General features: G+C 47.8%; 54 protein-coding genes, 1 pseudogene and 1 riboswitch (1 of these 56 only partly in view). Of the genes and pseudogenes, 35 read left to right on the top strand and 20 right to left on the bottom strand.

The annotated features are described in order from the left end of the window. Window positions 1-170: 170 nt before the first annotated feature. The 9 genes from E8L90_RS00005 to E8L90_RS00060 all read left to right on the top strand — a co-directional run bounded on the left by E8L90_RS00005 (window position 171) and on the right by E8L90_RS00060 (window position 9,269). Window positions 171-1,235 (top strand): CapA family protein, encoded by a 1,065-nt coding sequence (locus E8L90_RS00005; protein ID WP_137027451.1) that lies wholly within the window; start codon window positions 171-173, stop codon window positions 1,233-1,235. Window positions 1,236-1,338: 103 nt separating this feature from the next. Next, complete coding sequence (locus E8L90_RS00010; protein ID WP_279633640.1) at window positions 1,339-1,719, top strand: VOC family protein; 381 nt, start codon at window positions 1,339-1,341, stop codon at window positions 1,717-1,719. Between the two features lie 824 nt (window positions 1,720-2,543). Further along, entirely contained in the window at window positions 2,544-4,292 is a 1,749-nt protein-coding gene (locus E8L90_RS00025; RefSeq protein WP_137027453.1) for an ABC transporter substrate-binding protein, read from the top strand. 86 nt (window positions 4,293-4,378) lie between these two features. Next, the gene (locus tag E8L90_RS00030; RefSeq protein ID WP_137027454.1) at window positions 4,379-5,335 is read left to right on the top strand and encodes an ABC transporter permease; all 957 of its coding nucleotides are present in this window, start codon (window positions 4,379-4,381) and stop codon (window positions 5,333-5,335) included. A gap of 11 nt (window positions 5,336-5,346) precedes the next feature. Continuing rightward, window positions 5,347-6,273 carry an oligopeptide ABC transporter permease gene (gene opp4C, locus E8L90_RS00035; protein ID WP_137027455.1) on the top strand — a complete coding sequence of 309 codons (927 nt, stop codon included), beginning with the start codon at window positions 5,347-5,349 and terminating at the stop codon, window positions 6,271-6,273. A gap of 308 nt (window positions 6,274-6,581) precedes the next feature. Further along, window positions 6,582-7,568: an ABC transporter ATP-binding protein gene (locus tag E8L90_RS00045; protein WP_137027456.1), complete on the top strand. Its 987-nt coding sequence runs from the start codon at window positions 6,582-6,584 to the stop codon at window positions 7,566-7,568. Then, on the top strand, window positions 7,558-8,523 hold the full coding sequence (locus tag E8L90_RS00050; protein ID WP_137027457.1) for an ABC transporter ATP-binding protein: 966 nt from the start codon (window positions 7,558-7,560) through the stop codon (window positions 8,521-8,523). The genes E8L90_RS00045 and E8L90_RS00050 overlap by 11 nt, the downstream gene beginning before the upstream one ends. Window positions 8,524-8,757: 234 nt before the next feature. Continuing rightward, a complete protein-coding gene (locus tag E8L90_RS00055) occupies window positions 8,758-8,952 on the top strand; it encodes a YezD family protein (protein WP_137027458.1) in 195 nt (64 codons plus the stop codon). A 35-nt stretch (window positions 8,953-8,987) separates the two neighbouring features. Beyond that, window positions 8,988-9,269 carry a DUF2325 domain-containing protein gene (locus E8L90_RS00060; protein WP_007729617.1) on the top strand — a complete coding sequence of 94 codons (282 nt, stop codon included), beginning with the start codon at window positions 8,988-8,990 and terminating at the stop codon, window positions 9,267-9,269. Window positions 9,270-9,403: 134 nt separating this feature from the next. On the opposite strand, the gene E8L90_RS00065 is transcribed toward E8L90_RS00060, so the two are convergent. Next, a protein-coding gene (locus tag E8L90_RS00065) for an IS1182 family transposase (protein WP_162309130.1) occupies window positions 9,404-10,734 on the bottom strand; the annotation gives its coding sequence in 2 pieces (ribosomal slippage) (window positions 9,404-10,194 and window positions 10,194-10,734; 1,332 coding nt in all). A gap of 327 nt (window positions 10,735-11,061) precedes the next feature. On the opposite strand from E8L90_RS00065, the gene E8L90_RS00070 reads away from it, so the two are divergent. From E8L90_RS00070 to E8L90_RS00090, 5 genes are all read left to right on the top strand, one after another. Then, window positions 11,062-12,705: a peptide ABC transporter substrate-binding protein gene (locus tag E8L90_RS00070; protein WP_137027460.1), complete on the top strand. Its 1,644-nt coding sequence runs from the start codon at window positions 11,062-11,064 to the stop codon at window positions 12,703-12,705. 72 nt (window positions 12,706-12,777) lie between these two features. Next, complete coding sequence (locus tag E8L90_RS00075; RefSeq protein WP_137027461.1) at window positions 12,778-13,668, top strand: serine hydrolase; 891 nt, start codon at window positions 12,778-12,780, stop codon at window positions 13,666-13,668. 5 nt (window positions 13,669-13,673) lie between these two features. Then, entirely contained in the window at window positions 13,674-15,098 is a 1,425-nt protein-coding gene (locus tag E8L90_RS00080) for a serine hydrolase (protein ID WP_137027462.1), read from the top strand. A 139-nt stretch (window positions 15,099-15,237) separates the two neighbouring features. After that, on the top strand, window positions 15,238-15,957 hold the full coding sequence (locus E8L90_RS00085; protein ID WP_137027463.1) for a 3'-5' exonuclease: 720 nt from the start codon (window positions 15,238-15,240) through the stop codon (window positions 15,955-15,957). Window positions 15,958-15,982: 25 nt separating this feature from the next. Continuing rightward, on the top strand, window positions 15,983-16,846 hold the full coding sequence (locus E8L90_RS00090; protein ID WP_137027464.1) for a GNAT family N-acetyltransferase: 864 nt from the start codon (window positions 15,983-15,985) through the stop codon (window positions 16,844-16,846). Window positions 16,847-16,911: 65 nt separating this feature from the next. Here E8L90_RS00090 and E8L90_RS00095 read toward each other — a convergent pair whose 3' ends face one another. Then, on the bottom strand, window positions 16,912-17,880 hold the full coding sequence (locus tag E8L90_RS00095) for an MraY family glycosyltransferase (RefSeq protein WP_137027465.1): 969 nt from the start codon (window positions 17,878-17,880) through the stop codon (window positions 16,912-16,914). Between the two features lie 184 nt (window positions 17,881-18,064). Between E8L90_RS00095 and E8L90_RS00100 the strand changes: the two genes are divergently transcribed. The 4 genes from E8L90_RS00100 (at window position 18,065) to E8L90_RS00120 (ending at window position 21,166) form a co-directional block, all read left to right on the top strand. After that, window positions 18,065-18,457 carry a hypothetical protein gene (locus E8L90_RS00100; protein WP_137027466.1) on the top strand — a complete coding sequence of 131 codons (393 nt, stop codon included), beginning with the start codon at window positions 18,065-18,067 and terminating at the stop codon, window positions 18,455-18,457. A 159-nt stretch (window positions 18,458-18,616) separates the two neighbouring features. After that, entirely contained in the window at window positions 18,617-18,877 is a 261-nt protein-coding gene (locus E8L90_RS00105; protein WP_341870803.1) for a hypothetical protein, read from the top strand. A gap of 141 nt (window positions 18,878-19,018) precedes the next feature. Continuing rightward, a complete protein-coding gene (locus E8L90_RS00110) occupies window positions 19,019-19,492 on the top strand; it encodes an MgtC/SapB family protein (protein WP_137027468.1) in 474 nt (157 codons plus the stop codon). 561 nt (window positions 19,493-20,053) lie between these two features. Continuing rightward, the gene (locus tag E8L90_RS00120; protein ID WP_137027469.1) at window positions 20,054-21,166 is read left to right on the top strand and encodes an aminopeptidase; all 1,113 of its coding nucleotides are present in this window, start codon (window positions 20,054-20,056) and stop codon (window positions 21,164-21,166) included. A gap of 25 nt (window positions 21,167-21,191) precedes the next feature. On the opposite strand, the gene E8L90_RS00125 is transcribed toward E8L90_RS00120, so the two are convergent. Further along, on the bottom strand, window positions 21,192-21,620 hold the full coding sequence (locus tag E8L90_RS00125) for a DMT family transporter (protein WP_137027470.1): 429 nt from the start codon (window positions 21,618-21,620) through the stop codon (window positions 21,192-21,194). Window positions 21,621-21,643: 23 nt separating this feature from the next. Beyond that, entirely contained in the window at window positions 21,644-22,342 is a 699-nt protein-coding gene (locus tag E8L90_RS00130) for a cyclic nucleotide-binding domain-containing protein (protein ID WP_137027471.1), read from the bottom strand. A gap of 191 nt (window positions 22,343-22,533) precedes the next feature. On the opposite strand from E8L90_RS00130, the gene E8L90_RS00135 reads away from it, so the two are divergent. Continuing rightward, the gene (locus tag E8L90_RS00135; protein ID WP_137027472.1) at window positions 22,534-23,418 is read left to right on the top strand and encodes an NAD(P)-dependent oxidoreductase; all 885 of its coding nucleotides are present in this window, start codon (window positions 22,534-22,536) and stop codon (window positions 23,416-23,418) included. A 49-nt stretch (window positions 23,419-23,467) separates the two neighbouring features. Here E8L90_RS00135 and E8L90_RS00140 read toward each other — a convergent pair whose 3' ends face one another. Beyond that, a complete protein-coding gene (locus E8L90_RS00140) occupies window positions 23,468-24,520 on the bottom strand; it encodes an AI-2E family transporter (RefSeq protein ID WP_137027473.1) in 1,053 nt (350 codons plus the stop codon). Between the two features lie 203 nt (window positions 24,521-24,723). On the opposite strand from E8L90_RS00140, the gene E8L90_RS00145 reads away from it, so the two are divergent. After that, window positions 24,724-27,636 carry a WG repeat-containing protein gene (locus E8L90_RS00145; protein WP_137027474.1) on the top strand — a complete coding sequence of 971 codons (2,913 nt, stop codon included), beginning with the start codon at window positions 24,724-24,726 and terminating at the stop codon, window positions 27,634-27,636. 51 nt (window positions 27,637-27,687) lie between these two features. On the opposite strand, the gene E8L90_RS00150 is transcribed toward E8L90_RS00145, so the two are convergent. Then, window positions 27,688-27,870, bottom strand: a complete 183-nt coding sequence (locus E8L90_RS00150) for a hypothetical protein (protein ID WP_137033197.1) — start codon at window positions 27,868-27,870, stop codon at window positions 27,688-27,690. 37 nt (window positions 27,871-27,907) lie between these two features. Between E8L90_RS00150 and E8L90_RS00155 the strand changes: the two genes are divergently transcribed. Beyond that, on the top strand, window positions 27,908-28,405 hold the full coding sequence (locus tag E8L90_RS00155) for a GNAT family N-acetyltransferase (RefSeq protein ID WP_137027475.1): 498 nt from the start codon (window positions 27,908-27,910) through the stop codon (window positions 28,403-28,405). Window positions 28,406-28,478: 73 nt separating this feature from the next. Here E8L90_RS00155 and E8L90_RS00160 read toward each other — a convergent pair whose 3' ends face one another. Then, window positions 28,479-29,012 (bottom strand): acyl-CoA thioesterase, encoded by a 534-nt coding sequence (locus E8L90_RS00160; RefSeq protein ID WP_137027476.1) that lies wholly within the window; start codon window positions 29,010-29,012, stop codon window positions 28,479-28,481. Between the two features lie 167 nt (window positions 29,013-29,179). On the opposite strand from E8L90_RS00160, the gene E8L90_RS00165 reads away from it, so the two are divergent. The 10 genes from E8L90_RS00165 (at window position 29,180) to cydC (ending at window position 41,554) form a co-directional block, all read left to right on the top strand. Further along, entirely contained in the window at window positions 29,180-29,389 is a 210-nt protein-coding gene (locus tag E8L90_RS00165) for a hypothetical protein (protein WP_041749598.1), read from the top strand. Window positions 29,390-29,768: 379 nt separating this feature from the next. After that, window positions 29,769-30,713, top strand: coding sequence for a GNAT family N-acetyltransferase (locus E8L90_RS00170; RefSeq protein WP_137027477.1), 945 nt, complete (start codon window positions 29,769-29,771; stop codon window positions 30,711-30,713). A gap of 230 nt (window positions 30,714-30,943) precedes the next feature. Then, complete coding sequence (gene spoIIP / locus E8L90_RS00175; RefSeq protein ID WP_137027478.1) at window positions 30,944-32,719, top strand: stage II sporulation protein P; 1,776 nt, start codon at window positions 30,944-30,946, stop codon at window positions 32,717-32,719. A gap of 75 nt (window positions 32,720-32,794) precedes the next feature. Beyond that, window positions 32,795-33,661: a pentapeptide repeat-containing protein gene (locus E8L90_RS00180; RefSeq protein WP_137027479.1), complete on the top strand. Its 867-nt coding sequence runs from the start codon at window positions 32,795-32,797 to the stop codon at window positions 33,659-33,661. Window positions 33,662-33,826: 165 nt separating this feature from the next. Then, window positions 33,827-34,411 (top strand): sigma-70 family RNA polymerase sigma factor, encoded by a 585-nt coding sequence (locus tag E8L90_RS00185; protein ID WP_137027480.1) that lies wholly within the window; start codon window positions 33,827-33,829, stop codon window positions 34,409-34,411. Beyond that, on the top strand, window positions 34,401-35,156 hold the full coding sequence (locus E8L90_RS00190; protein WP_137027481.1) for a hypothetical protein: 756 nt from the start codon (window positions 34,401-34,403) through the stop codon (window positions 35,154-35,156). The genes E8L90_RS00185 and E8L90_RS00190 overlap by 11 nt, the downstream gene beginning before the upstream one ends. Window positions 35,157-35,636: 480 nt before the next feature. Then, window positions 35,637-37,052 carry a cytochrome ubiquinol oxidase subunit I gene (locus E8L90_RS00195; protein ID WP_137027482.1) on the top strand — a complete coding sequence of 472 codons (1,416 nt, stop codon included), beginning with the start codon at window positions 35,637-35,639 and terminating at the stop codon, window positions 37,050-37,052. Then, window positions 37,042-38,055, top strand: a complete 1,014-nt coding sequence (gene cydB, locus E8L90_RS00200) for a cytochrome d ubiquinol oxidase subunit II (RefSeq protein ID WP_137027483.1) — start codon at window positions 37,042-37,044, stop codon at window positions 38,053-38,055. Before E8L90_RS00195 ends, cydB begins: the two co-directional genes overlap by 11 nt. Continuing rightward, window positions 38,055-39,800, top strand: a complete 1,746-nt coding sequence (gene cydD / locus E8L90_RS00205; protein ID WP_137027484.1) for a thiol reductant ABC exporter subunit CydD — start codon at window positions 38,055-38,057, stop codon at window positions 39,798-39,800. Before cydB ends, cydD begins: the two co-directional genes overlap by 1 nt. Then, a complete protein-coding gene (gene cydC / locus E8L90_RS00210; RefSeq protein WP_137027485.1) occupies window positions 39,797-41,554 on the top strand; it encodes a thiol reductant ABC exporter subunit CydC in 1,758 nt (585 codons plus the stop codon). The genes cydD and cydC overlap by 4 nt, the downstream gene beginning before the upstream one ends. Window positions 41,555-41,692: 138 nt before the next feature. Here cydC and lepB read toward each other — a convergent pair whose 3' ends face one another. The 12 genes from lepB to queC all read right to left on the bottom strand — a co-directional run bounded on the left by lepB (window position 41,693) and on the right by queC (window position 48,272). Next, window positions 41,693-42,256: a signal peptidase I gene (lepB, locus tag E8L90_RS00215; RefSeq protein WP_137027486.1), complete on the bottom strand. Its 564-nt coding sequence runs from the start codon at window positions 42,254-42,256 to the stop codon at window positions 41,693-41,695. A 101-nt stretch (window positions 42,257-42,357) separates the two neighbouring features. Then, on the bottom strand, window positions 42,358-42,600 hold the full coding sequence (locus E8L90_RS00220) for a hypothetical protein (RefSeq protein WP_162309022.1): 243 nt from the start codon (window positions 42,598-42,600) through the stop codon (window positions 42,358-42,360). 116 nt (window positions 42,601-42,716) lie between these two features. Next, a complete protein-coding gene (locus tag E8L90_RS00225; RefSeq protein WP_137027488.1) occupies window positions 42,717-43,187 on the bottom strand; it encodes a GNAT family N-acetyltransferase in 471 nt (156 codons plus the stop codon). A 25-nt stretch (window positions 43,188-43,212) separates the two neighbouring features. Then, window positions 43,213-43,392, bottom strand: a complete 180-nt coding sequence (locus E8L90_RS00230; RefSeq protein ID WP_137027489.1) for a hypothetical protein — start codon at window positions 43,390-43,392, stop codon at window positions 43,213-43,215. Between the two features lie 178 nt (window positions 43,393-43,570). Next, complete coding sequence (locus E8L90_RS00235) at window positions 43,571-43,927, bottom strand: group I truncated hemoglobin (protein ID WP_137027490.1); 357 nt, start codon at window positions 43,925-43,927, stop codon at window positions 43,571-43,573. Between the two features lie 175 nt (window positions 43,928-44,102). Beyond that, window positions 44,103-44,780, bottom strand: coding sequence for a hypothetical protein (locus tag E8L90_RS00240; RefSeq protein ID WP_137027491.1), 678 nt, complete (start codon window positions 44,778-44,780; stop codon window positions 44,103-44,105). Between the two features lie 240 nt (window positions 44,781-45,020). Then, complete coding sequence (locus tag E8L90_RS00245; protein WP_137027492.1) at window positions 45,021-45,386, bottom strand: HsmA family protein; 366 nt, start codon at window positions 45,384-45,386, stop codon at window positions 45,021-45,023. Window positions 45,387-45,516: 130 nt separating this feature from the next. After that, window positions 45,517-45,720, bottom strand: coding sequence for a hypothetical protein (locus E8L90_RS00250; RefSeq protein ID WP_137027493.1), 204 nt, complete (start codon window positions 45,718-45,720; stop codon window positions 45,517-45,519). Window positions 45,721-45,859: 139 nt separating this feature from the next. Beyond that, the gene (gene queF, locus E8L90_RS00255; protein WP_007729714.1) at window positions 45,860-46,357 is read right to left on the bottom strand and encodes a preQ(1) synthase; all 498 of its coding nucleotides are present in this window, start codon (window positions 46,355-46,357) and stop codon (window positions 45,860-45,862) included. 42 nt (window positions 46,358-46,399) lie between these two features. Next, window positions 46,400-47,119 carry a 7-carboxy-7-deazaguanine synthase QueE gene (gene queE, locus E8L90_RS00260; protein WP_137027494.1) on the bottom strand — a complete coding sequence of 240 codons (720 nt, stop codon included), beginning with the start codon at window positions 47,117-47,119 and terminating at the stop codon, window positions 46,400-46,402. Next, the gene (queD, locus tag E8L90_RS00265) at window positions 47,116-47,604 is read right to left on the bottom strand and encodes a 6-carboxytetrahydropterin synthase QueD (RefSeq protein ID WP_088909049.1); all 489 of its coding nucleotides are present in this window, start codon (window positions 47,602-47,604) and stop codon (window positions 47,116-47,118) included. Before queD ends, queE begins: the two co-directional genes overlap by 4 nt. Then, window positions 47,604-48,272: a 7-cyano-7-deazaguanine synthase QueC gene (gene queC, locus E8L90_RS00270; protein WP_137027495.1), complete on the bottom strand. Its 669-nt coding sequence runs from the start codon at window positions 48,270-48,272 to the stop codon at window positions 47,604-47,606. The genes queD and queC overlap by 1 nt, the downstream gene beginning before the upstream one ends. A 91-nt stretch (window positions 48,273-48,363) precedes the next feature. Next, a riboswitch (PreQ1 riboswitch) is annotated at window positions 48,364-48,407 on the bottom strand. Window positions 48,408-48,581: 174 nt separating this feature from the next. Here queC and E8L90_RS00275 point away from each other — a divergent pair. Together E8L90_RS00275 and E8L90_RS00280 are read left to right on the top strand one after the other, a co-directional pair. Further along, window positions 48,582-49,589 carry an asparaginase gene (locus E8L90_RS00275; protein WP_167497631.1) on the top strand — a complete coding sequence of 336 codons (1,008 nt, stop codon included), beginning with the start codon at window positions 48,582-48,584 and terminating at the stop codon, window positions 49,587-49,589. Between the two features lie 18 nt (window positions 49,590-49,607). Then, the gene (locus tag E8L90_RS00280; protein WP_137027496.1) at window positions 49,608-50,288 is read left to right on the top strand and encodes a copper homeostasis protein CutC; all 681 of its coding nucleotides are present in this window, start codon (window positions 49,608-49,610) and stop codon (window positions 50,286-50,288) included. Between the two features lie 114 nt (window positions 50,289-50,402). Here the strand turns inward: E8L90_RS00280 and E8L90_RS30510 are convergent. Then, window positions 50,403-50,567 (bottom strand): annotated as a pseudogene (locus E8L90_RS30510) (GerAB/ArcD/ProY family transporter); the annotation flags it as partial. A gap of 300 nt (window positions 50,568-50,867) precedes the next feature. Between E8L90_RS30510 and E8L90_RS00290 the strand changes: the two are divergent. Both E8L90_RS00290 and E8L90_RS00295 read left to right on the top strand, forming a co-directional pair. Then, window positions 50,868-51,674 carry a serine hydrolase gene (locus E8L90_RS00290; RefSeq protein ID WP_137027497.1) on the top strand — a complete coding sequence of 269 codons (807 nt, stop codon included), beginning with the start codon at window positions 50,868-50,870 and terminating at the stop codon, window positions 51,672-51,674. 439 nt (window positions 51,675-52,113) lie between these two features. Then, window positions 52,114-52,500: the start of an aldo/keto reductase gene (locus tag E8L90_RS00295; RefSeq protein ID WP_137027498.1), read on the top strand. 456 nt of this gene lie beyond the right edge of the window; only the first 387 of its 843 coding nucleotides appear in the window; its start codon is at window positions 52,114-52,116; the stop codon falls past the right edge of the window.

A 52,500-nucleotide genomic window follows, 5' to 3' on the forward strand; every position in this document is an offset into this window, starting at 1 on the left:
TGGAAAAAGAAGGAATATTCTGTCCCAAGAAGCATGCCCAAAACCGCCATCTTTTGCATGCCCGTCACTTTTCGGCGAGAAATTTTAAGGAAAGCAAGACATGCTTCAACAGGCTTCACATCCCGCGGCTTCTAGAATGAAAGCAAAAAAGAGAAGTGGGCGAAAGAAGCATGAAGATTAGACGATGGAAACACGCCGTAATCGCGGTAGCCGCTGTGATGCTCTGTGTTGCGATGGGCTCGGAATCTGGCGCTGTCCAGGCGAGCAGCGAAGAGGATGTGCAGGAGCAGAATTCCATTCAGGTTGCTTTTGTCGGCGATATGATTTTGGATAAGAGCGTCGGGAGTCAGATCGGGCGGTACGGCGTCGATTATCCGTTTCAAAAAACAGCGGATTTTCTCAAGCAGGCAGACCTGACGATTGGCAATCTGGAGACACCAGTCAGTACACGGGGACGACCGGAAAAAAAGGAATATACCTATCGTGCGAAGCCAGAGTCGTTACAGGGGCTCGTGAACGCAGGCTTTGACGTGGTCAATCTGGCGAATAATCATTCGATGGATTACGGAATAGACGCGCTCTCTGACACGATGGAGCATCTGAAAAAGGCGAAGATCGGTTATGTGGGGGCGGGGAAAAACGAAGAAGAAGCATTTGCTCCCTATATCCAAACGATCAAGGGAAAACGTGTGGCAGTCATCGGGATTAGCCGTGTCCTTCCAAATGAGCGTTGGTATGCGCGAAAAAACAAGCCAGGCCTCGCACATGCCTACTCGTATGAGCCGATGCTGTCCCATGTTAAAAAGGTAGTGGCGGAGTCAGACATTACGATAGCGGTCATGCACTGGAATCTGGAATATGAGGATTACCCGGAACCATATGCGCGTGAGATGGCGAAAAAGCTGATCGACAGCGGTGTGGATGCCATTGTTGGGTCGCACAGCCATTCGATTATGGGCGTTGAGTTTTATAAAAAGGCGCCGATCTATTACAGTGTAGGGAATTTTGTGTTTACCACCTCGCGCAACCCGAAAGGTCGTGAAGCCATGATGGTTCAACTGACGTTTACAAAAGACGGGAGCAAGAGCCGCGTGATCCCGGTGAAGCTAACGAACGGTCAGCCTGCTCCGATGGATGAGAAAAACAAACAGAGGATCATCGACAAGCTCAACCGTATTTCCTATGGGGCGAGTATATCCGAAAAAGGGGAGGTAACCGAGTCTAAGCCTCAATAGCGAGTCGCCGCATCATTTCTCTACGTGTGAAACTAGTGGTTATGCATATGGGAGAAATGGGCAGAATGGAGACGTATATCATCACGAAAAGGAGTGATTATCAGTGCAAGCTATCACTACGTTTTTCATGTTCCACGGACAAGCGGAAGAAGCGATGAAGTTTTACACTTCTATTTTTGATCGCTCCGAAATCAAGCAGATCATGCATCAAGAGAATGGACAAGTCCTGCACGCTACCTTTACCTTAAAAGACCAGACCTTCATGTGTATCGACAATACGAACGGTGACTATCATGCCTTTACTCCGGCGATTTCGTTGTTTGTGGACTGCGATACGGAGGAAGAGGTTGACCGGGTTTTTGGACAGCTTTCCGCGGATGGACAAATACTCATGCCGCTCGGGCAATATCCGTTCAGTGAAAAGTTCGGATGGGTTCAAGATCGTTACGGATTATCCTGGCAGGTTAACTTACCGAAAAGATGATATTAAAAAGCCGGTATACCTCTTGGAACCGGCTCTTTTTATGTTTATAAACGTTGCTGTAGTGGAGGAAGAAGCGAATTTCCAGTCTACGCTTCGGCCTACGCCCCGTAGGGGGTATCACTGTCCGCTTCGGAAAAAATGGCGGGAGCGCTTCAAACGTAGAAGTTTCGGGGAGGTCATTCATAAGTGAAGCTGAAATTCCCCGCCATTTTTTCCTACGCTAGGGCGGGCTCCAGAGGCGCTTGGACTGGAAATTCGCTTCTTCCTACGTAGCTTTTATTAATAAAGTGGTTCTAAGATGATTTATAGCTTCCTAGCATTAACTTACAAAACGTTTTAAAAACACGCATGAATCCACAGCTGTACGAAAGTCCTGTCACATGTTTGGAAGGAGACCGCCCGAACGCAGAGAGGATACAGGCGACTGGAAAACATGTGGCAGGGCTTCTCCCGACCACAACCGATGGAATACATCTTTTGTCTACATCGTCATCAACTGACGAAAACTACGAAACCAGCGATAAAGGCTTCGTACACAGCTTCCGTATAAAAGACATGCCACTTATGAGAGCCTCGAATAATCGGGGCTTTTTTTCTGTGAAAAACGTCTCGACGTTTTTCATAAAGGTGGATGCGACCGCTTGCGGTCAACAAAACGGTCATGACCGTTTTGTTTGGAAAAAAATGTTGACTTGATCAGGTGTAGATACCTATAATTTAATTCATAGTAAACAGGTAAGAATTATATGTTATTATCTTTTGATCCGACCGGACCACCGGAGGAACGGTTTCACTTAAGTGAGTGGATATGAAGGAGGATCACCATGAGAAAAAGGCTTTCGCAAATCATTGCAACTTTACTGCTAGGGACGCTACTGGTCACAGGATGCAGCTCTGAAGGCAGTACGCCAGCTACCTCGACACAAACGGCGACTCCGTCGACAGAAGCATCAGCACCTGCTGCCAGCAACGTGCAAGACATAAAAGACGGCATCAATTTGGCCACGGATGTATCCAAGCTGCCGGAAGCAGCAGCCAAAAGGACTGATACATTCATTGCGGGACTGACGGAGCCAGGCGGCGTGTTTAACCCGTTTTTTTATCACAACGGTTACGATGGCAACGTCTCCTCAGCGATCTTCGAATCACTGGTGGATGTCGATGCGACAGGAAAGCCGGTACCCAAGCTCGCGGAAAAATGGGACGTATCACCTGACCAGCTCACGTATACGTTCCACCTGAGACCGAATCTGAAATTCAGCGATGGTTCACCGCTGACGGCAGAGGATGTCGCCTTTACACTGACGATTCTGCACGACAAAACGTACGATGGCGAAACGGACATTTTCGTAGCAAGTATCAAGGGTGGTCGTGAATACAAGGAAGGCAAAGCGAACACGATCGAAGGGATTAAGGTGATTGATCCACAGACGATCCAGATCACGACGGAAAAAGTGAACGCCAAGTCTCTTGTCCTGTTAGGCGGGCAGGTGCTCTCTAAGGCATACTACGGCAAGGAGTACAAACCAGGCAATCTGGAGTACCTCCGCACCTTGCACGGCAAGCCTTTGGGAGCTGGTCCTTACAAATTCGAGGCGTACATTCCTGGTCAAGAAGTCCGCTATCTTGCAAACGAGCACTATTACGCGGGCAAGCCGCAAATTGAGCACTTTATCTACAAGACGACCGAGGGCGACGCTCTGCAGTTTATCCAGACGGGGGAAATGGACTACAACTCCTTTACGGTCAACTCGGATAACATTGAGCAACTGCAACAGCTGGGATACGTGAATATCAATTTGTACACATCCAGCGCCTATTCATACATCAAGTTCAATCATTCCAAGCCGTTTTTCAAAGACAAGCGCGTCCGCCAAGCTTTCATCTACGGACTGGATCGCCAAAAGATTCTCGACTTGACCTACCAAGGATACGCGCAAGTCGCCAATGTACCAATCAGCCCTGTTTCGTGGGCTTATACGGATGATGTCAATCCATACGCGTACAATCCGGAAAAGGCGAAGCAGCTCCTGGATGAAGCGGGCTGGAAGCCGGGCGCGGATGGTATCCGTGAAAAAGACGGACAAAAGCTGATCGTGCATTACTACACGACAAAAGGAAAGCTGGGAGAAGTTCTGATCCCGATTGCCAAAGAAAACTACAAAGAGCTGGGCATCCAGTTTGAAGCAGAAATGATGGACTACAACGCCGTATTGGCACGGACGGAAAAAGGCGATCACGACCTCGCTTCGTTCTCAACCACGATGCTGATCGATCCAGATGACGGTGTAGACGCTTTCTCGACGAAAAAGGGCAAGAGCGGATTTACCGGAACGAATGGCTACTCCAATGCCAAAGTAGACGAATTGCTGGAAGCAGGTCTATCTACGCTGGACATCGAGAAGCGCAAAGCCATCTACAAAGACCTGTACAAAGAGTTGAGCGATGACCCACCGTACATCTTCCTCGGCTACCGCAAAATTTTGTCTGCGCACAACGGCAAGATCAAGGGCTTGGAGCCGAATCCGTTCACGGGCATTTCGACCAGCCTGCCTGGCATCAAAATCGAGTAACAAATTCGAGTAACTGACTCACGAATGTTGTGCCCGGCCCTGGGGCTGGGCTTTCTTTTTTCCCCAAGCATGAAAGGAGGCCAACGATGACGTCCTACTTCCTGAAAAGGGTCTTTTACATGGCGTTGACGCTCTTCGGCGCATCCATTTTGATTTTTTTCCTGTATGCCCTAACGCCCGGTGATTTCGTCGATACGAGTCTTAAGCTGACAGCCGAACGAAAGCTGGAGCTAAAAGTGATGTACGGGCTGGATAAGCCTGTCGTCGAACGGTATTTCATCTGGATGAAAAACGCCTTCCAAGGCGATTTTGGCTACTCCCTGCAGTACCAGCAGCCAGTGATGTCGTTGTTGAACGATTACATCTGGAATTCGTTTTTGCTCGCGATTACCTCCACCTTTTTTACATGGCTGATCGCGATCTCAATCGGAGTTCTGTCTGCTGCAAGGCAGCATTCCTGGTTCGATGCCCTCGTGACGATCGGTGTTTTTGCTGCGATGTCGCTGCCTGTCTTTTTCGTTGGACTGCTGTTTATCAAGTTGTTTGCCGTCGATGCCAAGCTGTTTCCCGCAGGGGGCATGATGATGATCGGCAGTAAGGAAACAGGGCTCACCTATGCGTGGGACGTGGTTCAACATATGTTTTTGCCTGTGACGGTGCTGACTTTGCTTAGCGTCGGGACGCTGACCCGCTATTTCCGCACGAACATGCTGGAGGTCATTCAACAAGACTTCGTGCGCACGGCCCGGGCAAAAGGACTGAAGGAAAAAGTCGTCCTGCACAAGCACGCGCTGCGCAATGCGCTCCTGCCTGCCATTACACTGCTAGGCTTTGAGCTGCCAGCTCTGTTTGGTGGGGCGATCATCACGGAAAAAATCTTTAACTGGCCCGGTGTCGGACAGTTGTACATGCAGGCGTTTTCTGTACGGGACTACCCGCTCTTGATGGGCTTTACGATGTTCCTGGCGATTCTCACCGTCATCGGAAACTTATCTGCTGATTTGCTGTACAGAGTGGCTGACCCGCGGGTTCGGTTGAAATAGGGGGGAGAACGATGGCATCAACGGTAAGTGAAGTAGCGGAGGTGACGAGACGAAAGCAGGTAGCGTCGCGTTCTTCCTTGTGGCACGAGGCGTTTTTGCGCCTGAAAAAGAAGCGTCTGGCCATGGCTGGACTTGTGTTTTTACTCGTCATGGTAGCGGTATGCTTCATCGGTCCGTTTTTTTCTCCGTACGCATCCGGCAAGATTAATACGACCATGATCAACAAGCAGCCAAGCTTCTCCCATTGGCTCGGGACGGACAGCTTGGGCAGAGACATTTTGACGCGGTTGATGCAGGCTGGCCGAATCTCATTGACAGTAGGCATCGCTTCTATGGTGCTCTCTGTTTCCATTGGCGCCCTTCTCGGTGCACTGGCTGGCTTTTACCGCGGGTGGGTTGATCAAGTGATCATGCGTATAGCAGACGTGCTCATGACCATTCCTGGTCTGCCGCTCTTGTTTATTATGGGTGCAGTCCTCTCCGAGTGGAAAATCCCGACCGACTACCGCATTTACATCGTCATGGTCATGCTGAGCCTGATCGGCTGGCCCGGCTTGGCACGAATGGTCCGCAGCCAGATGCTCACCCTGCGTGAAAGTGAATTCATGCAAGCAGCAGAAGTACTCGGTCTGCGCGACAGACGCAAGCTATTCTTCCATTTGCTGCCCAATCTGACACCACTTTTAATTGTAGTTGCCACCTTGAACGTCGGAGGTGCGATCCTGAGCGAATCTGTATTATCGTACTTCGGCCTCGGAGTCGTCCCGCCAACGCCGACATGGGGCAATATGATGGATGCGGCAAACACGTTGATCGATTTTCAGAAAAGACCGTGGCTGTGGGTTCCTCCGGGGATTGCTATTTTCGCTACTGTCATCTCGATTAATTTGCTGGGGGATGGACTGCGGGATGCTTTAGACCCGAAGCAGCAGCGTTGATGCATGTTCTTGAGTGATTCATAACTTCTTGAACCTTCTTTCAAGAAAAAACTGAAGTTGCGCAGGGAGAAGTGATTTCCAGTCCAAGCGCCTCTGGAGCCCATCCCAGCTTTGAAAAAAATGGCAGGGAATTTCAGCTTCACTTATGAAATACTTCCTCGAAACTTCGACGTTTGAAGCGCTCCCGACATTTTTTTCAAAGTGGACAGTGATACCCCTTGCGGGGCGTAGGCCGAAGCGTAGACTGGAAATCACTTCTCCCCTCCACTACAGCTTCTCCTATACACGAAAAGGCAGGTGAGCCAAGCATGAATGCTTTAGTCGAAATCCAAAATTTAAGCACCTACTTCAAGTCCGAACAAGGCGTGGTCAAAGCAGTCGATGCCCTCGATCTGCGCGTCCATGAAGGAGAGACCGTATGCATCGTAGGCGAGTCGGGCTGCGGCAAAAGTGCGGCAGCCATGTCATTGATGAGACTAATCCCAGAGGCGGTAGGCAGTATCGTTTCGGGTGAGATATGGTTTGCAGGCCGTGATCTGCGAAAAGTGAGCAAAGAAGAAATGCGAAAGCTCCGTGGCAATGAGCTGGCGATGATTTTCCAGGAGCCGATGTCGTCACTCAATCCCGTACTGACCATCGGTGAGCAGATCATGGAGCCGATCATGGAGCATCAGGGCCTAAGCAAAAAAGCAGCCCAAGCGCGAGCCATTGAGCTGATCGAGCTAGTCGGAATCCCACGGGCAAAAGAAATCGCCAAATCGTACCCCCATGAATTGAGCGGGGGCATGCTGCAACGCATTATGATTGCCATCGCCATATCCTGCAATCCGCGTCTATTGATCGCTGATGAACCGACGACTGCTTTGGATGTGACCATTCAGGCGCAAATTCTTGATCTGCTGCGCAAAATCAAGGAAGAAGCCCAAACTGCGATTCTTTTTATCACGCATGATCTGGGTGTCGTAGCGGAAATGGCCGATCATGTGGTCGTGATGTACGCAGGGAAAGTGGTAGAGGTGTCTCCTGTCGTTGAGCTGTTCGAGGAGCCGAAGCACCCGTATACACAAGGCTTGCTTCGCTCCAAGCCTGTGTTGAATCAACGCAGATCCAAGCTGTATTCCATCCCCGGTCAAGTGCCGAATCCGACGACACTCGGTGAATCGTGCTATTTTCATGACCGGTGCGATCAGTGCTTGGACATTTGCCGAGTGAAGCAGCCGCCTTTGCGTGATGGGGGAGACGGCAGAAAGGTCGCGTGCTGGTTATATGAGGAGGAGATAGCCCGTGGACAGTAATTTGCTGGAAGTGCGCCAGTTGAAAAAATATTACCCGATTACTGGAGGGCTTTTAGGTAGGACGATCGGCCATGTAAAAGCGGTGGATGACATCAGCTTTTCCATCCGAAAAGGGGAGACGTTTGGGCTTGTCGGTGAGTCCGGCAGTGGGAAAAGCACGACAGGTCGCACCATCCTGCGCCTTTTGGAAAAGACAGAGGGAGAAGTTCGCTTCCAAGGGATCGATGTCCACGCCTTGAATCGCCAAGAGCTCCGAGCTTTGCGCCCGCAGATGCAATACATTTTTCAAGATCCGTACAGCTCGCTGAATCCACGCGTTCGAATCGGAGAAGCACTGGGGGAAGCGCTGCTTGATCATGGGCTGCTCCCACAAGCGGAGGTCAGAGAAAGAGTCTTAGAGGTCATGGCTTTATGTGGATTGGCACCGTATCATGTCGAACGGTATCCGCATGAGTTCTCGGGGGGGCAGCGTCAACGGATCGGTATCGCACGGGCCATTATGATGAACCCTGATTTTATCGTCGCGGATGAGCCAGTATCTGCTCTGGATGTGTCGATCCAAGCGCAAATCATCAATTTGTTTGCAGAGTTGCAGGAGAAAAGGAAGCTGACGTACTTATTCATTTCGCATGATTTGAGCGTCGTGGAGCATCTGTGCACGAGGATCGGCGTCATGTATTTGGGGTCATTGCTGGAGCTGGCACCTCGCGATGAATTGTTTTTGGAGCCGCTCCATCCGTACACCAAAGCATTGCTCTCCTCTGTGCCACTTCCGATCCCAAAGAAAAAGCGCGAACGCATCGTCCTCCAGGGAGACATGCCAAGTCCGGCGAATCCTCCGGCGGGGTGCAAATTCCACACGCGCTGCCCGTATGTGAAAGACATTTGCCGAAAGGAAGTGCCTGCTTTTCGCGAAGTGAACACCGACAGATTTGTCGCCTGTCACTTGGTGTAACGGGAATCAACGGGGGAACGAAAGCTCCTGCGAGGACAAAGACAACCAAGCTGTCTAGTTGCGCAGGGAGCTTTTCGTCAATCGAAGGAAAATGAGGTGAGAAAAGCCTCTTGCTTCCCAAACTGTTTGACATTGACAGTAAAGGGGATCAAGAGGTATTATCAGACTATAAAACACACTAAATGGGTAGGAATAGTATATATTGATTTTCGATCAAACAGGAGGGTGATCCACATGGCAAAGAATGAGATTCCCCTAGACAATTTCTTATTAGAAAAAATAGCACGCGCACTGGATGGTCTGGAATACGGCTCCATACATATTGTGGTTCACGATTCACAGGTTGTTCAGATTGAGCGAACGGAAAAATACAGACTCCCGGCAGAAAAGCCCGAGGCAAAGCTTTCGCAAGCGCGTACCGGAAAATAGACAAGTAGGCGTGGAAAAAGAGAGGAGGAAGGACTATGGCAGGCGTTCTTGTGGTAGGAGGAGATCGGGTAGCAGAAATCGAGAGCTTGTTGCAGAACAAAGGGTTCCAGAATGTCTATCACGTATCAGGTCGAAAAAAATCCGATGTGAAGGCAACGATTCCTTCGGATACGGAGCTTGTTCTTGTCTTTATTAACTTCGTGAGTCACAGCTTGAGTAAAAATATAAAGAAGCTGGCGAAGCAAAAGCACGTCCCGATCGTTTTTTGCCGAAGGTCATGTGATGCGGTAGCTATGTATGAACCAGCGATAAGCTAGAGAGGACAGTAGAATATGCGCGAATGAATAGAAGTATTCAAGGATGAATACTCAGACTGAAGAGAAACCCCCTTTTGGGGATTTCTTTTTGGTATTGTTCCAGCACGAAGTGCTGAAAAAAGGATAGCCTTCACCTAACTTGCTTTCGCTAGGTGTAGTGCTATCCTTTTAATGTTTTGTACTGTTGCTGTCATCAATACCTGCTCTTGGACATTTTCACGTCCGCGTAACCTACAATAGCGAAGCCCATGCAGTTCTTTAGCATCTGCAAAGCTTCGCTCTATGGTTTGGTATCTTAATCTATATAAATATTTCCCCGATTTACTTAAACGGTTCTGTCGAACCCATTCCTTACTCTCTTCCCAAACGTGCCTACTTATCACCTTTTGGTGATTTTTAGATCGGGTACACTCAGAAAGCCTTGGACAAGTTTTACATATTTCTTTATTGGACTTATACATCCTGTATCCGTTTCGATCGGTAGTCGAATAAGTAAGCGTATGTTTTTGAGGACATGTGTACACATCGCACTCCAGATCATATTTAAAGCGCCATTTAGCAAAAAGACCTTTAACAGGTGTAAAGGCACGATGACCGATGACAGCAAATACATTTATATCGTGAAGTGCCTTGCAGATTGGAGTAGTTAAATAACCAGCATCTAATGCAATAGCTTCAATTGTATCCTTAAACCCAAACTTCTCGATTTGGAGATTCAGCCTATCTATGTAAGGAACGGAATCATGGACATTGCCAGCAGTGACATGGACATCGGTAATAATATTGTACTTATGATCGACAGTCCGGTGATCGAGATAGAAAAAGCCTTCGGGCTTGCTGTCTCGAACCATGTAGCCACTTTCCGGATCAGTGGTACTCACCTTGATTTCCTTTTCTTCCTTCACACCCTCTCTAGGCTTCAATCCTTTTTTCCATGTACCTCACGGTCTTCATTAATTGCTACCTCTAAATCTTTGAGATAGGCACGACTCGATTTCTCGATGACATGCTTCTTAAATTTTCGTTTATTCGCATTTGCTTTAAGATGCGTGGAATCACTTATCAATACACGTCCAGCGACCATTCGATGCTGAATCGCCAAGCGCACAATTTCATCAAAAATCTCCTGAAAAACATTTGTATTTTTAAAACGGGTTCGACGATTCCAACTGATTGTTGTGTGATCTGGAACTCGATCTGTTAAAGAAAGGCCAAGAAACCAACGATAGGCGATGTTAGTCTGGATTTCTTTTTCGAGCTGCCTCTCTGAGCGGATACCGTAAAGGTATCCAATGAAAATCATTTTAAATAAAACAATAGGATCAATCGAAGGTCTACCGTTATCCTCGCAATAATATTGACGTACTTTTTCTCGGATGAAGGAGAAATCTATATGTTTCTGGATGACCCTTAATAAATGGTCCTCTGGGACCAATTCATCAAGGCACACAAATTCGTAATGCATTTGCGGATTTTTATCATTCGAGGTAAGCACAATTATCACCTACTATAAAATGTAATTATAAGAATTATAACAAATTAACGCGGTGTCGCCTTAAAATTAAGTAAAATAAAAATGGCTGTCGACTTTCTCGACAGCCTGAGTATTCAAGGATGAATACTTCTTTTTTGCGTGACAGAGACTATTGGTAGAAACCTGCTGGACCGATTCGGGTAAAAGTATTCAGCACTGAATAAAACCAACAAAAGAACAACGGAAAACATGGATGGCATAAAATTTGCAGAATATTTATTCAATAATCCGTTATCCGACTCAAACAGGGGGTACAGCATGAAAAGACCAGTTGTCATAACAAGTCTCTTCGTTTTGCTTACGGGGCTATTTGCAGGCTGTAGCAACGGCAATACGCCGACTCAAACCGCACCAGACAACCAGCAGCAACCAGCACCAGTACAGCAGGCAACTGCGCAGCCTGCGGCAGAGCAGACCTTGCGCATGAATGCCGCAGAACCTGAAACACTTGATTCAGGCATGTCTAACGATGTGATTTCCGGTGCCTTCATCCGTTCTTTGTACGACGGGCTTGTTCGATTGAACAAGGATGGCAAGCCAGTCAATTCCGTTGCATCCGACATTCAAGTATCAGCGGACAAAAAGGTGTATACCTTTACTTTGCGCGACAGCAAATGGAGCAATGGCGACCCGGTTACGGCTCAAGACTTCGCCTTTGGCTGGATGCGCGTGCTCAATCCGAAGACTGCCAGTGGCTCCGCCTACAAGTATTATCCGATCAAAAATGCCCGCGCCTTTTACGAAGGAAAGGCGAAAGCGGAGGATGTCGGCATCAAGGTCGTCGATGACAAGAAACTGCAAGTCACCTTGGAAAACCCTACTCCTTACTTCCTGACACTTGCGACCTTCTACTATCCGGTCAATCAAAAGGTGGTAGGAGCTAATCCCGATTGGGCGAAAAAGCCCGAGTCCATCGTGACCAATGGGCCGTTCAAGCTGGTGAATTGGCAGCATAAAAACAAGATTGAGCTAGCCAAAAACGAGCACTATTGGGACAAAGACGTTGTGAAGTTTAACGAAATCGAGTTTTCTATGATTGAAGATACGAATACCGAGCTGGAGCTGTTCAATAGCGGTGAGCTGGATTGGGCTGGCGGCCCGATTAGCGGTCTGCCTGCGGATGCCATTGGGCCGTTGCGCGACGAAGGCAAGCTGCAAACCATGAAACGTGCCACCAGCTACTATCTGTTGTTCCAGACAGAGAAGCCACCCTTTACGAATAGCAAAATCCGCAAAGCGTTTGCCTACGCGATCAACCGCAGTGACATCGCAGAAAACATCGGTCAGGCCGGACAGACTCCTTTGATGGGCTTCGTCCCATTTTCCGCCTCCCTGAAGCCAGAAGGATATTTCAAGGATAACGATGTGGAGACAGCGAAACAGTTATTGGCAGAAGGAATGAAGGAGGCGGGTATCACTAAGCTGCCCGAAATCACCTATCTCTACAACACCTCCGATCTCAATAAGAAGATTGCTGAAGCGTTGCAGGCTCAATGGAAGCAAGCTCTCGGTGTGGACGTCAAGCTGATCAACAAAGAATTGAAGGTCATGTTTAACGATCAGGAGCAAGGGAAGTACATGATTTCCCGAACAGGCTGGACGGGTGATTACAATGACTCCGTCAACTTCCTGGAGCTGATGATGGAGAAGAACAGCTCCAATAACTCTACCTTCTGGTTTAGCGAAAAATACGTAGAGCTGGTGAAGAAGGCATACGCTGAGCCGGATGAGACCAAACGCAATCAGTATCTGGTCGAAGCAGAGAGCATCTTGATGGAAGAAATGCCGGTCACAGGTGTGTACTCTAGCGTCAATTCATGGGTACAAAATGAAAAAGTAAAAGGCATCACAGTAGATCCGTTGGGCTACATTGACTTTAAATGGGGATACAAAGAACAATAGCGCTGAAAAGAAATGGCCGACACAATAATCCGCGTGTGGGCCGTTTCGAAAAGCGATGGGGGAGGAATTTTCATGACATGGCAGCAAGCAGTAGAAAATGAATTGAAGGAAGCGCCCGGTATTTTTGGAATCGCAGCTGTGCATGTGGAAACGGGAGAGACAGCGGGGCATCTGGATGAAGAGTTGTTTCAACTGGCGAGTGCATTCAAAATTCCGATCATGGTCACCTTGATGAGCGAGGTGGAAGCAGGACGAATCCGCCTCGATCAGCGTGTGACACTAAAATGGGAGGATCGCGTGCCGGGGTCAGGCATTCTGCAAGAGCTGGATGCGGGAGCGGCCTTAACAGTCAAAGACTTGGCGACACTGATGACGATTGTTAGCGATAACTATGCGACAGACCAAATCCTCGAACTAATCGGCGGCATCGACAAGGTGAATAAGCACATGCATGAACTGGGACTTTCGCAGATTCATTTGCGGCATAATTGCTGGGAGCTCCTCAACCACTGTGTGGGTATGAACGAGCCTACTCCTTCGCAGGCAGGGTTTGATGAATTCATGCGACGAGAAGAGTCAGGCAATTACGAATTGATTCACGATGTTTCGATGCCTACCTGTGATAATAACGTAGCGACACCAGCCGAGCTGAACCGCCTGCTTATCATGATTGCGCGAAAAGAAATTCTCACGGAGACCTCCTGCGAGCTGATGCAAGACATCATGCGGCGTCAGCATTACAACAGCCGTCTGCCGTACTTGTTGCCAGAAGGAACAAAGGTCGCCCATAAGACAGGGACCGTCAATGCAGTCGTCAATGATGCTGGCATCATTTATTTGCCCGAAGGAAAAGGAATGATTGCGATCACGGCACTTTCACGTGGTGTGACTGACACAGAAGCCGCAGAACTTACCATCGCCCGTGTTGCAAAAGCGATTTATGAGCAAGCGATAGGGAGTTGATGAAAATGACGACATGGAAGGAACAGTTCCACTCGTATGCACAGCAGCTGCTGGACGAGGGAAAGGCTCCGGGTGCAGCTATTGCTGTTGCGCGTGATGGTGAGCTTTTGTACGAAGGGACATTTGGTTTTCGTGACAGAGAACAGCAGCTACCACTTTCCCTCGACACGGTTTTTGGCATCGCATCCATCACCAAATCGTTTACCTGCGTTGCGATCATGCAGCTGCAGGAGGCAGGCAAGCTGTCTGTCCACGATCCGGTCGTGAAATATTTGCCTGAGTTTCGGGCCGGCGATCACGAGCTGACAGCACGCATGACGATTCATCACTTCATGACACATACGCCTGGAATAGCGCCCATGCCTTACTTAGACGGCGCAATGAGGCGGAGTATGGAGAATGATCCTGCTGTCATTGGAACCAAGGCAGAGGAAGAACTGAAGACAGTGCCTTACCTGAATACGTACGAAGAAGTCATGGAAGCCATTGCTGGATTCGAAGGGAAGCCGCTCTCAGAGCCAGGAGGAGCTTTTAGCTACAACAACGACGCGTATGGGCTTTTGGGGGCGATTATTGAACGGGTCAGCAACCAGACGTATGAAAACTACGTTGCGACGCATATTTTGCGGCCGCTGGGTATGAACAGAACCGTTTTCTCCGTGGATGAGTTGGCTGACCAGGATGACGTCACGGTTTTGTATACCAACAAAAGAATCGATGACGAAAATCAAATCATTGCAGCACCCATCTGGCACGATGCCCCAGCGATGCGGGCAGCCGGTTTCCTTAAATCGACTGTGAATGATCTACTCGCTTATTTGGAAATCTTTCGTTTGGGGGCAGCGGGTAAACCGACACCGATTCTGTCTGCCGATAGCGTCAGGCAGATGCTCACTCCCTTTGCTCGTATGGACGGGCACCGCTCCTATGGCTATGGTCTGATGGTCTCGCCTGCCTTTCCAGATGGCTTGCTGGTAGAGCATGGCGGGTCGCTGAAGGGAATCAGCTCGCACATTTTCTCGGTTCCGGATCAAGGGATTACGGGCGTGATTCTGGTCAATCTCGATGGCGTGAGCGTTCGAGAGTTGGTCCTCGGCTTTTTGAACAGTTATTTTGCAAGGCCAGCCGGAGCTCCGTTGTATGCCTATGATCCATACGAAGTCGCAGATGAGCAGCTGTCACTGTACGAGGGGCGCTACTCTTCGCAGGAATGGGTAAGCGCATCGATAGTCAAAAGCGATGGTAGATTATTCTTGGAGGTAGATGGTCTATCGTACCCACTGGTCCCGGTACAAAAAGACAGCTTCATTTTCCAAAAAAGAGACTCCATCCCCTGGGTTGAGTTTTTCCGGAATGAAGACGGGCAAATAGTGAGGATGAGTTACGGATTGCGTCAGTTGACGAGGGAATCCACAAAAGCGCTAGCATAAAAGGTTAAATAAGGATAGGAATCCTGACGGGTTCTTATCCTTGTTTTGTTTCAACCAAGCAGCCACTTTTGTCTTTTTTTTGCTTTCTATGCCCGATCCAAGTCATAATAGAGACAATACATACAGGATGTGATTACGCTTGCAGATCATTGTTTTTGACCTTGAAACGACACTGACTTATCAGAGAGACAAGATCCCGGAAATTATTGAGATCGGAGCGGCAAAAGTCGTACCCGGGAAAAATGGCGTGGAGGTCGACACCTTTCAACGCTATACCTTTCCGGCCATTGAACGCAGAATCTCGGAGAGAACGCGCAAGTTCATCGGTCTCGATAAAGAGAACATGCCAACCTTTATCCCGTTTCGCCGGGCATTCGCAGAATTTATGAAGTGGATTGGCAACGATTCTGAATACTACCTGTGCACATGGGGGCAAGACGACAAGCGGCTGATGATCGAGCATGGTGCGCGTTTCGGTTTGGACTTCAACTGGATGCGCAATTACAACGACATCCAGCCGCCAATTAGCATGCTTTTGGCTGATCGCAAACAGATGAGTCTGAAAGAAGCGATCGATACGGCAGGAATCATGCAGGAGGGCAGGCTGCACTCGGCCTTGGTCGATGCTATCCACACAGCTCATTTGCTGATCAAATACAACAAGACGGTACACTTGAAAGAAAACACGCCAGAAGAGAACTACAATTTGTCGAGCTCGTTGTACATTACGTGCCGGTCTTGCAAAAAGAGCAAATATTACACGGCTTTCGGGCGAAAAAGCAGAAGGTGCGAGGCTTGCTTGCAGCATCGCAAGAATTTGGAAAAAGCCGCAGAAGCAGCAACCGTTCAACAGAGCTAATGGGAGAGAATGGAGGAGAGCGTGGATGATACGACAAGCACAATCAAAAGACAAAGAGACAATCGTCACGATGATTGGCGAAGGCATGCTTTGGAGGACCGAAGAGATTGACGATATCGTGGAAAAAGCTACGGTTTACATCTGGGAGGAAAACAATCAAATCATCGGCTGTGGCACATATGATTTGAACTCCTCCGGCGAAGACGGGACAGCAGAAATATACGTCTATACACGACCAGACCATCGAAAGCGAGGAATCGGCTCGCGGCTGCTCGATAAGCTGTGGCTGGAATTGCAACAGCACGAGGAGAAGCCGAGGGCAGTCATGGCTACCTATCGGGTAGACCACGGGCAGGGAGCCGACTTTTTTGCCAAGAGAGGCTTTGCTTCTATCTGGGGACATCATCTGATGAAATACACAGGGGAGATCGGGCCGGAACCGACACTCGACGTACGAAAATTCTCGGAGTCCGATATGGATATGTACATCCAAGCGCAGAGTGACGCTTACTATGAGGTACGTAAAGGTATCGATCTTCAACCATACCGTTTGGCAGACTATCCTGAGAAAACGATGAACGCATGGAAGAAATGGATCCTAAACGATATGAGAGAAGATATTTACTTATTCGAGCATGAGGGAGTATTTGTAGGGTCTTTGATCATCACAGGGCACGGCGAAGTCTACGATGTATTTGTAGATCCCGTGCATCAAGGCAAAGGCTACGGCAAAGAGCTTGTCCGCTTTTTTGTGAACCGGACGCTGGAAAAGGGCTTGCAGCCGCATCTCGTCACGGGTACCCATAACGAACCCGCGATTGTGTTGTACGAACGGACAGGCTTTCAAACGTTCCAGACGACCACGACAGCAAAGAGAGACTTTGCGTAATCGCTCATAAAAAAATGCCGCAGGGATTAGACCCGAGCGGCATTTTTCATTGTGACCGATAATAACTATACTCCGAGCAGGAGCAGGATAATGGACGTCAGACTAAAGCAAACGCTGATCAAGCACAGGAAGGTGACGACCTGTTTTGGATTGAGTCCAGAACGCAGCAGGCGATAATGAACCTGGCTGGCATCTGCTTGGTAGATCGGCTTTCCTTGCAGGAAGCGTTTGGTCACTACAAACAGATTGTCAAAAATCGGCACACCAAGTGCTAAAATCGGAATGAACAAGGAGAGAACCGTTGCCTGCTTAAAGGCACCATCCAACGCGATAACCGCCAAGATAAAACCGAGGAAGGTCGCGCCTGCATCTCCCATGAAAATTTTGGCCGGTGGCTTGTTGTATCGCAGATAAGCCAAGGCAACACCGATCAGACTGATCGCCATAATCGCAGATGTGCTTTGTCCTTTTACTAAAGCGACTACGAAGAGCGTGCCTGCGGAGATCGCAGAAAGCCCTCCAGCCAAGCCGTCCATGCCATCCGAAAAATTGATGACCGTCGTTACTCCGAAAATCCACAGGATGGTCAGGACGAACTGCAACCATTCCGGGAGCAATATGTATTCGCCACTCAATGGATTGTAAAAGCCGGAAAAAGTAATACCCGACAGATAGACAATTACGGCGGCCGATACTTGGACGATCAGCTTGGGCAGGGCGGAAAAATCCTTGCCTTGGGTCTTGTACCAGTCATCAATGGTACCGATAATCAGCAGCAGTAATGAGCCTGACAGAACAGCAATCGTTTGCCCAGTCGATTCTTTCGAGAAGAGCAAAAACGATGCAGCAAAGCCAACAAAAATAGCGTAGCTGGCTGTCAATGGGATCGGCTCCCGGTGAATTTTTCTTTCCACGTCTTTACGTGGCTTGTCCACAAAATCAAGGCGAAATGCCAATTTAGCCAGAGGCGGAATCAGCACCATAACGATACAAAACGACAGGAAAAACGAAAGAGCGTACGTTATCGTGACCATCTCCTACAGATAGTAAGCGTTCTATTGCAAAGATACTCGCATACCGTGTGTTTGACAAGTCTATTATAGGAAGTATTCCAAATTTTGTCGACTCTTGCAATCACGTAAGGGTGAGGTACCAAAAAAAGTTGGTACTTATCTCCAAGAGAACTGATCCCTATAATCCTTCGTAGGAGGGATCCAGATGGAGTACATGGCAGTATGGTTTATCCTAGGTATCATTTTTTCGATAACACTCGCCGCAAAGCAGATCAAGCCTTTGCTGAAATTCGTTATATTTGGTTACTACCTCGTGCTATCTTATCTATTTATCTCACGTAAAGAACAGATATATAGTGAGTATCATCGGGTGCCCGTGCCGGAGCAGTTCTGGGAAACCAACTCGGATTGGGTGGGACTCATGCTTGGTTTTTATTTTGTCCCATTTCTCCTCATCCTGCTGTTCATCTACTTTTGGCTGTTCCGAAATGCCAACAGTGTGAAGAAACGGTTTCTCATTTCTCTTACCATTGTACCCGCAGCGATTATCTATCTATGCTTGCTGTTTGTTTTCAGTATGTATGGATATCGACCTTGATAGAGTGATGTTAGATTATCTTACATGAATTTGGTTTCTCCGTTATAGTGTAACAAGGAAGAAAAATCTTCTACAAATACGGAGGGGCTCTTATGAGGTAGCCTTTGTTATCGGGAAGGAATCGAGTTTTCAGAGGAAGAACTACATCAGCTGTCCCAGTTGCTGATCGATGTTGTGGAGGATGGGGCTTCCCTTGGCTTTTTACCGCCTATGCAGCTAGAAGAAGCACGGGCCTATTGGACTTTGGTGCCCCATGAACATGTGAAAATTTGGGTAGCTGTACAGGTAGATGTCATCGTCGAAACCAACCAGTTGTATCTGTCGATGGGATACCAAGAAGCTGGACGCGTTCCGGAGTTTGCCCGATCGGATGACGGCAGCTATCACGACACCGTGCTTTACTTTAAAACAATAGAATAGTCGTACAAGCTACAAGCGGACGGTTAACAGGCGTCCGCTTTTTTGTTTACATAGTTTAAAGGAAGTAAGCTTTAAAAAAAGGCGGTCTATTTTTCAAAATTGCACATATCATGTCTCTATCGCTATAAGAAGGTGACAAGGATGGAGCTTTTACAAGGGTTGTATGTGCAGTACGACTTGGAAATGTATGTGCGGGTAGTGGTGAGTGCGATTCTCGGTTTGTTCATCGGGTGGGATCGTTCGCACAGAAACAAGCCTGCCGGGCTAAAAACGTACATGTACGTGTCCGTAGCCTGCACGCTCATCACACTCGTTTCCATTTACAGCACCAAGCTATACAGTGCGCCTGGTAACGGAACGATGATGGACCCGATGCGCTTGGCTGCACAGATTGTCACAGGTCTTGGCTTTTTAGGAGCAGGCGTCATCTTGAAGGACGGCTTGAAAGTAAAAGGATTGACGTCCGCAGCCATGATCTTTTTCGCCGGAGGGATTGGTATCGGGATCGGAGCCGGCTTTTACGGCATTGTGATATTCTCGGTCGTCATCGCCTTTGTACTCGCCAGGATCAGTCAGTGTGTGGAAGATGTCCAGCACAGGCGGTTAGGAAAGTGAATGATGGAGAAGCGGTGCAGGGCAAGTTCCTTAGCATCGCTTTTTTGTATGGAATGGGGCTGTAGTGGGGAAGAAGCGAATTTCCAGTCTACGCTTCGGCCTACGCCCCGCAAGAAGTATGACTGTCCGCTTCGGAATAAATGGCGGGAGCGCTTCAAACGTAGAAGTTTCGAGGAAGGGTTCCATAAGTGAAGCTGAAATTCCCCGCCATTTTTTCCTACGCTAGGGTGGGCTCCAGAGGCGCTTGGACTGGAAATTCGCTTCTTCTACGCAGCTTCTCAAATCTTAGAAGGTGAATGCAGTACAATGATCTCAAGAACTTCTTTGTACAAACTTGCAAGACGCCTAAAAAGCACGAAATCATCCACAGCTGTCCGGAAGCACTGTCACATGTTTGGAAGGAGACCGCCCGAACGAAGAGAGGATATAGGCGACTGGAAAACATGTGACAGTGCTTCTCCCGACCACAACAGTGGGATCACGATTTTTCCGATGATAATCCTCTGACAAACGCGCGTTATGCTGGAAGAGCAATCACAAACCGGAAAGGACGCGTGACGGATGAGAGATGAGAGACTAAGCAAAATAGCCGACAACTTAATTTCGTACAGCCTGGATGTGCAAGCCAAACAGCATATTATGATCATGGTCGTGGATGAAGGAGAAGCACTGGCAATGGAGTTGGTGAAGCGGCTGTATGCGAAGGGAGCGTATCCCCACCTCCGCTTTGTACGGCCAAAAGTCCAGCGGGAATGGTTGAAAGGGCTAACCGAAGAGCAGCTTGCCCAGACCGTGCAGTTGGAAAAGGACCTGTGGTTTGGCATCCAAGGCTATATCGGCATTCATGGCGAGACAAATGACAGTGAGATGAAGGATGTTCCGCAGGAGAAATACCGTCTGTACGCAGAAGCGTATGATTCCATTTTCCATCATGTCGACAATCAAATTACAGGACTGCGCATTAACTACCCGACCTCGGCCCTTGCTCAAAAGGCCAACATGACGACAGATGCATTTGAAGATTTTTATTTCAACGTATGTTCACTCGATTATCGGAAAATGGCCGAAGCGTGCCAGCCGTTGTACGACCTCATGGACAAAACGGACAAGGTGCGCATCGTCGGACCAGGGACAGACTTGACGTTTTCGATCAAAGGGATCGGGACGCGGACAGCGGTAGGCAAACGAAACATTCCCGATGGCGAAGTGTACACCTCTCCCGTGCGCGACTCGATTCACGGGACGATCAGCTACAATACGCCCAGCAATTTCAAAGGCACGACGTTTGAAAACATCCGGTTTACTTTTCGGGAAGGAAGGATTGTCGAGGCGTCCGCTAACTATACGGACAAGCTAACGGAAATATTGGACACGGATGAAGGTGCACGCTACATTGGTGAATTCGCCATTGCGTTTAACCCGTACATTTTGTATCCGATGGGCGATACTTTGTTTGATGAAAAAATCGCGGGTAGCTTCCATCTCACACCGGGTCGTGCCTATGATCAGGCGGATAACGGCAACCGCAGTGCGATTCACTGGGACCTGATCAGCATTCAGCGTCCAGAATACGGTGGTGGCGAAATCTGGTTTGACGATGTACTGATTCGAAAAGATGGAAGGTTTGTACATGAGGCGCTGCTGGGGCTGAATCCGGAGCGATTGATTCTGTAGAGGAGGGCGATCATGCCCTCCTCCTTTATTTGAATTTGAAAACCATTACACCTGCGATCATGATGCCGATTCCGATGATCTTGTTCAAGGTGATCGGAACCTTTTGCACGCCGAACAGGCCGAGAGAATCAATGAGGAGAGCGACGAGCAATTGGGAGATGAGCAGAATCGATACGGCATAGGCAGGGCCGATGGTCGTAATGCCTTTCATCACACTAAAAACGATCAGCGCCCCGAAAACGCCTCCAAGTAAATACACCTTGTTGACTTCCCCGATGCTTTTCCAATCGCCATCACGAACGTAGAGAAAGATCGCGAACGATACAAGAAAGCCCACGCCGTGAACAATCGCATTGGTTTGCCACAGTCCGAGCTTTGTACTGGCTTGCGCATTGAATACGCTTTGCAGACAAATAAAAACGCCAGCGAGTAACGAAAAGAGAATGCCTTGCACAATATGACCTCCTACATGGTTGATTACTCATAGATGTTTCCGCTCGCAAGCTCACTAATTTTTTCTCGATCCTTGATAATCAGTGCGCCTTTTTTGCGTTCGATCACGGATGCTGCGCAAAGATTGCGAATAACCCGGTTCAAGTGTCGGTAGCTGGTACCTAACAGCTCGGCAACCTCTGTCAGCTTCGCCGTCTTTAGCTCCTCAGAAGCAGTCGACCCTGTGTCACTGGACAGCGTGGAGAGCAAATAGCTGGCAAAGCGGTTTTCAACGGGATACAACAGGTTTAGGCTGGTTGAGTTCGATGATGTATGTAGCTTGTGACTGATTTTATGTAGAATGAATTGCAAAAAAGGCGGGTGGTTCTGGTAGTTTTCCTGCAAAACCTTGAAGGGGAGACTGACTACGAGACCTCGATGGACAAATTCAACGGTGTTGCGGACCTCGCATTGTGTGACATACTCGACGTCACCAATAATCGCGAGTGGATTGTTAAAGCGCAGCAACAAAGATTTTCCGTTAGGAAGCGTCGTGAAAATTTTGATTTTCCCCTTCAAAATGAAGTACATGTGGTGAAGCTGATCGCCCTTCGAACAGAGGATATCACCCTTCTCAGCCTGATACAGGCGCATTTCATGGAGGGTAATGGCATCAAAAATATCGGGCAAGGGACTATTTTGCACCAGCGTATGTAAAAGGGTGCGGTCGTGAAGTTCTTTCATGTATTAAGCCTCCTGCTCGTGCGCTTGCAGGTTATACCTTCTTTAGTAAAAGGCATTTGCACGCGAAAAAAAAGGACATATGTCCCTTTTCCCAGTTAAACACAAAAGACGCGTAGCAGGAATATTCGGATAGATTCGAGAAGTACAATTGTCGAGAGAATAGAAAAGAGAGAAACGAAGGAGTGGGTCACATGGCTTTACCTGTAAGTGAAAGAATCATTGGATTTGTAGGAACGGGTGTCATGGGGAAAAGCATGGCAAACCATTTTCTGCAAGCAGGATATACAGTGCTGGTGTACACGCGTACAAAGGAAAAAGCGGCAGATTTGCTGGCAGCCGGCGCGATTTGGAAGGAACAGGTCAGTGAGCTGGCAAAAGAGGCAAACGTCATCATTACTATGGTCGGCTATCCATCTGATGTCGAGGAAGTGTATCTCGGCGCGGATGGAATTGTGGCAAATGCGAAGCCGGGCACTTATTTGATCGATATGACGACATCAAAGCCGTCGCTGGCGAAACATATTTATGAGGAAGCCAAAAAGCATGAGCTGTATTCCCTGGATGCGCCTGTCTCCGGTGGAGATGTTGGGGCACGTGAAGCGCGACTGACCATCATGGTTGGCGGTGATCAGGAAGTATTTGAGGCGATGAAGCCCGTGTTTACGATCATGGGGACAAACGTCGTGTTGCAGGGGGGACCAGGTGCAGGTCAGCATACCAAAATGTGCAACCAGATTTGCATTGCGACGAACATGATCGGTGTGTGTGAAGCGATCGCGTATGCGAAAAAAGCAGGTCTGGACCCGGAGAAAGTGCTGACGAGCATTGGAGCGGGTGCGGCAGGCAGCTGGTCGCTGTCGAATCTGGCGCCGCGCATGATCGCGGGCAACTTCGCCCCTGGCTTTTACGTCAAACATTTTATCAAGGACATGGGAATCGCATTGGAAGCAGCGGAGGAAATGGGGCTGCTGACACCAGGACTCGCCCTCTCCAAATCGCTCTATGAAGAACTGGCAGCAAACGGCGAGGCTGATAGCGGCACACAAGCTTTGCTCAAATGGTTTGAGGGAGAATAAAGGAAAAAGGAGCCCTTTTCATGAGGGGCTCCTTTTCTATGTCCATCTGTCACGTGTTGACTTGTATATCTTTTGGAACGGATCTATTTTTGGTAGGGGGCTGTTCCATTTTCTTCACTTCTAAGATGTCCAGCAAGAAAACAAAGGATGGAATCCCAACAATCAGTCCCCATACTCCAAAGAAATGCTCGGAAAAGATCAGAACGACAAACGTGTAGAAAATCGGCAAGTGAGTCTTCGTCGCCATCAGGCGAGGATTCAACACATATGCCTCAAGCGCATGAATCAACATGATGAAAACGAGCAAATAAACAACGGTTGGGATACCACCAACGCTAAAAGCGATGGCACTGAGCGGAATCAATGAGATGGCGACACCTGCAACCGGAATGAGCCCCAGGATGAAGACCATGATCGCGAGTCCCAATAGATTCGGAAAGCCCATGATCCATAGACCGATGACGGTGAAGGTCGTATTGAATAAGGCGATCAACAGCTGTGTTTCGATTACTTTGCCAAAGGTCAGGATGAATTTTTGGCTGAAGTAGGCGATTTCGCTGTATAGCCAGGATAATTTGCTCGTGCGAAATTGAGCGGTAAACGTAACGACATTGTCTTTGCCGAGCAGGAAAAACAAACTCAGAATAATCGCCAGAAAGACATTGAACCCAACGTTTCTGACCACTGCGAGAAAATCAAGGCTGCCTTGAACGATGCCCTTCATATCTAGCTTCCCAACAACAGACATAAGATAGGGGGCAAACTCATTGTTCTGATTTTGATGGTATACTTCCTCGATGGAATGGAACAATTGTCCGGTTTGATGAATCAGAGCAGGAATGGCTTTCATCCCACCCACAACGAGTAAGAACGTCAGCAACATATAGAGAAAAATGAGAATCAGCTTGGGATGGATCGGTACGACTTTGTGTGTGAGTCGCGTGATGTATTGATGCAGCCGATTCATTAAATAGGTAACTAAAAAGGTTAGCAAAACCATGTTCAGCATACTTCCCAAGGAGTAAAGCAACAAACAAAACAACGCCAAAATCCCAAATCGTCTTACATCCGGCTTTTGCAAGGCGGCAGCAAAGAAATTCATGGGAACATCCTTTCCAAGTGCTCTTTTCAGCACTCCCATCCGTATACGATGATTATACTGCGTCGGTGTGAACAATTATAGCACGCTTAAAAGCGAGTGGACGGAAAGAAAAGGTTCCAGTTGTTTGAAAAAGTGCAACGAAACTATTTCGCCCTACGAAGCGTCAAAGGAAGGGAATGTTTGACAAGGGAGGCCAATCACCAATGAACATAAAAACAAAAACCGCGAGTCTGGTTACCGCGGTCATACTCGGGGCAAGTACGTGGACTTCTTCTGTCCATGCGGCTACGTTTTCCCAGATTCAGCCGTATACAACAGACTACAAAATCGGTTTTACGGACGGTAACAAGCTGGTCACACAGGCCATTTATGATGATTTTGAGCGATCTTCCCAAAACATGATCGTAACAAAGGGCGGTAAAAAAGGAATTCTCGACGCGCGGACAGGGAAAGAAATAACTCCCGCGATTTGGGATTATATCGACATTCCGGAGTCCAAAAATATCGCGATTGTTCAAAAAGGCGGCTGGTTCCAATATATCGATTTGAAGACGAACAAGCTATCGACCATGAAGTTTGCTGGGGCGCATCCGTATTATTTATCCAATGAGCAGGGGACAGCGATTATGTTCTTGGGAAAATCATCGATGGTGATCCATGTAGATGGAAAGGTGCTGATTCCGCCAGTTGCAGGCAAGCTGACGATGGTACAGCTCGTTGCTCCTGATCAGACGGAAAATAAAGAGGCGGAGAAAAAGCGTTATTTCGTCGCGACTACTCCCAAAGAGCTCATCATGTACGATCCTGCTTCCGGCAAAAAGCTGTTTGCACTGCCAAAAGCAGAATTGATTCCAAACGAAGGCGGTCCTGACACTGCATATCTCAAGGTGCGATCCGGTGGAAAAGAAGGCTTGATTGATCGCAATGGCATGTACGTACTCGAGCCGAAATACAATGCGCTCTATATTTGGAACAATGGATACTTTCAGGTGATCGGACCCAAGGGACAAGGGCTGTGGAAGGATGGACGGATGCTGGCAGAGCCCATTTACAATGAAGTCGGGTTCGAGCATAACAATCCTGATGTGTACTACACGGTTTCTGGAGATGTCATCACGTATTATTCCAGGTCTAAAGGTACGTCGCATCCATTGAAAAAAGGAGCCCAGTACTTGCATGGCAGCTACGTGTTGGGACAGGACCCGAAAACAAATCTGTACGGTGTCCTCCAAGTCGGGGGAGAGACGGTCATCCCCTTTGCGTATCCGCGGGTAGAAGGTCCGCCAGCGGCGCGCTTGCTCGTCCGCAGCGATGGGAAAAAGGCGATCCTCCCAGGCTGGGGAAAAGAAGTCAAGGAGCCAGATTTTTGGTTCGACTCGTATGTAACGCTGGGCAGCTACAGCATGCTTAGCATAAAGGATGGAAACAAAATCGGACTTTATTCTGAAGATGAAGGCTTGGTCCTGTCTCCTGTTGAGAATCGAGTCATTCGCCACGAGGGAGTAACGGGGGAGGTGCTGGTGACAGAGCCGGATGGAAGGGTGCTGCGATACAGCATTAGTGGGAAACAAATAGAAGCTGGCAATCCCAATCTGTTGTCCGATAATTTGACGAAAAAGTATGAGCCGGGAAAAGGCGAGATGATTGTGGACCGCAAGACGAACCAACCGATCAGCAAGCTCTACCAATATGTTTATATGGATTCCGATACAAATCTCATCGTTGCAATGGATCGCGATTGGGCGGATCTTTATACCCCTGAGGGCAAGCTGTTGACTACGGAGATCAAAGTCGCGGTGTGGAAGTCAGGCAACGACGGACCGCCTCTTACCTTGATCAAAGTTGCTGATTCCGTATACACGATGGGTGTGAGAGCGGGGAATGTCGGAATGGCGATGATCAAGGTCGATGACGGTCAACTCCAGGCCGTGAGCGATTTTGTGTATCGTGATGCAAACCAAATGATAGTACAAAATCAAAAGATCGTGATGACAGCACGGTTGGATGGCACGCAGGATGGATGGGCGCAAGAAGGGAACCAGCTCGTAAGCAAGCTCACTAGCGTGAAAGGCTTTCACACGGAATCTTATTTTGATCGGGTATTGATTCAATCAGCTACAGGATGGGATGTCTATTCACCACAGTTGCTCCGCTTAAGCACGGGCGATTATCAGTCTATGAAGTATATGCACGTATATGATCTCAAGACGGGTGCCATTGCCTACCAGGACAAGAAGACGGGATTGTACGGCCTTATGTCGCTGGAAGGAAAGGTGCTGACAGCGGCCAAATATGAGGCGATTTTGCCAACAAGCAAAGTATTCCCACAAGTGTGGAGCGAGGCAGACGTTCAGACGCCTTATGTATTCACGACCAAAGACCAGTTCGGTTATCTCAGTCAAGGTGGTCAAGAGCAGTTTGCGACAAGATTCCTGACGAAAAAACCAGTGATCTCCTATAGTCCGATCACATTCCAATCGTTTACGGTCTACTCGGATATGATGCGACAACGCCCGCTTGAGCTGATCGATTTCGGCAAACCGTATAGCTGGCCAGCTGGTGGCAACAGCGAGAGCCATTTTTTTGCCAATCTGGCGCTTTATTTGAATCTGCCGAAGGATGCAGGCAAGCAGGCGGTACTTGCTGAGCTGGTGTCCAAGGGAATCGTCAAGGCAGATGAGAACCGCTCTGTTATGAGTGATGAGGATATGTTCCGAGTGGCTTATTTCATGGCGACAGGCAAAACAAGCCAAGCGATGACGACGCCACAGGTGATGGAGTGGGCACAGAAGCGGGGAATTGTGCCGGTGCGAGAGGGAATGAGCTACTATATGACGATGAATTTGTACGCGGAGTATCAGCACATCTTGATAACAGAGCTCATGCGTTCCCTAAAAGGAAAAAAAGTACTCAAGCCAAAGGTGTTAACGACGGCTTCACTCAGTGAAGCACAACAGCAAATGCTCGCAACAGCACTGATCGTGAATGGAAAGCCGGCCAATCAACTGCGAGTGCCGCTCCCACAAGCCGAGTGGCAAAAAGCCATTGAAGGCTTGGTCAACCAGTACAACAAGCAAGCGGCTCAATTGTTTGCGGCCTATGAAGCGAAGCTATGAGCAAATAAACATACAGGCGCGGGTATTCAGCCTGCGCCTTTTTACGTACTATTAAAAAAACGGCCAATATTTTACAATTAACCAATAGAAGGCAGCATGAACGCAAGCCGAGACGGCCAAGGACACAATGAACGAAACAAACGAAATCTGATCGAGCTTGTAAGCGACAAAGAAAAATATCGTAAAGGCAATAAAGGCGATAAACGTACCTTCTTCCAAATAAGCAACTGTCAAATTCATTCCACCTCGATTCAAGAAAGGATACGTACTCATGATGATTACTGTCGAAAAAGTAAGCATACAAGATGCAGCCAGCTTGTTTCAATTTGAAGTGCGCAATCGCGTTTTTTTTGAAAAATCGGTTCCCAGCAGGGGAGACGCTTACTACCAATATGACCATTTTTTACGAGGTCTGCAAGCCTTGCTCGACGAGCAGGCGCAAGGAATCTCGTTTTTTGGTCTCATCAAAAACAGCCAGGGTGACATCTTGGGCAGAATGAATTTGGTAGACATCGAGAAAGACGAAGGAATCGGACATCTCGGTTATCGAGTCGGGGAGGATACTGCTGGAAAAGGAGTGGCTTCACAGGCACTGAAGCTCTTTTTAGAGGAGCATGCTCCCCACTTGAATGTCAGAATGATCTGTGCGAAAACAACACCGGATAACATCTCTTCGCAAAAAGTGTTGTTGAAAAATGGATTCGAACCCTATGACATGGAGTCGGAAACACCGGATGACTTTCTCCACTATCGCTTGTGCGTTGTCTAACATGCTGCTGGTTGAAGGTATGAAGCTACAGCCAAAAGTCCCCTGCCTGTAAAAGGTAAGGGGACTTTTAGCGTTACGGGTTGTTCAGTAATGGCTCCCACGGACGTCTCGTTCCGAGCATATCCGCGAGATGCTTGTTATTCTTGCGCCTGATTTTTCGTGCCGCAGCACGCTCGTCAGCACCATTGTGCAGGAATACTTCTTCTTCCGTCTCAGGAACGATCTTGGGCACGGGGGTAGGTCGCCCATCCTCGCCAATCGCTACAAACGTGAGAAATGATGTGGCACAGACGCATCGTACGCCCGTTAGCAAATCCTCCGCAACAATTTTGACGAATACCTCCATCGACGTGTTATGCGTCCATGTGACGAAGGCTTCGAGTGCAACCTCATTGTCCACCCGGATCGGCTGCAAAAAGTCGACGGAATCTGTCGAGGCGGTCACAACCGGCCCCCGGGCATGCTTCATGGCAGAGATCGATGCAACATCATCGATATGCGCCATCAGCTTGCCGCCGAACAGCGTGTTGTGATTATTCGTATCCGGGGGCAGCACATGGCTTGCCTTGAACGTGCGCGACTCCCGAACAAAACGTTGAATCGTCATAAAGGTAGCTCCCTTCTTTCTTGCAATCAGATTATGAATGATGAAAATCTTCTCTTCTTTTCATTGTTCCACAAAAAAATGGATCTATTCTTCTTCAGTGGAGTAAGGCGGCGAATTTTATCAAAGGCTATGGACGGGATAAGGTATGCAAGAGGAGGTTTTCCGGTTTGGGGGACTATGTGCAGTATTTCAATAATCTTGTCGCTTCGATCAATGATATTCCGAACAAGCTGATGAGCGTTGTATCTGTGATTCATGCACCTATTCAGCATTTGACGAACACATTGATTGTCACAAACATCCTGTTGGGTCTACTTGTACTGACCTCCATTGCGAATGTGTATATGCTTTGGCGAAACGGAAAAAAGAGACACTGATGCTGTTGCCACGAATGTCATTTCCCGCTATACTTGTGGAGTAGTTTCTGGATAATAATGTAACGGTTGTTGCTACGACCGTCTCTATATCGAAATGGTATGCACGTAAAAACAGAGGAAAGGAGGGTATCCACATGAAAAAAAGATCATTACTGTCTTTGCCAAAAGGAATTGGATACTCCACCGCTGTTTTCTTTGATCTGGCTCAATCACGGGAGAAGTATGTCCAAAAACGGATATAGCGACCATCCTTTGATGGAGTGGGATTCATCAGGATACAGTGGAAAAACGCCACAGGTCGCTTCCTGTGGTTTTCTTTTTAGGGCACCGCAGGATTTCCTGTGGTGTTTTTTTATTTCGAAAAAGGGAGATGGATTGTATGCAAGGAAACGGAGAGAACATTTACGTAAGACTGGTACAGGAATCGGATGCACAGAGCCTCTTGGCGCTTGAAGTGAGAAACAGAGACTTCTTTCAAAACTTCACAGGGACGAGAGAAGAGACGTTTTACACGCTGGAAGGACAAATCGACAGGATCAAGAGCGCGATGGCATTAAAAGAAGAAGACAGAGGATATGCTTTTGTCATCGTAAAAAAAGGACAGGATGAAATCATTGGGGAAGTCATCCTTTCAGAGGTCGTAAGAGTTAATCTGCAAAGCTGCTGGATCGGCTACTTCCTGGACAAAGAGCATAATGGAAAAGGCTACATGACGGAAGCCGTAAAGCTCGTCGTTGACTATGCCTTCGATACATTAGGTCTTCACCGTTTGGAAGCAGGAGTGATGCCTCATAATATAGGCTCGATCAAGGTGCTGCTAAAAGCTGGTTTCCACAAGGAAGGGATTGCCAAGAAAAACGTGAAAATCAATGGGCGGTGGGAAGATCATCAAACACTGGCGATTGTCAAAGAAGAACAAACAGACAAGGTGAAGCCCATGGTCCAACGCAAAAATCCCAGTACAGTTGCTCCGCCGATGGGACCTTATACACATCTGACGGTCGTTCCAAAAGGAGCCGATTTGCTCGTGCTTTCTGGGCAAATAGGAATGGACCTTCATGGAGAGTTGCCGACAGATATGAAAGAACAAGTAGAAAACACGTTACAAAACATACTGCGCAATTTTGAAAGTGAGTCAGTAACTGCGGACCATATCATCAAAATCAATATATGGGCAACCGAGCAAATGGATTGGGAGCATTTTAATCAGGTGTGGGAAAAGTTCCACGGGGGGACACCGCCAGCGATGACCATGTCTTACGTCCCGGCATTGGCAGTCCCTTCTCTCAAAGTGGAGATAGAAGCTTGGGCAGCGAAATGGTAGGAAAGAAATAAAGTTGAGACAAAGGGTGAAGCTTGTCGCTTCATCCTTTTTTCTGTAACTTTTTTCTAGCAAAAACGTCACTATTTTCAGGAGATAGACTGATCGTGACGTTATTGCTGTTTTGACAGTAAAAGATGTCAAAACATGAAGGAATATGCGGACGAATCGAGAAGTTCTTTCTATTAGCTGGATATTCCAAAAATCGAGAAAAACAGAGGGGAACGAGGAACTTGCTTTTACGAGTAAATGTCAGCTTGCTAGCTGTTTTCTTCCTAATTTTGCTGATGCCTCTGTCCATTGCGCGAGCGGCCACCCATGTAGAAGTGGCGGTCGATCAGTTAAATATTCGAAGCGAGCCAGGTACGACTACGCAGATTGTCGCAACACTCCAAAAAGCGACGCGGTTGCCAATCACCAAGCAGCAAAAAGATTGGACCCAGGTAAAGCTGCCGAACGGCAATACTGGATGGGTCAATAATAAGTATGTGAAAATGATAGAAGTTCCACAGATCAAATATGTCAAAAGCAATGTGGACATGCTGAATGTTCGGGCAGAACCAAATGCCACTTCACAGATTTTGCAGATCATCGACAAAAACGGTGTGTTTTTGCAAATGAAAAAGCAAGGGGAATGGGCACAAATTAAGCTGTCTAATCAAACGAACGGCTGGGTGAAAGCCAGTTACTTGACGGAGACAACGGCACCGGCACCGGCACCAAAACCAGCCCCGGTTCCAGCGCCTGCTCCGGTACCAGTACCAACTCCGGCACCAACGCCAATCCCTGACCAGACAACAATGCCAGTCCCGCCCCCTCCTGTACTCCCATCCAATACAGGGAGTGGATTCGGACAAGGGACAATTGTATTAACGGAAAGCTATGAAGTTTATTCTCAGCCAGATATTCTTGGTACTGTTATTGGTCAAATCCATGGCGGGATGACAATCAACCATTACGGATTTGCAAATGGCTGGTATACCATCAACTTTAATGGTACCTATGCCTATATTTTCAAACCAATTGAACAGACTGGGGCCGTTGCGCCGCAACCGAGTCCAACACCGGGGGCACCTGCGCCAGCACCAATTCCAACGCCCGCTCCGGTAAAAGAACTACAGGTTCGCGTCAAAAATCCTGATTCTAACATCCGCAACGGTCCTACAACCGAGCATGCCATAATCGGAACCGTTCAACCCGGACAAGTATTCCCGGTTGTCCAAACAGTAGGAGACTGGTACCTCATCAGGCTGGCAGACAATTCGACCGCCTATATCGCGGGGTGGATCGTAGAGAAGATTCAACCAGCTGGTACTCTGCCACCGACAGGAGCAACGTACGAGTACAACAGTGGGATGATTGGAAACGAGAAAGTGTATATCTATCACACCCATAACCGTGAGTCTTGGCGAAATGTTGCACGGAACCAACAAGGGAGCTCGGTAGATGATCCTGAGATCAACATCACGCTTGTTGGGAAAAGGCTGGGTGAGCTGTTGCAAGCAAGAGGCATTTCGGCAATGGCGAGCCAGGACGATTTCGCTCAGAGATTGAGGGAACAAAATAAAAGCTATTCGATGTCTTATTCCGAGTCGTATAAGGCGGTAGCGGCAGCGGCTGCAACCAGTCCGCACTTGCAGTACATTTTCGATATTCATCGGGACAGTGATGAGCCACGCAGCAAGGTAGCGATCACGATCAATGGTAAAACCTATTCCCGGATGCTGTTTGTAATCGGAACAGCGAACCCGAACCATCTGGCGAACAAAAAGCTGGCGGAAGAGCTGAACGCCCGTCTGGAAGCCTCTTATCCCGGTTTGTCTCGGGGGATTATCTTGAAAGGTTCGAATCAAGGGAACGGGGTGTATAATCAGTCCATTTCCGGAGGAGCTCTGCTTTTGGAATTCGGTGGTACGAACAACACCTTGGAAGAAGGCTATAATACAGCAGAAGCTTTTGTCGAAGTCTTTGGGAATTACCTGATCGAATCTCAAATCGCATTCAACTAGCCGGTCAATAAAAGTAGCACGATTCTTTTCGCCACACGCGAGAGAATCGTGTTTTTTTCCAGGAGGTTCATTTATATGGCTACGCATCAAGAACACATCCAATCGACTACTGATAACAGTCGCCGCCACCTTCGTGGTGACTGTGAAAGCTGCTTTGGCTTGTGCTGTGTGGCATTGCCCTTTGCTGCTTCCTCTGACTTTGCCATCAAGAAAGACGCAGGCAAGCCCTGTAGTAACTTACAGGCAGAATTCCGGTGTGGTGTTCACACAAAGCTGAGAGACATCGGCTTTCGCGGTTGTACTGTCTACGATTGCTTTGGAGCTGGTCAAAAGGTGTCTCAAGTCACTTATGGCGGCCAAGATTGGCGTAAAGAACCCGGATCAGCAAAGCAAATGTACGAAGTATTTCCGATCGTGTGGCAGCTTCATGAGCTGCTCTGGTATATAACAGAGGCGTTGAACAAGCAAGCTGCCCAGTCCCTTCATCCTGCATTAAAGGAAGCTTTGGAGGAGACACAGAGCCTCACTGATCGTGGTCCTGAGGATATTCTGAAGCTGGATGTTGCTTTACATCGAGCAAAGGTAAACGAACTATTGCTGCGGACAAGTGAACTGGTACGCAAAGACGCGCTTGCCAAGTACAAAGGGGGCAAGCAAGGAAAATCCTACGGCCGAGGCGCTGATCTCATCGGTGCCAAGCTCAAAGGCACTGATTTACGGGGAGCCCAATTGCGCGGCGCTTATTTGATTGCTGCTGATCTGAGAGGAGCAGATTTGCGGGGAGCTGACATCATTGGTGCAGATTTTCGCGATACAGATGTGAGCGGAGCGAACTTGACGGAGACGTTGTTTCTCACGCAGGTTCAGCTCAATGCAGCGAAGGGAGATGCAAGCACCAAGCTGCCACCTTCTTTCACGCGTCCACCGCACTGGGCTAAATAAATGAACCAAAAGCAGGATGTCATTCGTTGACAGCCTGCTTTTTTGTTCCGATCTTTGAAAAACGTTGTTAATACATTTCTACTTTTGCCGTATTAACTATCGTGAGGCTCACAACCAAACAAATTGCGCAATTTGTTTATTTCATCCAGAAGGGAGGGGAAGTAGTTGGAGATTGCCCAAGTAAACACAGGCATCTGCCAAAACGAAGAAAACGATAGATATGCAGAAAGCATGTCGACCGAAACGTTTGCCCAAATTTATGGTGCGTACTATAAGCGCGTCTACAAATATATTTGCTATCGGATCAACAATCACTATGCCGCAGAAGAAATATGTAGCCATGTGTTTGAAATGGTAATTTCAAAATACAGCAGCTTCTCGCCGGATAAATCAAACTTTGAGGTCTGGTTGTTTGCGATCGCCAGAAACGCAGTGACAGATTACTTCCGCTTACAGAAGAAAAGGATCAGCTTTTCATTGGATTCGATTCTGAATCTGGTCTTGCCGAAGTCGTCACCGGAGGACATCGTGATCCGCGACGATCATCATCAAGCCTTATTTCAAGCTCTGGCGAAGCTGAGTGACAAGGAGCGAAATATCATCGCCATGAAATATGCGGCTGGTCTTAAAAACGCAGAAATTGCAGAACTTCTTGGTGTCAGTGGTTCAAATATTGGGGTCGTGCTCTACAGATGCTTGAAAAAGCTGCAGATGGAATTGCAAAAAGGGGGCTTCCGTTATGAAGAGTGAGCATGATCTAGACGATTTTCGTGAACTCACCGACTTGCTTACTGATCTGGAACTAGATGACGCCACTCCAAAAGCCACCATATATAATCGGTTGAAATTCAAATTGGAATCAGGAAACATACAACTACATGATAGTAAAAAGGACGGGATCTATATGAAAACGAATAAATGGAAAGCTGCCACAGTTAGTGCTGTTGCTGTTGTTTGCCTGTTAGGTGCATTCTCGACTACATCGTTTGCCCAAGGAATGCTCCAGACGATCTTGGCACGCTTTCAGGTCGGGAACATGGAAATTACCCAATATGATAAAGAGTTGCCTGCTGCACAGTCCAATACCCAAGAAATCGAGATACCTATAGAACGCAAGGCCCCCCCACAGATGACCGTGGAAGAAGCACGCGCGGCCAGCAAAATGGACTTTCCCGCACCGACATGGTTGTCAGAGCATTATTCCTATAAAAACACGGTCGTTCATGGCGAGGGTATGGTAGAAATTCAGTATAAAAAAGAGAAAGAGTTTATTACCTTGTTGATTTCAAACGGTGGCGAAAACGGCATCAGCACGACAGAGGGTGTCAAGATCGAAACCATTGGCGGGAAAAAGGTATATTTCGCCAACGGAATCGTGATTTGGGAGCATGAAGGATTCACGTACGAGTTGTACCAGATGGCAGAGAAGAGCTTTGATGCTGCGACTATTGGCAACATCATCAATTCCTTGTCAACGAAATCCCCCAAAAAATAAGCGAATGCTACTTCACCACGTACCCAGGCAACATCGGCTTCGATTGCTTTTCGAGGTCGGTGATCGTCTGGGTATTTTCGTAATTTTTTTCTACATACGATAATCGTCCATGATTTTCAATGGGAATGAATGGATTACACATTCAATGAAATGAATGAAGGAGCATAAGTCTAGCCCAGATGAAAGGAAAAACCCAAATATTCACAGAGTGTTAAAAATCATGTAACCAATCGGACACCCTCTAGGGTCAAAAGTCCTGCTACAATTACACATGACCGGAAATATACGGGGTAAAACAAAACAAAAAACTCTCTCACGAAGATGAATGCAAAAAGGGGGTTACAGGAGAGAGAATCATTTGTGAATTTTTTCACATATTTTTGTGATTTTTTTCACAAAGTCGTAATAAATGCTGATTTCCCTACGGGTATAATTCCGGTACATAAAGGCGTGAAAAGCGAATAGAAAGGGATCTTGTACATGGATATAGTGGATTTGGGACGACTTCAATTTGCGATAACAACTATCTTTCATTTTGTCTTTGTGCCGATTTCCATCGGGCTGTCATTATTAATAGCCATTATGGAAACGATGTATGTGGTAAAAAAGAATGACTTGTACAAAAAAATGGCCAAGTTTTGGGGAACCTTTTTGCTCATCAATTTTGCTGTCGGGATTGTGACGGGGATTATGCAGGAGTTCCAATTTGGGATGAACTGGTCTGATTTCTCACGATTTGTCGGCGATGTTTTTGGAACACCACTAGCGATTGAGGCCCTCTCAGCATTCTTCCTCGAATCGACTTTTATTGGACTATGGGTGTTTGGTTGGGATCGTTTGTCCAAAGGTGTGCATCTCGCATGTATTTGGCTCGTCTCCATCGGAACGATTCTTTCGGCTCTTTGGATTCTGGCAGCCAACTCGTTCATGCAGCAGCCAGTCGGCTTTGCTATCAATAATGGACGGGCAGAGATGGTCGATTTCTTCGCGCTCCTTACCAATGGACAATTACTATATGAATTCCCGCATACCATATTTGCGGCCTTGGCGACAGGTGCCTTCTTGGTAGCAGGTATTAGTGCTTGGAAGCTATTGAAAAAACAAAATGTTACATTCTTTGTGCAATCCTTCAAAATTGCGATCGTGGTAGCGTTGGTTTCCTCGCTGGCTATTGCTCAATTCGGTCATGGTCAGGCACAGTATTTGGTTGCTACCCAACCGATGAAAATGGCAGCGAGTGAAGGGCTGTGGAAAACAAGCTCGGACCCAGCTCCTTGGACGGTCTTTGCAACGATTGATCCAGAAAAACAAGAAAACGGTATTGAAATAAAAATTCCTTATTTGCTTAGTGTCCTGACGTACAACTCACTTTCAGGTTCTGTGCCAGGCATGTTGGAATTGCAGGCAGAATATGAGCAAACATACGGTCCAGGAAACTACATTCCACCAGTTCGGACGACTTTCTGGAGCTTCCGCATCATGGTTGCGGGCGGAAGTGCAATGATTTTGCTGGCTTTGTACGGAGCATATCTCACTTTCCGCAAAAAGCTGGAACAGCCAAATAAGTGGTTCATGCAGCTGATGGTTGCAGGTATCTCACTACCATTTATCGCAAACTCAGCGGGATGGATCATGACAGAGGTAGGTCGTCAGCCGTGGACGGTATTCGGGCTGTTGCGTGTTGAAGATTCAGTTTCGCCAAGCATTAGCACAGGAGCGGTATGGTTCTCTCTTATCGCCTTCACGACGATTTATCTATTCCTGCTTTGCCTCTTGGCTTATCTGTTTGCTCGTGTGGCCAAAAAAGGACCAGATATGGATAGTCATGAGGAAGTAGAGGATTTACAGCTTCAGGATCCATTTGATCGTGTAAGGAGTGAACGTTATGGGGCTTAATGAACTGTGGTTCCTACTCATTGCCGTTCTGTTTACCGGATTTTTCTTTCTCGAAGGCTTTGACTTTGGTGTCGGCATGGCGACGCGCCTGCTATCACGCAATAATTTACAAACCAGGGTTCTGATCAATACGATCGGCCCGTTCTGGGACGCGAATGAAGTTTGGCTGATTACAGCCGCTGGTGCAATGTTCGCAGCGTTTCCGGAGTGGTATTCCACGATGTTTAGCGGATATTATCTCATGCTTACGCTGATTCTTCTTGCGTTGATTGGGCGAGGGGTAGCATTTGAATTTAGAAGCAAAGGGAAAGGTGAAGCTTGGAAAAAGATGTGGGACGCAGCGATTCTGATTGGAAGCTTTGTACCGCCGATGTTGTTCGGAATGGTGTTTGCCAGCCTGGTGAAGGGTGTGCCGATTGATCAGAATATGGAAATGAATGCGGGCTTCTCAGACATTGTGAATGGATACTCGTTGTGGGCAGGTGTGACAGTAACGGGACTATGCCTGCTACACGGTCTGAACTTTATCTCGCTGCGCACAGTAGGCGAGCTGCGTGAAAAATCACGTGTACTGGCAGCAAAGCTGTTGCCGATGCAAGCGGTTCTCATGGCGGTGCTTGTAGGGTGGACATTTATGGTAACCGATCTGTTTGAGCGTCAGGGTGTTTTGTTGACAGCAGCCGCACTCTTGGGTGTTATCGTTTTTGTACTGGCTCGTCACTTCTTGAGACAAGGCAGGGAAGGTTGGGCTTTCGGGATGACAGGTGCGATGATCCTGTTGACGTTCGTCTCGATGTTTATCGGGTTGTTCCCACGGGTGATGGTCAGCACGATTGATAGCGCGTTTGATTTGACCCTCTATAATGCAGCTTCGAGTCCATACACGTTAAAAGCAATGACGATTGTTGCAGCAGCGCTTTTACCGTTTGTGCTAGCCTATCAGGCCTGGAGCTACTTCGTTTTCCACAAAAGAGTCACTGAAAAGGATCATTTGGAGTATTAATGGACAAGGAATTGTTCCGTTTACAAGGAATCCGACCGGTTATGCTGCTGCTAGCCGGTCTTTCCCTCCTGCAAAGTGCGGCGATTATCGGTCAGGCAGTGCTTTTGGCGAAGTCGATTGCAATCTTGTTTGAAGGTCAAGCGGTTCAGATGGCGTATCAGCCGCTTGCCCTGTTTTTGGTCATGATAGCCGCTCGTCATACCATCGTTTGGCTGCAAAAGAAAGTCGCTGGCCGTTTTGCTGAAGCTTCCAGTGAGTCTTTGCAAGGGCGAGTTCTATCTCGATTGTTCGAGCGTGGTCCACGTTTTGCCGCCAGCGAAGGAAGCGGGAAGCTTGTTACGCTTGTTCTGGAAGGAGTAGATCGTGTACGTACCTACCTGGAGTTGTCTGTTCCGCGTACGCTGGATATGGTTTTTGTTACGTTTCCGCTTCTGGCGTTTGTCTACATGCAAGATGTGATTTCTGGACTGATCCTGACGGTAACGATGCCTGTTCTTATTGGATTTTTTATCGTACTCGGTCTGGCGGCGCGTAAACAAGCAGACAAACAATGGCGTTCGTATCGAATGCTTTCCCATCATTTTACCGATTCGCTTCGCGGGCTTGCGACGCTCCGGTTTTTGGGACGCAGCAAAGGCCATGGGGAGACCGTCGGAAGAGTGAGCGATCAATATCGATCCGCTACGATGCGAACGTTGCGCGTGGCCTTCTTGTCTTCTTTGGCACTCGACTTCTTCAGCATGCTGTCGGTTGCGTTTGTGGCGGTTGGTCTAGGGTTGCGGCTGATTGAAGGGAATTTTGGCTTTGAAACGGCATTGGTCATCCTGATTCTTGCACCGGAATACTTTTTGCCAGTACGGATGCTGGGATCGGACTACCACGCCTCATTGGATGGCAAGGAAGCGTTGGGAACGATTCGTACCATTATCGATAGTGCCGCTACAGATGAACATAAAGCGGAACCACAAGCAACGGATTGCCAGACGTCTCTGACAGGTGTATGGGATGGAACGATTACCTTGTCGGATATTCGGGTCGTCGGTGAGGATGGCAGACAGGTACTGGGTGAGGTATCTGCGGAATTGGGCAGCAACATGAGAAGAGTGGGCATTGTAGGGGAGAGCGGGGCTGGAAAATCAACCCTTCTCGGAGTGTTAGGCGGCTTTTCTGATCTCGAAGCTGGCGTGATACAAGTAGATGGGCAACCGATTACGGGTGATGCGAAGCAGGAGTGGCAGCGGCAAATCGCTTACATTCCACAGCATCCGTATTTATTCAATCAATCGTTGGCGGATAACATTCGCTTCTATGAGCCGGAAGCGACGCAGGAACAGGTGGAGCAGGTGATTCGTGATGTCGGTCTGGGAGAGCTCGTAGACAGCTTGCCAAATGGCTGTGACGAAATCATTGGCGAAGGGGGACGCACGTTAAGCGGCGGACAGGCACAACGGGTTGCATTGGGACGTGCGCTGCTTGGTAACCGACCAGTGATATTGCTCGATGAGCCGACCGCTCACTTAGATATTGAAACGGAATGGGAGCTCAAACAGACCATGCTGACGGTGTTGGGGGACAGGCGCGTATTTTTGGCCACACATCGTTTGCATTGGATGCGAGATATGGATTGGATTTGGGTAATCGACCAGGGACGACTGGTGGAAGCGGGCACCTTTGAACAGCTCGTTGCACAAAAAAGCGTATTTTATCGGCTGTTGACAGCTGGTGCCAGGGGGGAGAAAGGATGAAGGAAGCGCGAGAAGGCAATCAGGGGTGGTTTCTTCCATACTTTCGCCAGTTTTTCTGGCAGTTTGCCGTAGCGGCTTTGCTGGGAATCTTGGCAGTGGCATGTGCAGGCGCTTTGCTTTATACGTCGGGGTATCTGATCTCCCGCTCGGCACTCAAGCCCGAAAACGTTTTAATGGTCTATGTTCCGATCGTACTTGTCCGGACTTTTGGCTTTAGCAAAGCGGTCATTCAGTACCTGGAGCGTTTGGTTGGACACGACGCAGCTTTGCGTGTGTTATCGCGTATGCGTGTGCGTTTGTACCAGGCCATCGAGCCGCAAGCGCAGCTCCTCCGCACTCGTTTTCGTACGGGAGATCTGCTTGGTGTACTTGCGGATGACATCGAGCAACTACAAAATGTCTACCTGCGATTTGTGCTGCCAGCTGTCTCGGCGGTCTTCCTCTACGGGGCAGGCATTGTAGCACTGGGAAGAATGGACGGGATGTTCGCGCTCTTGATGGCGTTGTACTGTGGTTTTCTGCTGTTTGTTGCACCCGCAGTAGTCTTGTGGTCATCCATTGCCAAGAGTCGTCGGTTCAAGCAGGAGAGACAGGCAGCATACCGGGAGCTGACGGATGCTGTTTTTGGCATGAGTGACTGGATTCTCAGTGGTCGCACACAGCAGTTTTTCCAGTTGTTTACAAGACGGCAAAAGACAGCTGCCCAGCTCGAGAACGCCATTCGCCGCGGAGAATGGCGAGTACAGTGGATGTCGCAGTGTGCAATCGGTGGTGCCATTGTCTTGCTGGTTATCTGGGCGGGCGGACTTGCCGCTGCGAATCAGATTCCTGTTACGTTGATTGCTGCGATTGGGCTGGTTGCATTTCCGTTGATGGATGCGATGGCCCGTATTTCTGACGCGGTTGTGCGAATGCCGGAATACAAGGAGTCTCTGGAACGGCTTCGGGAGATCGAGGGGGGGCGTCCATCCATTGTGGAAGCGCAGAAGGAAACGGTAGCAGATCAAGCTGGGGGCAGCTTGAAGCTCGAACATGTTTGTTTTCGCTACCCACAATCCAGCAGTTGGAGTGTGCAGGACGTGTCTTTTGAGGTGCCTCAGGGGGGCAAAATTGCGTTGCTCGGTCGCAGCGGAGCTGGTAAATCGACGATACTAAACTTGATTCGAGGGGCCATACAGCCGGAAGCAGGTCAAGTGACCGTAAATGGACAGCCTGTCCAGTCAGAAGAGGCTTCTGCTTGTTTGTTCTCTGTGTTGAATCAGCAGCCGTATTTGTTTGACACAACCGTAGCCAATAATATCAGGCTCGGTCGACCCGATGCGTCCGATGAAGAGGTTCGCGTTGTGACAGCTCAAGTCGGTCTGGATCAGCTGATTGAATCCCTACCAGACGGTTATCAAACACGGATGCAGGAAACGGGTCTGCGCTTCTCTGGCGGAGAAAGGCAGCGTATAGCCCTTGCTCGGATTTTGCTGCAAAACAAGCCGATTGTTCTCCTTGATGAACCGACGGTGGGATTAGATCCGTTGACTGAACGCGATCTGATGGCAACGATCTTCCGTGTTTTGCACGGGAAAACATTGATTTGGGTGACTCACCACTTGAGCGGTGTAGAGCAAATGGACGAGGTCATTTTTATGGAGCAGGGATTCATCTCGATGAGAGGGACACATGAGCAGTTGTATCAGGACAATCCAAGGTATCGCAACCTGTATACATTGGACTGTCCGTTGGCGTCCGTGTTGGAAAAATAAGAAGAAGAAGAGAGGCAGTCCCGGAGAGGGACAGTCTTTTTCGCTTAACATAGGGCCTCGCTGGTTACAACCCCGCCCACTAAAATTTTTCTTGAAAAAGAAAGAGAGCCTTTCTCATTGGAAAAGGCTCTCGTCTGATTAAAACAGTTTTTTCCCCATGATATGATCGAGTGGAATCACGCCAATGACTCTACTATCATCGCTATTGTTACGATTATCTCCCATCACAAACACATGGTTTTCTGGTATGACGATTTTTCCATCAGGTACGTTGACCATCTCTTCTTTTATGTACGGCTCGTTTAACGGCTGTCCATTCCGATACAGGCTCTCGTTCTTAAACTCCAAAGTATCGCCGGGTTTGCCAATGACTCGTTTTACCCAGAATGTTTTGGCCTCGCTTTTCCCCATGGCGAGCATGAGTAGAGGATTTTCAAGGATGTCATCTTTTAACGTACGATCCCGGTCTACACGGCTGTCGATTACGACAATATCGTTGTACTCAGGGAGATAAGAAAATGTGTGGGACAATTTCGACACATAGATGCGTTCGTCGTTTTGCAAAGTGGGCTCCATCGATTGTCCATTCACTTTAAAAGGTTGGAGGACAAATATGTTAACCAGCATCGCGAGTGAAAGGGAGATGCCCAATGTTTTGGTCCAGCCCCATATTTCTTTTGCGCTTTTCAAATCAGACCGCATCCTTCCCCGTGAAAGATTACTTTGGTGTGGCTATTGATTAGTACGTGAAATGGCGCTTTTTGGTTACGTAAATGAGAAGAGAGGCTTGTGAGCAAACGGAATTAAGCAAAAAAGCTGAAAAAGATGACAGCAAAAATGCCACTGGGAACAGAAGCGAGCAGGAAATAAAAGGTCCATTTCCATCTGCTTTTATAATCTTGCAATTGATGTTCTTTGTAATAGGCTGTAGGGGGGCTAAGGGCGTTATAAACCATTAATCCAGCTAGTGTAAGGAGACCAAATGTAAGGTACTCCGCATAATTGCCAGCTTGATCGATGTTCCCCGTCGTTATCGCTATGATCATACATAGAATCTGCAAAGCTGCACCAAAACCAAGTGCTTTAAGAATGAGAACCACCTGCTGTATATGGGATAATTTAACTGTAATTACGAGTAAAAGGAAAAAAGGTTTCAATGAGATTAAATTTTCTTAACGAAAGTAACCCTGTCGTTTCCTTTTCCATCGTAATTGGAAGTCACATCGATTCCATCCACCATTTTATCTCCTTTTTCAACCACAAAACCTAGCTTCGTGTGGAAGGAGATTGAGCCTTTATTAACAGGAGAGGTGATGCATCGAATCGTATCGCCTCCTTTTTGTTTTACGGTTTGAAAGAAACGATGGTATAATTCGCGGCCCCATCCATCTTTTCGTTTGTCCGGATGTACCCCAACGAAGTGAATGTAAGCTTCTCCAGGGAATGTCTGGGACAAGAAGCCGATGAGGAACGCGATGACTTCCCCATTCTCTTCAACAATAAAGCTCGTTGACTGGAAATGGATAAAAAACAGCTTGGGTAACAGATCAGACATTTGGCGCCCACCCCACCAATCGTTGAGGACCGTAATAACTTTGAGGTAGTCTTGCTCTTGTACATTTCGGATTTGCATCATGTCTGCCTCCTTATCAATATACTCACTGTGACAAGTCTTTCTGCTCGGGCAATTTGTCCCAAACTACAATGATTAGCGTTGCGATAGGGCCGAGGAATAAAGAGAGAAAAAACCAATTCAGACCGCTACGATTTTTTCCTTGAGCTAGTCCAGCGTTGATGAGGGCCAATGTACCCCAACCAACACCATATTGATTTTCCATTTGCGAATCTCCTCCATTGTTGAATTATTGCTCCTATTATATAGAGTTGCGAAGAGTTTTACAAAATGTGTAAGAACAAAGTGAAAATGGCCACTCGAAAACGAGGGCCGCTGAGAGGAACTGGTCCGGGAACGGAAGAAGTTCCCTGAACCATTGCATCAGGCGTTTCGATGCGCGTTTATTTATACAATATGTCATCCCGTAGTGATCCTACTTTGCTCAGAGCATCGGCAATATCTTCTTCGCTGACTCCAAAGTGAGTCAGGGCTTCACGCAAATGTTTAACGATGGCATCAAAATGAATAGGTTGCAGATTCATCCCTTCGTGAACCTTTGTCATGGACCCTCCAGTGTATTGATTCGGACCACCAAGGGCATAGCTAATGAACTTTGTTTGGTGTTTACGCTGTTTTTCCATATCGGTGTTTTTGAAAAAGTGATTCACGGTGTCATCAGCTAAAACTAAATCATAAAAGTAGTCCACTACTTTTGCGACCGTATCTTCCCCACCATATTTCTCGTAAAACGTGCTCATCATTGGCCTCCTTAGGAAATGTGCTTCCCTTATAATTCCACGATTGATGGAAACTTATGATGGGAGTCGGTGATGGAACAAAACAGTAATTGTAATAAAGAAAAGCCCGCAAGCTGATGCCGATTGAATTTCGGCGTCAGCCTGCGGACTAGATATATGCCCTGTGCGCTTTGTTTTAGCCAACTTTCCTGATCACTTTCGAATTTCCACCTGAACTGATAATGATCCATCCTTCAGGGACAGGCGAGGCTTGCAGTACCTCGATCTGTGTTCCGTTTGGAGCACCATTGACATTTCTGATCACATTTGATCCTCCATAGGTTCGAACCATGATCCAGCCTTTTGGGATAGGAGAAGCGAGCATCACTTCTACCTCCGTGCCGTACGAAGCACCATCAACATTTCTGATGACATTCGATCCTCGAAAGGCTCGAACCATGACCCATCCGACTGGAATAGGCGAGGCGAGCATCACCTCTATCTCCGTACCATAAGAAGCACCGTTCATATTCTTGATGACATTCGATCCTCGAAAGGCTCGAACCATGACCCATCCGGTTGGGATAGGAGAAGCGAGCAGCACCTCTACCTCCGAGCCATAAGAAGCACCGTTCACATTCCTGATCAGGTTCTGCGTCCCTAAAGTTCTAACGATAACCCATCCGGCTGGAATAGGTGAAGTAAGCGACACCCAGATTTCTTCACCATACGAGGCGTTTCTGATTTTTTTATTGGAGACGTAGGTGGTTGCCTTTTCCTGTGTAGGGAGCGCTGCCCCTTGGGCTTGAGTGGCTAGAGAGGGTACTACGACGAGTGAACTTAATGATAGGATGATAAGTGCTTTTTTAAACATGAGCATCAACCTTTCTGAAATGGTGAGTGTTGTTTAGAAAACGATCATCGAGTTGTAGCCAAAATCTGTATATTTACAAAAATACTAATTTATTACATTTTATATGATTATCGTTCTGATTACTTTAGGAGATACTGTCGAATGGTAGGCAAAGTTGACGATTGGTTGAACAGCCGTGAGAAAAGCAAATAACCCTCTCATCAGTTGAGAGGGTTGAGGGAAGGGAAATGGAGAGTATTCCTATTTCATAAAGCTTAAAGCTACACCAATGGAATAAGGTACAAGCCATAGAATCCATACGATTAGGCTAAATTTATGGAACTGCTTGATTTGATGTTCATTCTTTTTCCATAGAACGACACAGGCCCACGCTGTATGGAAAAACATCAGGATCAAAGCGATCAACCCGGTAATGCCATGCAAATTTAAGCTGGAACCGTCTGCGAGCAATTTCATGAACGTTGTTCCAATAGTGTCGAATACTAAACCCAAACCAAAAAAGATAAGGTGTTTCGACTTTAGCTCTCCAGAACGTTTTTCGCCCCATACTCCAATCGTATAGGCAATGAGAGCAAGATTTATAAAAATCACGGCTGCTGCTAACATGTAAGATCATCTCCTGTTCATTTCTTTTGACTACGCTTGTAAGTGTAGTCGTTGAACATGAACATAAGATGAACGACAGTGTAGTGGAGGTACCGATGCCCCTCAAATGAGGAGCACCAGTACTGCATAGCTAGTTCTCTAGGTGCGATGGACCATCAGCATGGAACAAGTGTCTCAAGATCGCTTGACTCACTTCGGTCACTGGTTCAAAAACAAAAGCAACCAGGTGTTCATGTGGCTCGAGATAGTAATTCCTGTAGCCGAGCTGGATCAACTCCCGATTGAGTCGCGCTGCATCTTCGAAACTTGCATAGAAATACAGATGCTTGGTCATGGTAATCACCTCCTTCCGCACTAAAACGTAGCAGAAGGAGTAGAATCACACCAATGATTACGACCTTGATTTCCTATTGGAAAAGGAAAAAACCCTTAAAAAGATAAGGGTTTCTCCTTTCATTTATCACTTATTCGCTCTACCGATTATCGACTTTCTCCGGATACATATCATGATTCATCATCCGATGGCTCGCCATCTCCTCGTACTTCGTCCCCGGTTTCCCGTAGTTGCAATACGGATCAATCGAGATGCCGCCGCGTGGAGTGAACTTGCCCCATACCTCGATGTAGCGCGGGTCCATCAGCTTGATCAAGTCGTTCATGATGACGTTCACGCAATCTTCGTGGAAATCGCCGTGATTGCGGAAGCTAAACAGGTACAGCTTGAGCGACTTGCTCTCTACCATTTTGATGTCAGGAATGTAGCTGATATAGATCGTCGCAAAATCCGGCTGGCCGGTAATCGGGCACAGGCTGGTGAATTCCGGGCAGTTGAATTTTACGAAATAATCGCGGTACGGATGCTTGTTGTCAAAAGACTCCAATACGCTCGGGTCATAGGAGTAGTTGTACGTTGTGCCTTGATTCCCCAAAAGAGTGAGGGAGGATAAATCGCGTTCTTGTTGATGTGCCATATGAGTACAGTCCTCTTTTCTTCCATGAGAGTAAAATATCGTTTACACGCCTCGTTTATTGCCCCAGACAAGCGCATGTAGTTGGGGCAGAACCTTCGCGTCATTCATGTCAGGTGTCGCCATCGCCTGATCGATTAGCCATTCAAAGCTCTCCAAAAGCTTATCCCGAAGCCGAGGTGTATCAGCGTCCGACAGATCACTGTTTCCTGGCTGCAAGTAGAAAGGTACCTCTGGAAAACGCTGATGAATCGTCTGTGCATAGGCAAAGTCGGTGTCATCGAAAACAACCACTTTCAGGCTAAGTCCTGGATGTTTTTGTTCCAAAAGCTCGTGTACAATTCGATCAAGTGTTTGAAAATCTGTTTCCATCCCGGAACTAGGCGGCTTCGGTGAAATCGTAATGTCGTCAATCAGTGGAAGCCATGCTTGCCACTTGCTGCCTTGTGTTTCGATTGCTGTGCGAATGCCATGCTCCTTCAAAAGGGCGATTAAGTCGCCGATGCCAGCCAAAAGCGCAGGATTTCCCCCGGAGATTGTGACATGGGAAAAACGGTCCCCGCCTAAACGGGTAAGCTCCTCCCAGATCGCCTCAGGTGACATTTGCTGGATTTCATCGCGGGCAGATCCATCCCACGTAAAAGCGGAGTCGCACCAGTTGCAACGATAGTCACAGCCAGCTGTTCGCACAAACATCGTTTTTTGTCCGATAACCATTCCTTCGCCCTGAATCGTAGGGCCGAATATTTCCAAGACCGGGATCATTCCATCATCCACTCCCGTCTTGCCTCTGCATAGCTGGTCGGAGTCTCGAACAGGCGAACGAACTCCACACGAGCGCCGTTGTAGCGGTCGCGGTAAGCATCTGACTGCAATTGCTTTTCCATCTCTTCGAAAATCCACACGACCATGTTTTCGGCAGTGGTATTCATCGGAGGGAGCATTTCATTCAGATAGCGGTGATCCAAATATATTTCGATGTGCTCTTTCCAGATTTGCTTGATGTCACCGAAATCGATCACGAGTCCGATCTCGTCCGGAAAGCCACTGATGCCAAAGACGACCGTGTACGTATGGCCGTGGAGGTTTTTGCACTTTCCTTCATAGGCGTGCAGATGATGTGCAGCGTCAAAAGTAAATTCCTTGCTTACCAAAACGCGTTTGTTATGGTAGCGAAGCTGTGATTTTTGAATATGGGTACCCAGTGCCTGCATGCGATCGACGATACGAAAATCAAAGTTCGCGCTCATCAGGCTTGTTCTCCAGGTTGATTTTTCTCAGAAAGATACGTGTCCAGTCCGGCTTTTCGCAGGTGGCAGGCAGGGCATTCGCCACAGCCGTCTCCTTTGATACCGTTATAGCAGGTGAGGGTTTTTTCGCGAATATAGGTGAAGGCACCCAGATCGTCTGCCAGCTTCCACGTTTGTGCTTTGTTCAGCCACATGAGCGGCGTGTGAATCACAAACGGATAATCCATCGACAAATTCAAGGTCACATTGAGTGATTTGATAAAGGCGTCACGGCAGTCGGGATAACCGCTAAAATCCGTTTCGCATACACCAGTAATCAAGTGACGTGCTCCTCGTTGCTTGGCGAAAACGCTCGCAAAGGAAAGGAACAACAAGTTGCGTCCCTCAACGAACGTGGATGGCAATTGGCCTTCTTCTTGGGTAATGTCAATATCTGTGCGGGTGAGTGCATTGGGCGCGAGCTGATTTAACAGACTCATGTCCAATACGGAGTTTTTGACGCCGAGTTCTGCGGCAATTTGCTGGGCGCACTCGATCTCCAGCTTGTGTCGCTGCCCATAGTCAAACGTGAGGGTTTCTACTTCGCCGAATTGCTCTTTTGCCCAAAACAGGCAGGTAGTGCTGTCCTGACCTCCGCTAAAGACGACAACGGCTTTTTCCTTTTTCATTGCTCTCCATCTCCTTTTAATTATCGAAGAAAGAGAGTTCTTGAACTTTCCTGCAAAAAAACAAAAACAATACCAAAGAAAGGTACTGTTATCCAGCTTAGTTTTTTATAGAGGGAGTTCGCGAACCTCTCCCGTGCAGATACACGGATTTCTTATTTGTGGAACCCAAATGGGCACCTTGAGACATTATACAACAATCATCGCTGAAGTGGGGGATTATCTCGCTTGGAAAAAGATTGACGGATGGAGGGTGCTACTGCTAGTGTTTTTTTCATAATCGATCAACATGGAGTGGAGCGGGTGATTTTGATGAGAGATGTCCCACTAGTGGAAGAATATCGCGGCGGCATTCTTGAGAACGTACACAACGGCATCGTGTGCGGCGTGAATGAAAAAGGAGAGGTGCTTTATCGGGCAGGCGATGTGAATCATATCACCTTATTGCGTTCAGCAGCTAAGCCCTTTCAAGCCATTCCCATCGCTAAACGTAAAATTGATGAAAAATTCGGACTGAATAACAGCGAAGCAGCACTCTTTGCAGCCTCACATCGTGGTGAAGTTTATCATATGGAAGGCTTGGAGTCGATTTTACGAAAAACCGGCATTCAGGAAGACGAATTGCTTACTTGCCCGACGTATCCGCTCAACGAGGAGCCGAAGTTTGCTTGCTTGTCCCAAGGCATAGAAAAACGCAGGCTCTTTCATAACTGTGCGGGAAAGCATTTGGGGTACTGGGCACTGTCGAAGGATCAAGGATATTCCACTCATGATTACTACAAGGCAGAGCATCCAGCGCAACAGGAGGCATTAGAGGTGTTTGCCAATCTGGCTGACTATCCAAAAGAGCAGGTACAGCTAAGCGTTGACGGCTGTGGCTTCCCGGTTTTTGCATTGCCGCTCAAGAACCTGGCGATCGCATATCTAAAGCTGGCGTGCCCGGATCTGATCGAGGATCACACGACGCGTGAGGCAGTAGAGAGAGTGACAGGCTGGATGACGAGCAGTCCCGAGATCATTGCCAGTCACAACTTCATCTGTACAGCTCTTCTAATGGATGAAAATATAATCGCCAAAGGCGGAGCAATGGGTGTGTACGGCTTTGCTTTGAAAAAGGAGAGACTCAGCTTCTCGTTAAAGGTACTGAATGGCTCTGAATTAGTATGGCCGCTTATCATCGCGTCGATCTTGGAGCAGATTCAGTATGATAATCAGGAAACCATCGACCGACTGCATGCACTGGCGCCAAAAGCTATTAAAAACGACAATCAGTTGGTGGTCGGGGAGAAACGACCCGTTTTTGTCTTGAACAAATGCTAATAACGGAGGCGAAGGATCATGCTACTGGAAGTGATTGCGACTTCAGTTGAGGATGCAAAACGTGCCGAGCAGGGCGGAGCTGACAGGCTGGAGCTCATCTCGGGAATTTTAGAGGGAGGCATTACTCCGAGCTGGGGATTGATTGAGGCAGTAGTCAAGGCTGTTTCCATCCCGGTAAACGTCATGGTGCGACCGCATAGCCAATCGTTTTGCTATACAGTAGAAGAACTTGCAGTCATGCGGCAGGATGTACGTATCATCCGTGAACTTGGGGCAGCAGGTGTCGTATTTGGTATGCTGACTCCAGAAAATAAGCTCGACCAGCGGGGGTTGGAGCTGTTACTTGGTGAGTCAGATGCATTGAATGTGACGTTCCATCGTGCTTTTGATGATGCTGTGGATCAAATGGAAGCAGCACGTATTCTCTTGGAATATCCCCAGGTCGGCACCATTCTTACTTCTGGGGGCAAGAAGACGGCGATCGAAGGAGTCGATTGCATCGAACAGCTCGTCAAGCTGACTGAGAACACACAGCTCACGATTTTGGCAGGGAGTGGATTGTCGCAGGCTAACGTGGGAGAGCTTGTGAAACGTACGGGTGTTAAAGAGGTTCATTTTGGATCGGCCGTACGAGAAGAGGGACAGACGCTCCGATACGTCGATGCAGAGCGAGTGGCCGCGATCAAGCAAATACTGTAAACATAAAACAAGCTGACACCTTACTTTTACAGGGTAGCCGGCTTGGTGTGCATTTGCTTGGACTCTTTTTGCGAGGGAGTAGCTCGGAACGGTCTCACGGGAAACCAAATCCGGACCGAGCACCAAAAACGATAGGGAAATGGCGGAAAACAAACAAGCGCAACCGTAAATGGCTCCTCGCAAAAAAGCTGGCGTGAGCTGTTGTTTTGCATCGAGAAGTGGAGTAATCATAAGGAAAACAACCAACTCCGAGAAGGGAAAAGCCGTGACTGCAAACATTCCTCTTATAACGGGCTTTATGCCATTTTTCAAGAAGGGGAAAAGGGTCCGTACAGATAGCGCCGTTGATTAACACAGCCCCCAAAAATCCGATCAATCCTGATAGCCAACCATCGTGACTCGCTTCAGTGGCAGGTATGGAAGGTATGATCAAGATGGAATTTACGTATTATTTCCAGGTTCCGGATGGATAAACGAACGGTAAGTTAGTACCGTATCTTGTCTGAGTTGTTTTCGGAATAGTATGATAATAATAGAGCGTCAAGAAACTACTAGCAGTGGGAGAAGGGAAGAAAAGCTGTGGAGCTGGAAAAAAGGTTGTCGGCCATTATCGGACAAGCGGAGGGGACTTGGGGCGTCGTTGTAGAGGAACAAGGCTCAGCGAAAGGAATCCGCTTTGAACATGTACCAGACGAGCTGTTTATTGCAGAAAGTGTGATCAAAGTACCGATCATGGCAGCGGTTTTTGCGGCAAGAGAGCAAGGGCATTTTCGATTGGATGATCAGCTTGTTCTACGCCAAGAGGATTTGGTGGGGGGATCGGGGATTCTGTACGCGTTATCTCCAGGCTTGAAGCTTACGATTCGCGACTTGGTGACCCTCATGATTATTCAGAGCGACAATACGGCAACAAATGTGCTGATTGATTTGGTAGGGAAAGCGCAGATCGACCAGACCATGTGCGATTTGGGAATGCGCCAAAGCTATTACTCACGCAAGCTGATGATTTATCCACTCGACATCACTGAAAACAATAAGATAACGGCTAGGGATGTTGCGAATATGCTAGGTCAAATGGCAACGGGCAGTTATTTGTCCGAGCGTGCTTGTAAAGAGATGCTCGCCATTATGAAAAAGCAGCAAGTTCGAAATGGTCTGCCGTCCCAATTGCCAAATGAGGAAGAATCCCATTATCCTGCATGGGAACTGCCGTGTAAATCGGGCTGGGATACGGGCAGACAGCATGATGTAGGCTTGCTGTATACGAAAAATCGATGCTTTTCCATTACGGCCTTATCCAAAGATGTAACGGCTCAATCCGCTCTGAACACATTAGGATTACTGGGAAGAGCTGTGTATGACTACGCTATTTTGGCTGTCGATTAGATCGGCAGCTTTTTCATTTATGGATGGCTAAAACTTGCTTGGAAGCGCCTGGAATCACGAGAACCGCTTCTCCATGAGCGGCTCTGACTTTTTAGCCAAGTGGAACGAAAGGGTGATGTCCATTTACGCAAGACAGGCGTTTCGAGTGATCCCAAGCCACTTCATCTACTCCCATTCTATTATGGATTTAAGATACTTTCTTCCAATACAGCATACTTGCTGCGTCAGCATCTTCTGTGTAATACCCGGTATTACACAAAATAACGCATTTGATTTCCTCCTGAATAGGTACTTTTTAGTGCCTATCACACAAAAAAGTGCGTACTTTTTCTTTTGGCTAGTTTCTCTCATAATAACACTTGTCAAACGACATGAAGCACATTTAGGTGACTGGAAACAGTCATACTACCATAGAGTACAAGGACGGAGGAGACAAGTTATGCCAAAACATTTGCAAGATACAACTACACTGTACAACGGAGTAAAAATGCCTTGGATGGGTCTCGGTGTTTTTAAAGTAGAGGAAGGTCAGGAGCTCGAGCTAGCTGTAAAAAACGCAATCAAGCATGGCTACCGCAATATCGACACAGCCGCTATTTATAACAACGAAGAGGGTGTTGGCCGTGGAATCCGTGCAGGTTTGCAGGAAGCGGGCATTACTCGGGAAGATCTTTTTGTCACCTCGAAAGTATGGAATGCGGATTTAGGGTATGAGTCTACGCTGCAAGCATATGAAACGAGCCTGAAAAAACTCGGGCTGGAATACTTGGACTTGTACCTCATTCACTGGCCAGTAGAAGGAAAGTTCAAAGAAGCATGGAGAGCA

This window comes from Brevibacillus antibioticus (genome assembly GCF_005217615.1).
Taxonomy (GTDB): Bacteria; Bacillota; Bacilli; order Brevibacillales; family Brevibacillaceae; genus Brevibacillus; species Brevibacillus antibioticus.

What these genes read in the sequence shown, in the direction of transcription:
- E8L90_RS00025 (WP_137027453.1), top strand. Translation starts at nt 2,544, where the DNA reads ATGAGAAAAAGGCTTTCGCAAATCATTGCAACTTTACTGCTAGGGACG.
- E8L90_RS00145 (WP_137027474.1), top strand. Translation starts at nt 24,724, where the DNA reads ATGAACATAAAAACAAAAACCGCGAGTCTGGTTACCGCGGTCATACTC.
- E8L90_RS00240 (WP_137027491.1), bottom strand. Translation starts at nt 44,780, where the DNA reads ATGTTTAAAAAAGCACTTATCATCCTATCATTAAGTTCACTCGTCGTA.
- E8L90_RS00100 (WP_137027466.1), top strand. Translation starts at nt 18,065, where the DNA reads ATGGAGTACATGGCAGTATGGTTTATCCTAGGTATCATTTTTTCGATA.
- E8L90_RS00130 (WP_137027471.1), bottom strand. Translation starts at nt 22,342, where the DNA reads ATGAAAGAACTTCACGACCGCACCCTTTTACATACGCTGGTGCAAAAT.
- queD (WP_088909049.1), bottom strand. Translation starts at nt 47,604, where the DNA reads ATGAGCGCGAACTTTGATTTTCGTATCGTCGATCGCATGCAGGCACTG.
- E8L90_RS00070 (WP_137027460.1), top strand. Translation starts at nt 11,062, where the DNA reads ATGAAAAGACCAGTTGTCATAACAAGTCTCTTCGTTTTGCTTACGGGG.
- E8L90_RS00140 (WP_137027473.1), bottom strand. Translation starts at nt 24,520, where the DNA reads ATGAATTTCTTTGCTGCCGCCTTGCAAAAGCCGGATGTAAGACGATTT.
- E8L90_RS00275 (WP_167497631.1), top strand. Translation starts at nt 48,582, where the DNA reads ATGAGAGATGTCCCACTAGTGGAAGAATATCGCGGCGGCATTCTTGAG.
- cydD (WP_137027484.1), top strand. Translation starts at nt 38,055, where the DNA reads ATGGACAAGGAATTGTTCCGTTTACAAGGAATCCGACCGGTTATGCTG.
- E8L90_RS00235 (WP_137027490.1), bottom strand. Translation starts at nt 43,927, where the DNA reads ATGAGCACGTTTTACGAGAAATATGGTGGGGAAGATACGGTCGCAAAA.
- E8L90_RS00090 (WP_137027464.1), top strand. Translation starts at nt 15,983, where the DNA reads ATGATACGACAAGCACAATCAAAAGACAAAGAGACAATCGTCACGATG.
- E8L90_RS00160 (WP_137027476.1), bottom strand. Translation starts at nt 29,012, where the DNA reads ATGACGATTCAACGTTTTGTTCGGGAGTCGCGCACGTTCAAGGCAAGC.
- E8L90_RS00230 (WP_137027489.1), bottom strand. Translation starts at nt 43,392, where the DNA reads ATGGAAAATCAATATGGTGTTGGTTGGGGTACATTGGCCCTCATCAAC.
- E8L90_RS00190 (WP_137027481.1), top strand. Translation starts at nt 34,401, where the DNA reads ATGAAGAGTGAGCATGATCTAGACGATTTTCGTGAACTCACCGACTTG.
- E8L90_RS00005 (WP_137027451.1), top strand. Translation starts at nt 171, where the DNA reads ATGAAGATTAGACGATGGAAACACGCCGTAATCGCGGTAGCCGCTGTG.
- E8L90_RS00030 (WP_137027454.1), top strand. Translation starts at nt 4,379, where the DNA reads ATGACGTCCTACTTCCTGAAAAGGGTCTTTTACATGGCGTTGACGCTC.
- queC (WP_137027495.1), bottom strand. Translation starts at nt 48,272, where the DNA reads ATGAAAAAGGAAAAAGCCGTTGTCGTCTTTAGCGGAGGTCAGGACAGC.
- E8L90_RS00195 (WP_137027482.1), top strand. Translation starts at nt 35,637, where the DNA reads ATGGATATAGTGGATTTGGGACGACTTCAATTTGCGATAACAACTATC.
- E8L90_RS00155 (WP_137027475.1), top strand. Translation starts at nt 27,908, where the DNA reads ATGATGATTACTGTCGAAAAAGTAAGCATACAAGATGCAGCCAGCTTG.
- queF (WP_007729714.1), bottom strand. Translation starts at nt 46,357, where the DNA reads ATGGCACATCAACAAGAACGCGATTTATCCTCCCTCACTCTTTTGGGG.
- E8L90_RS00060 (WP_007729617.1), top strand. Translation starts at nt 8,988, where the DNA reads ATGGCAGGCGTTCTTGTGGTAGGAGGAGATCGGGTAGCAGAAATCGAG.
- E8L90_RS00220 (WP_162309022.1), bottom strand. Translation starts at nt 42,600, where the DNA reads ATGATCATAGCGATAACGACGGGGAACATCGATCAAGCTGGCAATTAT.
- E8L90_RS00095 (WP_137027465.1), bottom strand. Translation starts at nt 17,880, where the DNA reads ATGGTCACGATAACGTACGCTCTTTCGTTTTTCCTGTCGTTTTGTATC.
- E8L90_RS00135 (WP_137027472.1), top strand. Translation starts at nt 22,534, where the DNA reads ATGGCTTTACCTGTAAGTGAAAGAATCATTGGATTTGTAGGAACGGGT.
- opp4C (WP_137027455.1), top strand. Translation starts at nt 5,347, where the DNA reads ATGGCATCAACGGTAAGTGAAGTAGCGGAGGTGACGAGACGAAAGCAG.
- E8L90_RS00045 (WP_137027456.1), top strand. Translation starts at nt 6,582, where the DNA reads ATGAATGCTTTAGTCGAAATCCAAAATTTAAGCACCTACTTCAAGTCC.
- E8L90_RS00280 (WP_137027496.1), top strand. Translation starts at nt 49,608, where the DNA reads ATGCTACTGGAAGTGATTGCGACTTCAGTTGAGGATGCAAAACGTGCC.
- E8L90_RS00225 (WP_137027488.1), bottom strand. Translation starts at nt 43,187, where the DNA reads ATGCAAATCCGAAATGTACAAGAGCAAGACTACCTCAAAGTTATTACG.
- E8L90_RS00080 (WP_137027462.1), top strand. Translation starts at nt 13,674, where the DNA reads ATGACGACATGGAAGGAACAGTTCCACTCGTATGCACAGCAGCTGCTG.
- cydB (WP_137027483.1), top strand. Translation starts at nt 37,042, where the DNA reads ATGGGGCTTAATGAACTGTGGTTCCTACTCATTGCCGTTCTGTTTACC.
- E8L90_RS00170 (WP_137027477.1), top strand. Translation starts at nt 29,769, where the DNA reads ATGCAAGGAAACGGAGAGAACATTTACGTAAGACTGGTACAGGAATCG.
- queE (WP_137027494.1), bottom strand. Translation starts at nt 47,119, where the DNA reads ATGATCCCGGTCTTGGAAATATTCGGCCCTACGATTCAGGGCGAAGGA.
- E8L90_RS00110 (WP_137027468.1), top strand. Translation starts at nt 19,019, where the DNA reads ATGGAGCTTTTACAAGGGTTGTATGTGCAGTACGACTTGGAAATGTAT.
- E8L90_RS00055 (WP_137027458.1), top strand. Translation starts at nt 8,758, where the DNA reads ATGGCAAAGAATGAGATTCCCCTAGACAATTTCTTATTAGAAAAAATA.
- lepB (WP_137027486.1), bottom strand. Translation starts at nt 42,256, where the DNA reads ATGCGGTCTGATTTGAAAAGCGCAAAAGAAATATGGGGCTGGACCAAA.
- E8L90_RS00250 (WP_137027493.1), bottom strand. Translation starts at nt 45,720, where the DNA reads ATGACCAAGCATCTGTATTTCTATGCAAGTTTCGAAGATGCAGCGCGA.
- E8L90_RS00245 (WP_137027492.1), bottom strand. Translation starts at nt 45,386, where the DNA reads ATGTTAGCAGCAGCCGTGATTTTTATAAATCTTGCTCTCATTGCCTAT.
- cydC (WP_137027485.1), top strand. Translation starts at nt 39,797, where the DNA reads ATGAAGGAAGCGCGAGAAGGCAATCAGGGGTGGTTTCTTCCATACTTT.
- E8L90_RS00075 (WP_137027461.1), top strand. Translation starts at nt 12,778, where the DNA reads ATGACATGGCAGCAAGCAGTAGAAAATGAATTGAAGGAAGCGCCCGGT.
- E8L90_RS00180 (WP_137027479.1), top strand. Translation starts at nt 32,795, where the DNA reads ATGGCTACGCATCAAGAACACATCCAATCGACTACTGATAACAGTCGC.
- E8L90_RS00120 (WP_137027469.1), top strand. Translation starts at nt 20,054, where the DNA reads ATGAGAGATGAGAGACTAAGCAAAATAGCCGACAACTTAATTTCGTAC.